This is a genomic window from Allonocardiopsis opalescens (genome assembly GCF_003002095.1).
Lineage (GTDB): Bacteria > Actinomycetota > Actinomycetes > Streptosporangiales > Streptosporangiaceae > Allonocardiopsis > Allonocardiopsis opalescens.
Genome location: NZ_PVZC01000008.1, coordinates 284123 through 341793 on the forward strand (window position 1 = coordinate 284123; position 57671 = coordinate 341793).

Here is a 57671-nt window from a genome sequence, read left to right on the forward strand (position 1 = left end):
CGATGAGCACGCTGGCGCTGCCGCGCAGGCCGTAGGCGTTGCGGGCGATGCCCTGGTAGTCGCCGCCCGGGTACAGGCTCACGTTGGAGCCGGGCACCAGGCGGGTGATGGCGCGTTCGGCCACCACGCTCACCTGCTGGGCGGCCTCGACGTCGGAATCGGCCACGTCGGGGTGGGTGGGCCACAGCAGCGACGCGGTGATCTCGCGGCCCTCGTCGTCGATGTAGCGGCCCTGCATGTGGTAGTCGACGACGATGTCGGGCCGGAACTCGGCGTAGGCGCGCTGGATGTGTCCGGCCTCGGTGGCGGGGTTGTCGTCGGGGGCCACGGCCGGGTCGTGGTAGCGGTTGATGTCGTAGCCCTGGCCGGCCTGGCCGTACTCCGGGTCGGCGTCGGGGTCGTAGTTGTAGCGCCAGTCGTGCACGTGGCCGTCGGGGTTGGCCCGCACGATGACGTCCACGGTCACCCGCGAGCGCAGCCAGCGGTGCCAGAAGGAGTTGCCGAGCCCGAGCGTGCGGACGTACTCCAGTGCGGCCGGGGCGCCCAGCGGCTCGTTGCCGTGCTGCTGGCTGATGTACTGGATGCGCACGGGGCCGTCGCCGATCCGGGCGGCCCAGACGGGGCGGCCCTGGTTGCTGTCGCCGATGCTGCGGACCTCGACGCGGCCCCGGCTGCGGTCGGCGATCTCGGCGAGCTCCTCGGCGAGCTCTTCGTTGCTGGGACGGGGGTCGACGGTGCGCGGCAGGGAGCGCACCTCGGCGGCGGAGCGGTCCGCCGGGGCGCCGGCGGGCTCGGCCTGGGCGGGGGGCGCGAACGCGGCGACGCTGAACACGGCGACGGACGCGCACAGCAGGGAGAGGGGGCGTAGGCGAGAATTCATGCGAAGAAGCTGGCACACCCGGATCAAGCGTGACAAGGGGTGCCGACAGGGTCACGCCATGTCTTCTCTCTCACCGGCCAGCCGCCATCGCAGGCTGGGCGCCTGGGCGGGCCGGTCGACGAGCGCGCGGTCGGCCGCGGTGGGTTGCGCCGGCACGCTGACGCGGTCGCGGCCGGCGTCCTTGGCCTGGTACAGCGCGAGGTCGGCGGCGGCCAGCAGTTCGATGAGGTCGCGGCCGTGGGCGCGCAGCAGCGCGACGCCCACCGAGATGGTGACCGCGACGGTGGCGGGGCCTTCGGCGGGCAGCACCATCCGCGCCACCTGGTTGCGCAGCCGCTCGGCCACTCTGCACGCCTCGGCGAGGTCGGCCTTGGGCAGCAGCACCACGAACTCCTCGCCGCCGAACCGCCCGACCAGGTCGTACTCGCGCAGCTGGTGGGTGAGCATGGTGGCCACGCCGACCAGCACCTGGTCGCCGACGAGGTGGCCGTGGGCGTCGTTCACCCGCTTGAAGTGGTCGATGTCGACGATGAGCACGCTGAGGTCCTCGTCGCCGCGCAGGGCGCGGGCGATCTCGGCGTCGGCCTCGCGCTGCCAGGCGGGGGCGTTGAGCAGGCCGGTCTTGGGGTCGGTGCGGGCCGCCGCCTGCAGCTGCTGGTGCAGCAGGCTGCGCTGCAGCAGGATCACCGGCGGGAGGGTGACCGCGATCAGCAGGGTGGACATGGCGCAGACCAGGGTGACCAGCACTCCCACGCACAGCTCCACCAGGTCCAGCAGCAGGCTCTCGCCGTCCCACAGCACGTCGCGCCAGCGCAGTTCGGGGGTGGCGGAGTAGGCGGCCACCGCGACCAGCGCCGTGCTGGTGACGGCGAAGAGCACGCCGCAGCCGACGGCCGCCATCAGGGAGCGGCCGTCGCCGAGCCAGGCGGAGGGGTTTCCGAGCGGCTCGGGCACGAACCAGCGGAAGACCACGCCGGCGGCGGCGCCGGAAAGGCCGATGGCGGCGGCGTTGAGCACCCGCCGGAAGACCAGGGTCCTGCGGACTCGCAGCTGCAGCAGCGCGTAGAGCGGGATGGGCGCCAGCAGCGCGTAGATCGACGGCAGCAGCAGGGCGACCGGCAGCCACCAGGCCGACAGGAGGTCTCTGACCACCCCCGCGGGCATGCCCAGCCGCCGGATCGCCTCGACGCAGGCCGCGCCGCAGGCCAGCACCGCCGCGAACAGGACGAGCTCGGACACCCGGATCGGGGTGTGGACCAGCAGGTAGCCGGCGAGCACCACTTCGAGCGCCACCACGGTGGCGACGTAGGCGATCAGCGCCTTGGGCTGGGCGAGCAGCGGCAGCGTGGCGGCGTTTCGCTGCGGAACGCCGCGGACCACTCGCTTGACGGAACGGTTCACCGGAGGCACCCACCCCCTGTCTTGTCACTTTATGTAACAGGATAGTTGCAACACGTGCGCACGGAAACGGTAACCGCTAGGTTGGTGAAATGAGGGGTGAACGTCACCATCCATGGTGACGGGTGGTTCGCGGGGGCAGCGGTCGGAGCGCGACCGGCGACGGGAACGCCCGGCGGCGGACCCCGCCCAACCGGGGAGGGGAACTGCTATGCGTGGAGTCACCTGGACCTAGGTCCATCGTGCAGGTGTCACGCGGCCCAGGTGTAGGGCGACGCGGAACCGCTCTCGTCCCCTTCACCAGGGCCCACCGGGTCCGGTCCATGCGTTCGCGAACCGTCAGGCTCGCCGGACGCGCCCGCCGGACCCGGTGCCGATCCCCCGCCGGCTCCCGCCTCCGCCTCCGTACGCTCGTCCGCTCCCGCCAGGGCCGACCGCTGGAAGCGGGCGACCCCGAACACCAGGTCGTGGCCGACGCTGGTGGCGCTCAGCTCCACCGACTCCCGGCGCCCCTGCTCCGTCTCCCAGCGGGTGGCCCGCAGCCGGCCCACGACCACCAGCGGGGTGCCGGGGCCGACCGAGGCGGCGACGTTCTCGGCCAGTCGCCGCCAGCAGGTGACGGCGATGTGCATCGGCTCGGTCTTGCGCCACTCCCCCGCCGCCCGGTCGAAGTAGCGGTGGGTGGACACGAGCCGCAGGGTCAGTACCTGGGTGCCGTCGGCGAGCACGCGGTGGCGCGGCTCGGCGACGACGGTTCCTCGGATGGTCATGTGCGGGGCGTTCATGGCGGCCTCCCTGGGTCGGCTGGACGGATCCACCGTGCCGCCCGCGGCCCCGGGCCGCCAGCCCGCTCCGCCGCCCTGTGGACGGCCGGGGCGCCGCCGCGGGACTTGTGCACAGATTCGCGCCGGGCCCTTGCGGGCCGCCGCCGGACATGCCGGCTCCGCGCTCAGTCGTCCTCGGAGGCCGTGGCGCCGTCGGGGACGACCGCGCGCACCGGGGCGCGCACCGTCCGGCCCTGCGCCAGGTCGAGCGCGGCCGTGAACCGCCGGTGGGTGGCCAGCTCCTGTTCGAGCGGGGCCAGCACGCGCTCGCGGGCGATCGCCGCGATCCGCCGCCCGGCGTTGTCGCGGACCTGCTCCTGGCGGACGTTGGCCGCGACCGCGACCAGGTTGCGGCAGCCCGCGGCGGTCAGCCAGCCCAGCAGCAGGGTCGCCGCCGTGCAGGCGGCGGCGTACGGGATCACCGGGGTGTCCAGGAGTGGGACGGCGGAGCCGGTCCAGCCGCCGGCGAAGCCGACCGCGACCAGGGCGACCAGCCAGGCCAGCCCGAGCACGAAGGCGCCGAGCAGCGCGTAGTGCAGGGTGCGCACCAGCCGCCACCAGCCGGGCACCTCCAGCTCGGGCACGGCATCGGCCACGGCCTTGCCCAGCAGCTGCGGGATGCGCTCGGAGTCGCGGAAGGCCGCCGCGCGCAGCCGGGCGCCCCACAGCGCGGACCGGCCGCCCGCGACGCCCTCGGCCACCGCGTTCAGGGCGTTGTCGACCTCGGCCTGCTGCGCGCCGACCGGCGCGGTGCCGCCGGAGTCGTCGTAGAGGTCGTCGATGCGCATCCGCCGCAGCGGGTCGCCGCGCAGCCGCTCGACGAGCTTGGCCACCGGCCAGTCGATGTAGTGGGCGGCGCGCCGCTCGTAGGCGGTCTCGGCGGCGGCGCCCACCGCGTCGACGGCGGCGGCGCGGCCGAGCGCGGCGGTGAGCTCGCGCGCCTGCGCCTCGTCGACGGCGTCGCCGGGCGGGCCGCCGCGGTGGTCCTCGAACTCCCGCGCGAGCTTGTCGATGTCGGCGGCCAGCCGGTCGGCGAGCGCACGGCGGTCACCGACCGCCTCGGTCAGGATCTCGCGCAGGTCGTCCAGGCCCGCGCCGGTGACGGCGGAGGTGGTGATGATCCGGGGCTGGTAGCGCTCGTCGGAGTCCAGCAGCCGCCGCAGGTCGGTCAGGCACTCCTCGGTCTCCTGGGCGCCGAGCCGGTCGACCTGATTGAGCGCCACCACCGTGACGGTGCCGTGCCCGGCCATCTCGGCCAGGTAGCGCTGGTGCACGGCGGCGTCGGCGTACTTCTGCGGGTCGAGCACCCACACCAGCAGGTCGACGGCGCCGATCAGGCGGTCGGCCTCCATGGCGTGGTTGACGCGTACGGAGTCGTGGTCGGGGAGGTCGAGCAGGATGAGGCCGTCGAGCGGGGAGTCGCCCTCGTCCAGCGCGCTGGTGCGGGAGTGGCGCCGCCGGGGCGGGACCCGCAGCCAGTCCAGGACGGCGGTGGCGCGGTCCTCGCCCCACACGCAGGCGTGCGCGGTGGAGGTGGTCGGCCGGGTGACCCCGACGGTGGAGAATTCGAGGCCGCACAACGCGTTGAACAGCGAGGACTTGCCGCTGCCCGTGCCGCCGGCCAGCGCGACGATGGTGTGGTCCTGGGAGACCCGCATGCGTGATCCGGCGCGGCGCAGCAGGGTGCGCGCGTCGCGGAGCAGTTCGGGTTCGAAGCCGTCGGCGCCGATCTCGATCAGGGTGCCGAGCGCGCCGATCCGGTCGGCCAGTTCGTCGCGGCTGATGACGGGGGCGAGCACCGGTTCGACCCGGGCGGAGGGCCGCCAGTCGGCGTCGTCGGGCTCGTCCTCGGCGGTTTCGGAGCCGGCCTCGGCCTCGGGCTCGGAGGCGGGGTCGCCGGACGCGTCGGGTTCGGACGCGTCGGGCTCGCCACTCTGCGCCTCGCCGGCCTCCGTGCTCGCCTGGGCGGCCGGCCGCGGCTCCTCGGCGGGCTCCGGCGCCTCGGGCTCGGCCGCCTCTCCGGCACCGCCGGCCGCGGGCTCGGCCGCCTCCGGCGCCTCCTGGGCGGCGGGCGGCTCGGCGGGTTCCTGGGCGCCGCCGGGGCTCGGCGGGCTCCAGCCGGGCTCCTCGGCCGCCGCGCCCTCGGACATGGACGGCAGCGGCCCGGTGCCGCCGGAGTCCGCCTCGTCGCCGCGGCGGCCCTCGGCCGGGGCCGCGCCGTCGGGGATGGTGGGGTCGGCGATGTCTTCAGCCACTGCGCTCACCTGACCGACGGGGTGGGCGGGGCGGTCGGCGGGGTCGTCACCGCTGCGGAAGTCCTTCTCGTCTGCCTGCACGGTCTCTCGGGAAGATAAAGGCGGAGGTTCGCTGAGGATCGCTGAAAGTCACTGCCAAGAGCAGAAGCGTAGTGGCCCCGCCGAGTGGCCGGGTGCGCTCAGCGGGTCACCTCAAGGGTGTACGTGGCCTGGTAGAGCTGGACGGCCACCGACTCCTCGGGCGCCCCGGCGCCCTCGATGACCTGGGTGAAGCGTAGCTTCTCCTCTTCGAACACCGTGCCGATCCGGCCCCGCAGGTCGGTGCGGGCCCGGTCGCCGATGCTGCGCAGCGCCTCGGCGCCGAAGAGGGCGCGCAGCAGCCGCTGCGGCGCGGCGCCCGCGCCTCCCTCGCCGGACTGGCCGGAGCCGAAGCCGAGCAGCCCGACCATGCAGACCAGCGAGAGGGTCTCGGGGTCGACCGAGACGAACTTGGCCACCGAGCGCTTGGTGAGCCCTTCGGCGGTGACGAGTTCGAGGACCTTGGACTGCCAGGCGCTGACGGCGTTCCTGGCCCGGCGGCGCAGGCCCTCGTGCGAGCGCTCCAGTTCGGGGGTGGCGGCGAGGGCGGCGCCGCCCGGGGTGGCGCGCCAGCGCTCCAGCACGCCCTCGGCGGCCCGCTCGGCGCCGGCCACCAGCAGGGCTTCGAGGCCGTCGCGGATCGCCTGGTCGAGCGCCTGGACGCGGCCTGAGGCGCGCCTGGGGTGGCCGGCCTCGCGGCGCCTGCCCCGGCTCACCCGCAGCGAGCGCAGGATCTCGCCGCTGGCGGCGACGTCCTGCCAGCGCGCCAGCACCTCGCCGCGCAGCAGCGAGCCGCTGCGGGTGTCCTCGTCGACCTCGGCGAGCGCGGTCGCGTAGGCGGACTCCACCTGCTCGGCCAGCGCCCGCTCGGCCGCGACCTGCACCTCGACCTGCTGGGCGAGGGCGGGGATGCGGGTGCGGAAGCTGTCCAGGACACCGAGGAAGGTGCGGGAGGACACCACGTCGCGGCGGGCGGGGTCGTCGGCCAGGGCGATGATGTAGTTCTTGATGGGGTCGGCGGTCTTGCCGAGCAGCCTGCCGTTCGCGATCTCCTTGGTCTCCGGGATGACGAAGCGGTCGCTGTCCTGGAGCCCGTTGGCGTCGAGCATGGCGTGGAAGTGGGTGACGAGCTTGTCCTGGTCGGCCGGGGGCACCCGCGACAGCACCACGGCGAGCGAGGTGTTGCGCTCCCGCGCCACCTGCAGGAACTCCCAGACCCTGGCGTCGGCGTAGCGGGCGCTGGTGGTGACGAACAGCCACAGGTCGGCGGCGTCGAGGAACTTGGACGCGAACTCGTGGTGGCTGGCGACGACGGAGTCGACGTCGGGGGTGTCGAGCAGGGCGACGCCCTTGGGCATCCGCTCGTTGGCGGCCAGCACCAGCAGGCCGTCCTTGCCGGGCATGGCCAGGCCCTGCTGGCGGACCCGGGGCAGGGTCGGCAGGAAGACGTCCTCGTTGAACCAGTCGGCGTCGGTGGGGTGGCAGGCCAGCACGGGGCTGTTGCTGGTGGGGCGGCGCACGCCGGTGGTGGTGACCTGCTCGCCCACCAGGCTGTTGACCAGGGTGGACTTGCCGGCGCCGGTGGATCCGGCCACCGCGACCAGCAGCGGGGCGTCGGTGCGGCCCACTCTCGGGAGCACGAAGTCGGTCAGCTGCTCCAAGACGTCGGCCTGGGCCAGCCGCCCCTCTTCGGCGCCGGGCAGCTCGTCGGCGAAACCGATCAGCCGGATCTGGTCGCGCAGCTCGATCAGCGCCTCGCGCAGCTCGCCCGCGTCCGTGGGCGGTGTTGGCCGGCTCACCTGGATCCCGCCTCCCTGTCGGCTCGCCTGGTGGTCACGGTGCCTGCTCCGGCGCGACCGGCCCGGCGCTCGGATCGGTGATCCGCTGCGCCACGCCGACGACATCGCCCACCACGACCACCGCCGGCGGGCGCACACCGCGCGCCTCGGCCTCGGCCGCGACGGTTCGCAGTGTCGCGGTAAACGCTACTTGGGTGGGCAGGGTGGCGTCTTGGACTATGCCCACCGGGGTGTCGGGATTGCGACCGTACCGCATCAAAGCGTCGGCTATGGCGCGCATTCGCTCAACGCCCATCAGAAAAACGACCGTGCCCTTGGCCTTCCCGAGCCCGCGCCAGTCAACCGTCGACGCGGGGCTGTCCGGGCCGACGTGAGCGGACACGACGTGGAACTCCTGGGAGACGCCGCGGTGGGTGACGGGGATGCCCGCCGAGGCGGGCCCGGCCACCGCGCTGGTGATGCCGGGAACGACCGTGACCGGCACGCCGGCCTCCACACAGGCGCGCACCTCCTCGCCGCCGCGGCCGAAGACGTAGGGGTCGCCGCCCTTGAGCCGCACCACGAAGCGCCCGGAGCGGGCCCGGTCGACCAGCAGGGCGTTGATCTCGTCCTGGGTCATGGAGCGGCCGTAGGGGATCTTGGCGGCGTCGACGAGTTCGACGTCGGACGGCAGCTCGTCCAGCAGCGCGGCGGGGGCGAGGCGGTCGGCCACCACCACGTCGGCCTGGGAGAGCAGCTGGCGGCCGCGGACGGTGATGAGGCCGGGGTCGCCGGGGCCGCCGCCGACGAGCGCGACGCCGCGCAGCGGCTCGCGGCCGCGGCGGGCGTCCAGGGTGCCGTCGGTGAGGCTGTCGACGATGGCGTCGCGCAGCCCGGCGGAGCGGCGGGGGTCGCCGTCGGCGAGGACGCCGACCGTGATGCCGGCCGCGCGGCCGCTGGCGGGCGTCCAGGCGGCCGAGCGGGTGCGGTCGTCGGCGCGCACGCACCACACGCGGCCGCGCTCGGCCTCGTCGGCGACGGCGGCGTTCACGGCGGGGTCGTCGGTGGCGGCGTGGACCAGCCACGCGCCCGCGCAGTCGCCGGGGCGGTACTCGCGGCGCTCCCAGGCGATCCGCCCGGCCGAGGCGAGGTCTTCGAGGCTGGCGGTGAGGGCCGGGGAGACGCAGGTGACCTCGGCGCCGGCCTCCAGCAGCACCGGGACGCGCCGCTGCGCCACCCGGCCGCCGCCGACGACCAGCACCGGCCTGCCGTGCAGGCGCAGCCCCAGCAGGTAGGGGCTCACCTGTGGGCCCCGGGGCGCGCGGGACCCGGCTGGGGGTGGCGGTGCGCTCCAGAACGCGCGTTCGCCGCAAAGAGCCTGACCATAGAGGAAACGGTACAGGGGCGCGGTCCCCGCCCACACCAGGCGGAGACCGCGCCGCGCCGTGTCCTGGCGGCCGGGCTAGGGCGCCTCGGCGGGGTCGTCGGCGGCCAGGCCCGCCGCGGTGCGCAGCAGCGGCAGCGCGAGCAGCGGCCCGGCCCCTCCGCCCGCGCCCAAGCGCAGCTCGGCGAGGGGGCGCAGCCCCAGGTGGGCGAGGGCGGCCGGCTGGGCGCCGCCGACGGCGCGGTGCGCGGCCACGCACACCTGGGCGGCGTCGGGGCACAGGGCGACGGCGAGGCAGGCGGCGGCCGCCGAGGCGGCGCCGTCCAGCAGCACCGGCACCCGCAGCGCGGCGGCGCCCAGCACCAGCCCGGCCAGCGCCGCGTGCTCGAAGCCGCCGACAGCGGCGAGGACGCCGAGGGGGTCGCCCGCATCAGGGCGGTGCAGCCGCAGCGCCGCCTGGGCGGCCTCCAGCGCGCGGTCGTGGGCGGCGGCGCCTGCGGGGTCGACGGGACGCGGGCCGTGCACCTCGGCGGCCTCGCGCCCGGTGAGCACGGCGACCAGGGCGGTGGAGGCGGCTGAGCCGGCGCCGGCGGGCTCGCCGGTCAGCAGGGCGCGGCTGCCCGCGGCGACGAGGTCGGCGGCGAGTTCGATGCCGGTCTCGGCGGCGCGCAGCGCGTCGTCGCGGGTCATCGCCGGCTGGGCGGTGATGTCGGCGGTGCCGCGGCCGACCCGCCGGGGCAGCAGACCGGGCGCCGGCTCCCCGGCCAGCCCGACGTCGGCGAGGACGAGGTCGACGTCGGCGCGGCGGGCGAGCCGGTCGGCGAGTGAGCCTTCGTGCGGCACGGGGGGCGGTCCTGGGGGCGCGGGCGCGACGCCGTGGTCGGCGGCGAAGACGACCAGGGCGGCGGGGTCGGGGCCGGCCGGGCCGGCGAGCCCGGCCAGCCGCTCGGCGAGTTCGCCGAGCGCGCCCAGCGCCTCGGCGCCGGCCATGCGGTCCAGGCGTTCGCGAGCGGCGCGTGCGGCCGCCTCGTCGGGCGGGCGGACGAGCGCCAGGGTCTCGGCGACGAGGCTGCGCGGCTCGGTGCCGGGCAGCCCGCGGCGGCCGTAGCGCTCGTTGTGGACCGCCCACGACAGCGGGCGGACGGGGGCGGCGCCCTCGGCGGCGGGTTCCGCCGCGCCGGCGGGGGCGTCGGCGTAGCCGACGCACAGGAAGGCGGCGACCTCCAGGTGCGCGGGGATCGCCAGCCGCTCGGCCAGCTCGCGGTCGTCGAAGAAGGTGACCCAGCCGAGGCCGAGCCCTTCGGCGCGCGCGGCCTGCCACAGGTTGGACACGGCCAGGGTGGCGGAGTACCCGGCGGACCTGGGCTGGGCGTGGCGCCCGGCGGTGTGCTGGGTGCCGCGGGTGGGGTCGACGGTGACGATGACGCTGACGGGCGCCTCGGTGATGCCCCGGCCCGCCTCCTCGACGGCGCCCCGCGCCCGCGCGCGCCGCCCGGCGCGGCGCAGCGCCTGCTCGCGGGCGAGTTCGCGCAGCTCGCGGCGGGTGTCGGGGTCGGTGACGATGAGGAAGTCCCAGGGCTGCGCCAGGCCCATGGCGGGGGCGCGGTGCGCGGCTTCGAGCACGCGGGTGACGACGGCGTCGGGCACCGGGTCGGGGCGGAAGCGCGGCGGCGGGCCGGAGGCGTCCTCGATCAGCGGCTCCGGCGGCGCGGCGCCGGGGAAGGCGGCCCGGGGCGCCTCGGCGGGCGCGGGGTAGGGCGGCGGGCTCGGCGGGAGCTCGGCGGCGGGCGCGGGCGGCTCGGGGGCGCGGGCGGCCTCTGGCGCCTCGGCTCCGGCGGCCGGGGCGGTGTCCTGGGCGAGGGCGGCGAGGGCCTGGATGGCGGCCGGGCCGAGGCCGCCGGGCGGCGGCGCGGCCGGTTCGGCGGCTTCGGCCGGTTCGTCGCCCGGGCCGGGGAAGCGCGGCCCGGCCGGTGCGCCGGCGTCGGGGATCGGCAGCGGGCCCGAGGGGTGCTCGGCGGGCAGGCCGCGGTGGCGGCGGTCCTGGCGGGGCTTGCCGAAGGGCAGCGGCCCGCTGTCGCGGCCGGGTTCGGGCAGGTCGTCGAGGAGCCCGGGGCGCTGGTCGGGGCTGTCGACCCGGTGCATGTAGGGGTCGCGCCCCGGCCGGGAGGCGTCGGGCGCCGTGGGCGGGTAGGCGGTGTCGTGGGCCGATCGCGCGTGGTACCCGTTGTAGCGTTCGGGCAGTCCGTTGTCCCTGCGGCTCATGGTGTGGCCTTCCCGATCCGTCGGATCCGCCGCTCGCCGCCCGCGGGCGCCGGGGCGCCGGCGCGGGGCCGCGGTGCTCGGGCCGTGGGTTCCGTTGCGTGGGTCAAGGTCGGTCCCCCAAAGAGTCTCCGCTTTCGCCGCGGCGGACTGCCGCCGCGACGCCCCCAGGTCCGCCGTCGCGGGGACGGCGGGTCCAACTCTGCCAGAAACGGCCCGCGGCGTCTGCCCGGCGGGCGTTCGCGCGCCGCGTCGGCGCGCTGGGCAGCGGGGGGGCGGCCTACGGGGTCACGGTACCGCCGGGGAGGTGCGGTCGGCGCGGAGTCGGCTCAGCTCGGCCTGGTAGCGCTCCAGCAGGATGTCGACCACGAACGGGTGCAGGCCCAGCGGCGAGGCGACCGCGTCGGCTCCCGAGGCGTGCAGGCGGCGCTGGAAGAGGCCGGGTGCCAGCAGCCAGGAGGCGACCGCGACCCTGCGGTGGCCCGCGGCGCGCAGCGCGGCGACGGCGTCGTCGACGGCGGGTTCGGCGGTCGCGGCGTAGGCGACGGTGATCGGCCCGGCCCCGGGGCCGCCGAGGCGGTCGCGCAGCAGGCCCGCCACGGTGTGCACCTCGGCGCGGGCGTCGGGGTCGGAGCTGCCGGCGGCGGCGAGCACGATGGCGTCGCCGGGCCGGCGGCCGGCCTCGCCGAGTCGCTGCGCGAGCACGGCGGCCAGCCGCGGGTCGGGCCCGAAGGGCTCGGTGACGGGGGTGCGCGGGCGGCGGCCGAGGAGGAGCTGGGCGGGGATGTCGGTGCGCACGTGGTAGCCGGACGACAGGAACGCGGGCACCACGATGGCCGGGCCGACCGTGGTGGACAGGGTCTGGGCGACGCTGGGGCCGAGCACGTCGGCGAAGGCCAGCCGGACCCGCAGCCGGGAGCGGGCGGCGACCGCCTCGGCCAGGTCGGCGAGGAGCGCGACCCCGGCGGGGTCCCTGGTTCCGTGGGCGACCAGTACCAGTGTCGGCTTCACGGTCGGCTCCTTCGTGGGTGGGGCGGTCGGGACGGCGCGGCTCAGCCGGCGCCCTGGGGTTCGAGTGCGAGCCGGTAGCCGCGCTTGACGACGGTCTGCACGAGCCGGGCGTCGCCCAGCGCGGACCTGAGCCGGCCGACCGTCGCCTCGACGGCGTGCTCGTCGGCGCTGCCGCCGGGGAGTCTGGCCAGCAGGTCGGCGCGGGTGACGACGCGCCCGGGGCGCGCGCACAGGGCGCGCAGCACCGTCATCGGCGCGGGCGGCACCGGGTGCAGTGCGCCGTCGAGGATGACGGCGTGGCCGCGCAGCTCCATGGTGCGGCCGGCGACCGGATAGCTGGGGGCGGCGGCCGGGAGGTCCTCGGCGAGCCGGCGCACCAGCGCGCCGATCCGGAAGCGCTCGGGCCAGCTGGTGCTCAGGCCCTGGTCGAGCAGGGGGGCGGCGGTGACCGGGCCGACGCACACGGTGCGGACGGGTCCGCGCAGCGCCTCGTGCACCTGGGGCCACTGGCCGGTTTCGGTGGCACGGCGGATCAGCCCGGCGGCGGCGGGGGCGCTGGTGAAGGTGATGGCGTCGACGGTGCCGCCGAGCACTCCGGCGATCAGCCGGTCCAGCGGGCCGACCTCGGCCGGGCTCTCCCAGCGGTACACCGGGATCTCGACCACGGCCGCGCCCGCGGCGCGCAGCGCGGCGCAGAAGTCGGGCAGCGGCTCGCCGTGCAGCTGGACCGCGACCTTGGCGCCGGCCACTCCGCCCGCGAGCAGGTAGTCCAGTACTTCGGTGGAGGACTCCGAGCGGGGCGACCACTCGTCGGCGAGCCCGGCCTCGCGGATGGCGCCGCGCGCCTTGGGGCCGCGGGCCAGCAGCCGGGCGCCGCCGAGGGCGCCGCGCAGCTTCTCGTCCAGCCCCCAGCTCTCGGCCGCCTCCAGCCAGCCGCGGAAGCCGATGCCGGTGCTGGCCACCACGACGTCGGGCGGTGCGGCGATCAGCTCCTCGGTGAGTTCCTGCAGCCGGCGGTCGTCGGTGAGGGTGACGATCCGCACGGCGGGGGCGCGCACCACACGTGCCCCGCGCCGCTCCAGCAGCTGGGCGAGTTCGTCGGCCCGGCGGGCGGCGGTGACACCGACCGTGTAGCCGGCCAGCGGCGCCACCTCGGCGCGCTGCCCCGGCTCGGCGGAGAGCACCTGGCTCACCGCGCCGCCCCGCCGCCGACGGGGGCGGGCGCGGCCAGCCGGATGGTGCTCTCGGCCTCGCTCACCTCGAAGACCCGCAGCCCGGTGCCCGGGCTGTCCAGGCAGGCGCCGGTGCGCAGGGAGAAGACCTGCTTGTGCATGGGCGAGGCGACGGTGGGCTCGCCGGCGCGGTCGCCGACGATGCCGCGGGCCATCACCTGGGCGCCGGAGAAGGGGTCGCGGTTGTCGACGGCGTACAGGGCGCCGTCGTGGGTGCGGAAGACGGCGGCCTGCGTTCCGTCGGGCAGCAGGACCGCGGCCCCGCGTTCGGGCACCAGCCGCTCGGCCGGGCAGACTGCGAGCCAGCGGGTGTCGGCGGCCGGGGCGTTCGCCGGGCCGGGCGTCAGGGTGGAGGCGGCCATCGGGTGGACTCCTTACGGTGCGGACCTGGTCGTGGGCATGCCGAGCGCGACCGGTTGCGCGGGGTCGGTGGGAACCCGCTGCTCGCGCAGCACGGAGAAGCTGATGGACGGGTCGGGCACGTCGGGGGCGTTGACGAAGGAGGTGAAGCGGGCGAGCTTCTCGGGGTCGTCGAGGACGCCCTTCCACTCGTCGGCGTAGTTGTCGATGTGGCGGGCCATCGCGGCCTCCAGCTCCGCGGCGATGCCGAGGCTGTCGTCGACCACGACGGCGCGCAGGTGGTCCAGGCCGCCGTCCATGGCCTCGATCCAGGCGGCGGTGCGCTGGAGGCGGTCGGCGGTGCGCACGTAGAACATCAGGAAGCGGTCGATCAGCTTCACCAGGGTGGCTGTGTCGACATCGGCGGCGAGCAGTTCGGCGTGGCGCGGCCGGAAGCCGCCGTTGCCGCCGACGTAGAGGTTCCAGCCGTGTTCGGTGGCGATCACGCCGACGTCCTTGGAGCGCGCCTCGGCGCACTCCCTGGCGCAGCCGGACACCCCCGCCTTGATCTTGTGCGGGGCGCGCAGCCCCCGGTAGCGCAGCTCCAGTTCGACGGCGAGGCCGACGGAGTCCTGCACGCCGTAGCGGCACCAGGTGGAGCCGACGCAGGACTTGACCGTGCGCAGCGCCTTGCCGTAGGCGTGGCCGGACTCGAAGCCCGCGGCGACGAGCCGGGACCAGATGTGCGGCAGCTGGTCGACGCGGGCGCCGAAGAGGTCGATGCGCTGGCCGCCGGTGATCTTGGTGTAGAGCTTGAAGTCGCGGGCCACCTCGGCGATCACCATCAGCTTCTCCGGGGTGATCTCCCCGCCGGGGATGCGCGGCACCACCGAGTAGCTGCCGTTGCGCTGGATGTTGGCCAGGAAGTGGTCGTTGGTGTCCTGGAGCGCGGCCTGCTCGCCGTCCAGGACGTGGCCGTTGCCCTGCGAGGCGAGGATGGAGGCGACCACCGGCTTGCAGATGTCGCAGCCGCGGCCGGTGCCGTGCGCGGCGACCAGCTCGGAGAAGGTGCGCACCCCGGTGGCGGCGACGATCTCCCACAGTTCGGCGCGGGTGTGCGAGAAGTGCTCGCACAGTGCGGTGGACTGCTCGACGCCGGCGGCCGACAGCAGGGTCTTGAGCATCGGCACGCAGCTGCCGCAGCTGGTGCCGGCCCGGGTGCAGGCCTTGACGGCGGCGACGTCGGTGCAGGCGTGCTCGTCGATGGCGGTGGTGATCTCGCCCTTGGTGACGGCGTTGCAGCTGCACACCTGGGCGTCGTCGGGGAGGTCGCCGGGGCCGAGCCCGGCGCCGGCCGGCGCGATGAGTTCGAGGGGGTCGCCGGGCAGCGGGCGGCCGACGAGGGGGCGCAGGCTCGCGTAGCGGCTCGCGTCGCCGACCAGCACGCCGCCCAGCAGGGTGCCGGCGTCGTCGGAGACGACCAGTTTGGCGTAGGTGCGGCCGACGGCGTCGTTCATCACCACGTCGAGGGCGCCGGGGGTGCTGCCGTGGGCGTCGCCGAAGCTGGCGACGTCGACGCCGAGCAGCTTGAGCTTGGTGGCGGTGTCGGCGCCGGGGAAGGTGGCGCCGCCGCCCAGCAGCCGGTCGGCGGCGACCTCGGCCATCGCGTTGCACGGCGCGACCAGGCCGTAGACGGTGCCGTCCAGGCAGGCGCACTCGCCGACGGCGTAGACGGCGGGGTCCTCGGTGCGGCAGCCGGAGTCCACCACGACGCCGCCGCGCGGGCCGACGGGCAGGCCGGCGGCGCGGGCCAGGGCGTCGCGCGGGCGGACCCCGGCCGCGAACACCACCAGGTCGGCGCCGATGGCCCCCAGCGGGTGGCCCTCGGCGAAGCGCAGGCCGGTGACGCGGCCGGCGGCGCCGGTGATCTCGGCGGCGCCCGCGCCCAGATGCACGTTGACGCCGAGGTCCTCGACCAGGCGGCGCAGCAGCGCGCCGCCGCCCTCGTCGATCTGCACCGGCATCAGCCGCGGTGCCAGCTCCACCACGTGGGTGTCCAGGCCGAGCAGGCGCAGCGCGTTGGCGGCCTCCAGGCCGAGCAGCCCGCCGCCGACGACGATGCCGGCTCGGGCGCCCTGGGCGGCGGCGGCGATGGCGTCGAGGTCGTCCAGGGTGCGGTAGACGAAGCAGCCGGTCAGGTCGCGGCCGGGCACCGGCGGGACGAAGGGCTCGGAGCCGGTGGCCAGCACCAGCGCGTCGTAGCCGAGGACGGCGCCGTCGGCGGTGGTGACGGTGCGGTTCTCCCGGTCGATCCCGACGGCCTCGGCGCCGAGCCTGAGGTCGACGTGGCCGTGGGCGGTGAGGTCGGGCAGCAGCAGGTCGTCCTCTTCCGCGCCGTCGAAGCGGGACGACAGCGCGACGCGGTCGTAGGCGGGGCGGCTCTCGGCCCCCAGGACGGTGATCCGCCACTGGTCGTCGGTGTCGCGGCTGCGCAGGGCCTCGACCAGCCGGTGGCCGACCATGCCGTTGCCGACGACGATGAGCTCTCTCATGCCGCGTCGTTCTCCTCTGCGGTTGTCCGTGCCGGTCAGCGGCGCCGCGGCCGCCACCCTCGCTGCTGGCGGGCGGCGCCGTGTCCTGGCACTCCTTCAGGTAATCGGAGACGTGTTTCCGGATCGTCAGTGCGACGTGACAGGGCTGTTACTCCCGGCGGCGCGGGTCAAGTGGCCGTCCCCCGGCTGGGGTCGCCGGCGCCCATGGCGGCGAGGAAGGCGTTGACGTCGCGGGTGCAGCCGCCGCAGCCGGTGGTGGCGCGGGTGGTGCGGGCGATGTCCTCCCGGGTGCGGGCGCCGTCGAGCCAGGCGGACTCGATCCGGCTGCTGCGGACGCCGTTGCAGCGGCAGACCAGCGCGTCGGCGTCGGCCGGGCCGGCCGATGCCGGCTCGGGCGCGGCGCGGCCGAGCAGCAGGCCGAGGCGGTCGTCGGGCACGGGGGCGCCGTCGTCGTAGAGCTGGGTGATCGCGGCGGCGGAGTCGGGGAAGCCGAGCAGGATCGCGCCGGTCACCCGGCCGCCGGTGATGGTGAGCCGGCCGTAGCGGCCGCCGTGCGGGTCGCTGACGGTCACGGTCTGCGCCGCGTCGGCGCCCGGCGCGGAGTCGTCGGTTTCGACCTCGCCGAGCGAGGTCAGCTCGATGCCCTCGGCCTTCAGCCGCGTCACGGGGTGGGCGCCGCGGTAGCGGGCGGCCGGGTCGGCGCCGGTGACCAGGTCGGCGAGGACGGCCGCCTGCTCCCAGCCGGGTTGGACGAGGCCGGCGCCGCCGCCGGGGTGGCGCGCGCAGTCGCCCAGGGCGTGCACGCGCGGGTCGGAGCTGGTCAGCCGGTCGTCCACCACCACGCCCTGGTCGACGGCGATGCCGGCCGCGGCGGCCAGTTCGTCGCGGGCGCGCACCCCGGCCGCCACCACCAGCGCGTCGGCGGCCAGCATCCGGCCGTCGTCGAGTTCCAGGCCGGTGCCGGGCCGCCAGCGGGCCGCCACCCGCCAGGGGTGCACGGCGATGCCGAGCGCGGTGAAGCGCTCGGCGAGGATGCCGGCGGCCGCCTTGTCGAGCTGGCGGCGCATCAGCCAGGGCGCGGCCTCCACCACCGACACCCGGGCGCCGCGGCCGTTGAGCGCGCGGGCCGCCTCCAGGCCGAGCACCCCGCCGCCCAGCACCACCACGGGGGTGCCGGGCGCGGTCATCGCGGTGAGGCGCCGGCAGTCGGCCAGGTCGCGCAGCGCGGTCACGCCGGGGGCGGGCGCGTCGGGCCCGCCGAGGCCGTCGACCGGCGGGAAGCCGGCGCGGGCGCCGGTGGCCAGCACCAGTTCGTCGTAGTCCAGCTCCGAGCCATCGTCGAGCGCGACGCGGCGCGCCTCCCGGTCGATCGCGGTGGCGGCGACCCCGGTGCGCACCGCGGTGCCGGGTCCGGCCGGCTCGGGCAGGGCCAGCTCCTCGGGCAGCAGCCGGCCGGCCACCACCTCGGGCAGCAGCACCCGGTTGTAGGCGCCGTCGGCGTCGGCGCCCACGACGGTCAGGTGCACGCGGCGCCCGTCGGGGTCGCGGCTGCGCACCTCCTCGGCGAACCGGGCGCCCACCATGCCGTGGCCCAGCACCACGACGCGGCGCGGGCCGGGGACGGGCGGGCGGGTCGCCGGAGCGGGTCGGTCGGTCACGTCACACGCTCCAGTCGCACGGCGGACACCTTGAACTCCGGCATCCGGCTGGTCGGGTCGAGTGCGGGGTTGGTGAGGCGGTTGGCCGCGCCCTGCCCCGCGAAGTGGAACGGCAGGAAGACGGTGTCGGCGCGCAGTCCCGGGCGGTAGCGGACGCGAGCGGTGGTGCCGCCGCGCCGGGAGACGACGCGGGTGAGGGCGCCGTCGGCCAGGCCGCAGCGGGCGGCGGTGTCGGGGTGGACCTCCACGAAGGGCTCGGGCACCTCTTCGGCGAGTTCCGCGATCCGGCGGGTCTGCGCGCCCGACTGGTAGTGCTGCAGCACCCGGCCGGTGGTGGCGATGAGCGGGTAGTCGTCGTCGGTCGCCTCGGCGGGGGCGCGGTGCTCCACGGGCGCGAACCTGGCGCGGCCGTCGGCGTGCGCGAAGCGGTCCAGGAACAGCCGGGGCGTGCCGGCAGGGCCGTCGGCGGGGCACGGCCAGTGCAGCGCCTCCCCCGCGGCCAGCCGGTCGGGGTCGACGCCGGCGTAGTCGGCCGGGCCGCCGGCGGAGGCGGCGCGCAGTTCGGCGAAGACGGCGGCCGGCTCGGCCGGGAAGCGCTCGGCGGGCTGGCCGAGCCGCACCGCCAGGCCGTGCAGGACGTCCAGGTCGGTGCGGACTCCGGGCGGGGGCGGCACGGCGCGGCGCCGCGACAGCACCCGGCCCTCCAGGTTGGTGAGGGTGCCGTCCTCCTCGGCCCACTGGGCCACCGGCAGCACCACGTCGGCGAGGGCGGCGGTCTCCGACTCGACGAAGTCGGCGACGACCAGCAGGTCCAGTGCTGCCAGCCGGTCGGCGACGCGGCCGAGGTCGGGCGCTGAGACGGCGATGTTGGAGCCGAAGACCAGCAGGGCGCGCGGGCCGCCGGGGCCGCCGAGCGCGTCCAGCAGCTCGAAGGCGCTGCGGCCGGGGCCGGGCAGCTCTTCGGCGGGCACCCCCCACACCCCGGCGACGTGCTCGCGGGCGGCGGGGTCGGCGATGGAGCGGTAGCCGGGCAGCTGGTCGGCCTTCTGGCCGTGCTCGCGGCCGCCCTGGCCGTTGCCCTGCCCGGTGAGGCAGCCGTAGCCGGAGCCGCGCCGCCCGGGCAGGCCGAGGGCGAGGGCGAGGTTGATCCAGGCCGAGACCGTGTCGGTGCCCTTGGCGTGCTGCTCGACGCCGCGCCCGGTCAGCACGTAGGTCTTGGGCCCGCCGGCCAGCAGCTCGGCGGCGGCGCGCATGTCGGCGGCCGGCACCCCGGTGACGCGCTCGGCGCGCTCGGGCCACCAGCCCGCCGCGTGCCGCCACGCCTCGGCGAAGCCGTCGGTTCGGGCGGCGAGGTAGTCGCGGTCGACGGCTCCGCCGGTGACGGCCAGGTGCAGCAGCGCGAGGGCGAGCGCGAGGTCGGTGCCGGGGCGGGGCGCGAGGTGCAGCCCGCCGTTGCGCCGGGCGAACTCCACGGTGGCGCTCTCCCGGGGGTCGACCACGATGAGGCGGGCGCCGCCGAGGTGGCCGAGCAGCGGCGGCATGGTCTCGGCCACGTTCGCCCCGGCCAGCAGCACCACGTCGGCGTCGTCGAGGTCGGTGACCGGAAAGGGCAGGCCGCGGTCGATGCCGAAGGCGCGGTTGCCGGCGGCGGCGGCCGAGGACATGCAGAAGCGGCCGTTGTAGTCGATCTGCGAGGTGCCGAGTGCGACGCGGGCGAACTTGCCGAGCAGGTAGGACTTCTCGTTGGTGAGGCCGCCGCTGCCGAACACGGCGACGGCGTCGGCGCCGTACCGGGCCCGGATCCCGGCCAGCCGGCCGGCGACGTGGTCGAGGGCGGTGTCCCAGCCGACCGGGTGCCGCGGGCCGGTGCGGCCGGTGCGCAGGGTGGGTGTGGTGAGCCGGTCGGGGGTGGTCAGCAGGCTCGCCGAGGTCCAGCCCTTCTGGCACAGCCCGCCCCGGTTGGTCGGGAACTCCCTGGGCGCCACCGTGACCTCGCCGCCGGAGGCGGTCAGCGTCATGGCGCACTGCAAGGCGCAGTAGGGGCAGTGCGTCGCGGTCGCCGTCATGGCCGCTGCGGTCCGGCGGGCGCCGCCTCGGCGGCCGGGCCCGCGTCGGCGGGGACGGCGGCCGGGCTCGCGGCCTCGGCCCGCACCCGCGGGCGGCGCAGGTACACGCCGTAGGTGACGGCGATGCACACGGCGTAGAAGACGAGGAAGGCGACGAAGGCGGGGGTGGCGGAGCCGGTGGCGGCGAAGGACTCGCGGAAGACCAGGTTGATGCCGACGCCGCCCAGCGCCCCGACCGCGCCGACCAGGCCGAGCAGCGCCCCGGCCAGCCGCTTGGCCTCGGCCGTCGCCTCGGCGCGGGGCGTGCCGGCCGCGACCATGTCCTCGGCGCGGGCGGAGTAGATCGTGGGGATCATCTTGTAGGTGGAGCCGTTGCCCACGCCGGTGAGCAGGAAGAGCACCACGAAGCCGGCCGTGAACAGCGCGAGGGAGCCCTGGAGCGCGGCGATGATGATCACGCCGGTGCCCGCCGCCATCGCGACGAAGTTCCACAGCGTGATGCGGGCGCCGCCGTAGCGGTCGGCCAGCGAGCCGCCGACGGGGCGGATCAGCGAGCCGAGCAGCGGGCCGATGAAGGTGACGGCCGCCGCCTCCAGCGGGGTGCGGTCGAACTGGTTCTGCAGCACCAGCCCGAAGGCGAAGCCGTAGCCGATGAAGGAGCCGAAGGTGCCGATGTAGAGGAAGGACATGATCCAGGTGTGGCGGTCCTTCGCCACCGCGACCTGCGCGCCGATGTCGGCGCGGGCGCCGGCCAGGTTGTCCATGTGCCGCCAGGCCACCCAGCCGGCCACCAGCAGCAGCGGCAGGTAGACCGCGGCCAGCAGCCACCCCTGCGCGATGCCGAAGATCGCGATCACGGCGAGGCCGAGCAGCTGCACGGAGGGCACCCCGATGTTGCCGCCCCCGGCGTTGAGTCCCAGCGCCCAGCCCTTGCTGCGCTCGGGGAAGAAGAAGTTGATGTTGGACATGGACGACGAAAAGTTGCCGCCGCCCAGCCCGGCCGTCGCCGCCAGCAGCAGGAAGAGCCAGAACGGCGTCTCGGGCCGCTGGATCAGCACGATCGCCAGCGCGGTCGGCACCAGCAGCACGGTGACCGACACCAGGGTCCAGTTCCGCCCGCCGAAGCGGGGCACGGCCAGGGTGTAGGGCACCCGCAGCACCGCTCCGACCAGGGTGACCATCGACACCAGCAGGAACTTCTGCTCGGGCGTGTAGTCGAAGCCGGTCTCGGGCGTCATGAACAGGACCAGTACCGCCCAGATGGTCCAGACCGAGAAGCCGAGGTGCTCGGCGAAGATGGACGCCCACAGGTTGCGCCGGGCCACGGCGCGCCCGGTCGACTCCCAGAAGCGCTCGTCCTCGGGCTCCCAGTGCTCGATCCAGCGTCCGCCTCGAGCACCGGCGGTCCTTGGTGTCGCCACGCGCCTTCCTCCCCAGACTCGCCTGCCTGCTGACCAGCGACCTTAAGGATCAGCCATTTCACCTGCGTGACGTGAGGTAACGGCACCGAAAACCTCTCCGCACACCTGTTGCCAAAGTTCCGTGAGGTCTGCTAAGCGCACCGCAGGTCGGCACGGGTGCGCGGCACCGTCGGGCTGCGCCGCGGGCGTCCGGCGGCCGTCACGGTCCGTATGATCGACGCTCGTTCTGGAGCGCCGTCTTCATCCGAATCGCGGCGGCGCTCGCCCGGCCCGCGACGGCGTCGGGCCGCGGCGCAGCACCGGCGACCGCACCGGACGACGGGCGGCGGTCGGGCGCTGCCGCACGGCGCCGCCGAGGATCCGGCCGCCGCGGCCAGGCCGCTGACCGGCGCGGTCAAGGTGCCGGTCAAGTGATCGGAAGACCTCGGTCCAGTTACCGGCCACTTCGCGGGCAAGTGCCGTCGCGCACCGTCGTTCCGTCGGGTCCGGCCGGGACCCGGGAACGAGGAGGTACCGACGATGACGAACACCGAATGGGCGCTCGCCCCGCTGGGGTGGTCGCCGTGACCGGGCCGCCCGGGACGGCCCTGGACTGGGTGGAGGTCCCCATCGGACTCGACGCGGAGCGCTGGGCCACGCGCGGCGGCCTGCGGCGGGTGCTGGTGCTCGTCCACACCGTCACCGCCGGGCAGCGCGTCCTGGACGTGGTCGGGCTGCTCGAGGCGGACCTGCGCGTCCAGGTGGTGTTCACCCAGGCGCCGGACGTGTTCGGCAACGGAGTCCGCGAGTTCCTGCGGTCCGTGGAGGGCGTGGCCGTCTCCTGGCAGCAGGCGGCGGCCACCCGCTTCGACCTCGCGATCGCCGCGAGCACCGGCGGGATCGACCGGGTGCACGCACCGCTCGTCCTGCTGCCGCACGGCGCCGGCTTCAACAAGCTCGCCGGCGGCGCCCCGTCCGGCCCGGCGCCGCGCGACAGCTTCGGCCTCGACCGCCAGCGGCTGGTCAGGGACGGCCGGGTGCTGCCCTCGCTCCTCGTGCTCGCGCACGAGGAGGAGCGGCGGCGCCTGGCGCACAGCTGCCCGGAGGCGCTGCCGGCGGCGGCCGTGCTGGGCGATCCGGCGCACGACCGGCTGGTGGCGAGCCTGCCGTTCCGGCGGCGCTACCGGACGGCGCTGGGACTCGGCGAGCGCGACCGGCTGATCGTGCTCGCCTCGACCTGGGACTCGGGCTCCCTGCTCGGCCGCGGCGCCGAACTGGTCGGCCGGCTGCTCGCCGAGACCGGTGCCGCGCCGCGCGGACACGACCGGGTCGTGATGCTGCTGCACCCCAATGCGTGGTACGCGCACGGCGGCTGGCAGATCAGGGCCTGGCTGGCCGGTCCCATCCGCGCCGGACTCCGGCTCCTCCCGCCGGAGGCGGAGTGGCGCGCCGTCCTGTGCGCCGCCGACGTCGTCATCGGGGACCACGGCTCCGCGACCCTGTACGCGACGCTCACCGGCGCCCCGGTCGTGCTCTCCTGCCCGCCGTCCGCCGCCGTCGCACCGGAGTCGCCGATGGCCGCCCTGGCGGCGCACGCGCCGGTCCTCGACCACGGCCGCCCCCTGCTGCCGCAGCTCGCGGCGGTGAGCGCCGAAAGCGGCGACCGGGTCCGCGCGTCGGTGGCGCACCGCATCACCTCGGCGCCGGGCGAGTTCGCCGCACGCACCCGGACCGCCCTCTACCGCCTGCTCGGCCTCACCGAGCCCGGAACCCCGGCGCGCCTGGACCCGGTGCCCGCCCTCGCCGTGCCGGTCCCGACCGCTCGCGCCGGAGCCGACCGGCACCCCGGCGACGCACGGAGGCCGCGGCGACCGAAGAGAAGAAAGCCGGCAAGGAGGCCGCGACATGCCTGAAACGCACGAATACGGAACCGTCGGCGTCGACAACGCCTTCGTCATCGCCGACCCGCACGACCCCGAAGGCTCACCCGAACCGCACCTGGCCGACGTGATCTACTGCGACGCCGCACGCCTGCCCGGCGGCATCGAGCAGTGGTTCCAGTCCGTCTTCGACCGCTTCCCCGGCTGCCTGGCCGCGGTGGTCGGCGGCCACGGCCGAGGGTGCGTCGTCCAGCCCCGCGGCGGCCGGCCCGTTCGCACACCGCTGCCCCCGCCCCGCCCCGGCGTACGGACGGGCGACGCGTGGGAGATCCTGGTCAGCACGCTCGTCCGCCGGTCCTCCCCGGCCCCCTCCGATCAGTGACCGAGCCCGGCGAGGCGCGCGCTGATCCGCTCGACGGCCACCGACCTGCCCAGGCGCTCCGACGCCGTCAGCGCCTGGGCGTAGTGGGCGGCGGCCTGCTCGAGGCGCCCGGCGCGGCGGGCGAGGTCGCCCAGTGCCTCATGGGCCTCGGCCAGGCCCGGAAGGGAGTTGAGCTCGGCCATCACCACCAGCGCGCCGCCGAGCCGCTCCTCGGCCGCCGCCCGGTCGGATTCGGCCAGGACGCGACCGAGCATCACCTCGATCCTGGCCCGGTTGTAGGGGTCGGCGGCTCCGTCGATCAGGTCGAGCGCCCGCTCCAGCACGGCTCCGGCCTCCGCGTGGCGTTCGGCGCCGTACATCGCCCTGCCCAGCTCGAGCAGCGTGAGCGCCTGGTTGCGGGCGCGTCCCAGCTCCTCGTCGATGGCCAGGGCGGTCCGCAGGTGGCGGATCGCGTCGTCCGGACGGTCGTCGCGGAGTGCGGCGAGCCCGCGCCGGTGCACCAGGTCGGCTATGGCGGCCCGGTCCCCGATCCGGTTCCGGATGTCCAGCGCGGCGCGGAACCGCTCGTCGGCGGCGCGGTGGTCGCCCATGCTGAGGTACGCCAGGCCGAGCCGGCTGAGCATGTCGGCCTCCACCCGCTCGTCGCCCAGGTCGCGCGCCGCCGCGATCGCCCGTTCGTCCACCTCCAGCCAGAGCGGATAGTGCCGGCGGTACAGCAGCAGGGGCCACAGCCCGTCGGCGAGTTCGCAGGCGGCCGCGGGCCGTCCGCTGTCGGCCGCGAAGCGGACCAGGGCGCGGACGTTGTGCCGCTCGGCCTCCAGCCACTCCAGCGCCTCGGCGGAACCGGCGAAGCGCCGGGGGTGCGCCGGCGGCGGCGCGCCGGTGCTCCGATCCGAGTAGGGCCGCACGACCAGGTCCGCCGCCACGAGGGCGTCCAGGTAGTACCCCAGCACCCGGTCGACGGCGGCGGCGCGGGCGGTGGGGGTGTCGTGGGCTTCGGCCTTCTCGGTGGCGTGGAGGCGGAGGAGGTCGTGGAAGCGGTAGCGGCCGGAGGTGGGGCTTTCGAGGAGGCTGGCGGTGGCGAGGGTGTCGAGGAGGTCGCCGGTGGTGTCGGGTGGGAGGTCGGCGAGGGCCGCGGCGGCGGGGATGTCGGTGTCGGGGCCGGGGTGGAGGCCGAGGAGGCGGTAGAGGCGCGCGGCGTCGGGCGGGAGGGCGTCGTAGGAGCTGTCGAAGGTGGCGCGCACCGGTATCTCCTCGGTGTCGTCGGGGTCGGCGGTGAGGGCGCCGAGGCGGGTGCGTTCGCGGTGGAGGTCGGCGACCATCCGGCCGATGGTGCGCGACGGGCGCTGGGCGAGCTGGCCGGCGACGGCGCGCAGGGCGATGGGGAGGCCGCCGCAGAGTTCGGCGAGGTCGTCGGCGGCCTGGGGATCGACGCCGGTGCGCTCGTCGTCGACCAGGCGGTCCAGCAGCCGCACGGCCGCGGTGCGGGTCAGCGGCGGCACGTCGACGAAGCGGGCGCCGTCCAGGCGCAGGCCGGCGATGCGGCGGCGGCTGGTGACGACGACGAGGTGGGTGCCGGGGCCCGGCAGCAGCGGGCGCACCTGCGCGGCCGAGACCGCGTTGTCCAGCAGCAGGCCGAGCCCGCGGCCGTGGGTGACGGAGCGGAACAGGGCCGATCTGGCGGCGAGGCCGGGCGGGACGGCGTCGGGCGGGACGCCGAGGGCGCGCAGGAAGGAGTCCAGGGCCTCCCCGGGGTCGACGGGGTCGCCCGGCGGGAAGCCGCGCAGATCGATGTAGAGCTGGCCGTCGGGGAGGCGGTCGCGGCGGCGGGTCAGGAAGTGGATGCCGAGGGCGGTCTTGCCGACGCCGCCGACGCCGACCAGGACGGCGGGGGCGCCCGCCGCGCCGTCGAGGGCGTCGAGTTCGGTGCGGCGGTCGGTGAAGTGCGCGGGGTCGGGCGGGAGCTGGTACGGCACGGGTCTGTGCGGCGGACCGGTCGGTGCCGACAGGTAGACGTCGCCGTGGATGGCACCCGCCTGCACCACGTGGCCCGCGGTCGTCCCCGAGACGCGGTTGTCCGTGACGGGTGGTGCGGCGGGTGCTGGTGGGGCGTCGGGGCGGAGTGCTGGGTCCTGGTCGTGGCTCTCGTGGTGCGGCGAAGCCATTTCCGTCCCCGGACGCGGTATTAAATGATCATCACTGAAGCCAATTGCCCCATTCACTCTATTCGCTGGAGGCGGAAGGGCGCCATTTCCGGTTCCGGCCGGAATTGGCTGGAGAGGTTCGGGGCGGGTCAACGGGGCTGCCAGCTCAGTTCGGCCCAGACGACGTGCTCGGCGCGGTCGCGGCGGGCGCCGAAGCGGCTGGCGAGGAGCGAGACCATCGCGAGGCCGTAGCGCTCGCCGTCGTCGCCCGATACCTGGTCGGCGCCGGGGCGCCACAGGTCGGGGCCCTCGTCGCGCACTTCGATACGGGCGAGTCCGGTGGACAGGCGGACGCGGACGGTGAATTCGGCGTCGCCTCCGGCCGGGACGCTGCGCAGGGCGTTGGTGGCCAGTTCAGAGGCGATGAGTTCCGCGTCGGCGACGACGGGCGTGCCGACCAGGATGCCGGCGGCGAACCTGCGGGCGGTGCCGACCATGACGTCGGTCGCGGGCAGCGAAATGGATTTGTCCAAGATCAGTTCATGCATAAGCTGAACGTACTGCATTTATAATTGTACGTGCAACTTGCAAAAAGGCCGTATCCCTTGGGAAGCTGCACGCACAGCCGGAGCCGTCAGGCGGTACAACCGCTGCGGGGCCGGGGAATTCGAGCAAGTAGGGAAGTGGCGTCAGCGTGTCGGAAAAACAGCGCGTCGCCGACGGACTCCGCCGCCAGATCCTGGACGGAGTCTATGAGGTCGGCAACAGGGTGCCATCGCGCAATGCGCTGGCCAGGGAGTACAGCACGACGGTCCGTCCGGCGCACGACGCGCTGGACCTTCTCAAGCGGGAGGGCTTCCTCTCCGGCAAGGTCGGCTCCGGGCACTACGTGCGCAAGCGGTGGGCCCGCCGGACCCTGCCGCAGTCGTGGCTGCCGCTGGGTCCGTCCCAGATAGACATCAAGGGGGTTCCCTCACCCGCGGAGGGCACGCCCAACACCGAGTCGGTGCGGACCGAGGCGCCCGAGGCGATCGCCCGGCTGCTCGGCATCGAGCCCGGCGCTCCGGTGGTGAAGACCAATCACCTGCACTCCGGCGAGAACCGCCCGTACATGCTGCGCACGCAGTGGGAGCCGGGCGACATCGTCCTCGGGACCGAGTCGGCCTTCCCGGACGAGGGCGCGCACCGCGGCCGGAGCGTGGTCGAGCGGATGCGGATGCTCGGGCACGAGGTCCTCTACGCTCAGGACGCCGTCGTCGCGCGCTATGTCGAGCAGAGCGAGGCCGAGTTGCTGCAGCTGGGCACCGACACGCAGGTGCTGACCATCGTCCGCATCTACCGGTCGGCGGAGCGCCCGGTGAACGTGACCGTGGAGGTCATGGCCACCGCGGACTTCCAGCTCGTGTACGACCTGCCCGTCGACCCCGCCGCGCTGCGCTGAGTGCGCGGCCGGGCCCGCCCGCCCGCCGGCCCGACGCCGGCGGGCGGCGCGGTCAGCGGGCCGGCTCCACCGACTCGGCCGATTCCGCCAGCCTGCTGTACATGACCATGTCGGTGCGGCCCGACGGGATCGGCTGGTAGGAGCGGAGCACGCCCTCGCGGACGAAGCCGGCCCGCTCCGCGGTGCGCTGGGAGGCGGTGTTGCCCACGGCCGCCACCAGCTGCACCCGGCTCATGCCCCGGCCGAAGGCGTACTCGGTCAGCGCGACGGTCGCCTCGGCCGCGTAGCCCCTGCCCCGGGCCCACGGGGCCAGCCAGTAGCCGATCTCGACCCGTCCGGCCGCCCAGTCGGCGCCGTCCAGGCCGATCGAGCCGGCCAGCCTCCCGCCGGCGGAGATGGCGCGCACCAGGCCGCGGTCGGGGTACGGGTGCGCCTGCAGCGCGCAGTACGAGCGGGCCTGCTCGCGGGTGTAGCCGGGCGCCCACACCATCCAGCGCCGCACCTCGTCGTCGACCGCCTCGAAGACCGCTTCGGCGTCGGCCACCGTGAACGGGCGCAGCACCAGCCGCTCGGTGGCCAGGATGAGAGCGGGCTCGAAGGACGACGGACGGGCGGACGCGCCCGAGGCGGACGGCGGCGTGCTCACGGCAGGTCCCTGGGGATGAGGCTGTAGACGACCAGGTCGGTGCGGCCCCGGTGCAGCGGCATCGCATTGCGTTCGACGCCCTCGCGGACGAAACCCGCCTTCTCGGCCACCCGGCGCGACGCCGTGTTGCCGGTGGCGGCCTTCAGCTCCACCCGTTCGAAGCCCTGGCCGATCAGCGCCCAGTGCGCGATCTCGGTGACGGCCTCGGTGGCGTAGCCCCGGCCCCGCGCGCCGGGCGCGCACCAGTAGCCGACCTCGGTGCACCGCGAGGCCCACAGGGTGCGCACCAGGCCGAAGCTGCCGACGAAGCCGCCGCCGGCGACCTCCTCGGCGGCCCAGTGGATGCCGTCGCCGACGGCCAGGGCGTGCCGCGCCTCCTCCCGGCACCACAGCGCGGCGTGGTCGCGGGTGTAGCGCACGCCGGGCGCCGGCATGGGCAGCCACTCCTGGCTGCTGGGGTCGGACACCGCCCGGTAGACGTCGTCGGTGTCGGCGGCGGTGAACGCGCGCAGCCGCAGGCGGTCGGTGGTCAGCTCCACCTCGGGGAAGCGCTCGGGCGGCAAGGTCCGTTCTCGCTCACTGCTCGGCCGGGACGGGACGGCGACACTCTACCGACTGCCGACTGCCGACTGCCGACCGCCGCCGCGCTCTGACGGCACCGGCCGCCGCGCCGCCGCGGCCCCGTCCGGCCCCGTGCCCGGCGGCCCGGTGGACGGTGCGCGGCGGCGCCGGCGGCGCGGCTAGTCGGGCCGGGGCGACGGCCCCGCCGTCACGGCCCGCAGCAGCGGGCGGCTGAGCGCCGCCGCCCCGGTGACGCCCGCGACGCCCGCCGCCACCGTCGCGCCCAGGATGGTGAGGCCCACCGGGTTGAGCGCGCCGACCAGCGCGAACGGGCTGGCCAGCACCAGGCCCACCAGCAGCGAGCCGCCGCCCATCACGGCGAGCGGGATCAGGGTCTCCGCCCGCCTGGCCCGGTCGAGCACCTCCAGCGGCGTTCCGGCCAGCCGCAGCTGCGCGTAGGTGCGCCGCCGGTCCAGCACCCCGGACGCCCCGGTGATGCCGGCGCTGACCACGGCGATCAGGAAGGACGCCGAGAGCACCACGATCGTGCCGGTCTGGATGTCGCCGAGCAGCACCGCGCCGGCCCGGTCGCGGTCGGCGGGGGTCCAGGCGACCTGGCCGGGGGCGGCCCCGGCCAGCGCGGTGCGCGCCCGGTCCAGTGCGGCGGCGCCGCCCGGAACCGTCGCGGCCACGGTCCGGTAGCCCTCGGGCGCGTTGGGGGTGTCGGCGGTCGCGACCTCGGCGCCGTCGATCCCGGCCAGCCGGCCGGCCACCTCGCGCTCCAGCCGCCCGCCGTCGTCCGCGCGGACCAGTAGTTCGAGCCGGTCGGCCGCGCCCTGCTCGAAGAAGTCGGCGCCGGGGTTGACCAGCACGGTGAATCCGGCGACGAACCCGGTCAGCGCGATGCCGCTGACCGTGCGCCAGGCCGAGCGCGGGTCGTCCACCAGCCGCCGGCCGGCCAGCAGCGTCGACGGGCGGCGCGCGGCGGCGGCCGTGATCCGGCCGAGCACCCCGACGACCCACGGGCCGGCGAAGTTGACGGAGAGGAAGGCGAAGCCGAGCAGCACCAGCAGCACGGCGTAGCCGAAGCCGCCCCAGCCCACCGCCACCTGGGTGCCGACCAGGAAGGCGATCACCGCCGCGACCAGCGCGAGCAGCCGTACCGCCCGCATGGCCGGCGGGGTCACCCGGCGGGCCACGCCCAGCGGGCTGACCACGACCCTGCGCAGGCCGACCAGGGCGCTGAGTCCGACGAGCACCGGCACCGCGGCCAGCACGCCCGCCGTGACCGCCGCGCCCGGCCACAGGTCGGCCAGGTACCAGGTGCCGCCGGCGATCGGGATACGGGTGAGCGCGGGCGCCGCCAGCGCGTACAGCGCGAGTCCGGCGACGGCTCCGGCCAGCCCGGTCAGCACCGACTCGGCCACGGTCAGCCCGGTGACCTGCGCCGGGGTGGCGCCGATCAGCCGGAGCGCCGCCAGCCGCTCGTCGCGGCGCGCGACGGTGAGCCGGGCGGCGGCGCCACCGAAGATGAGCAGCGGCACGGCCATCAGCACCCCGGCGATCCCGGCCAGCACCACATAGCCGAAGGCGGTGTCGGAGGCCCGGCCGGTGAAGTCGGCGATGGGGGTGGGGTCGGTGCTGGTGTGCTGGAAGCCCTCGCGCGGGGCGGTCATCGCCGGGTCGCCCGGCTCGCGGCCGACGACCGCGACCAACTCCTCGGCGTGGACGAGGGCGGCGTCGCCGATCAGCCCGGCGGGTTCGGCGCCGAAGCGGCCGGCCAGCTCGTCGTCGGGGAGTTCGGCCATCAGCCGGGCCAGGGCGGGCGAGACCCACAGTTCGCCGGGATCGGGGAAGCGGGGCAGGGTCGGCGGGACCGGCGCCGAGGCGGGGTCCTCGGCGGCCAGGTCGACGATGGTGAGCGGCCGGTCCCGCACCTGGTCGACGGCGACCGCCGCCACGGCGGCGGCCGCGGCCGGCTCCGCCTCGACCGGGACCCGCCACGCCTCGCGGTCGGCGCGCTGCAGGAAGGCGGTGTAGGCGGAGACGGTGAACATCAGCAGCGCGGTGGAGACGGCGACGGCCGCCACCACCAGCGCGGTCCCGAGCATCCCCTGGCGGCGGCCGCCGCGCAGCAGGTCCCAGCCGAGCCCGAGCACGGTCCTCATCGGCCCGCTCCGACCGGGCCGGACGCAGGCGCCGCCGCGGCGTCCGCCGTCAACCGCCCGTCACGGACGTGCACGGTGCGGTCGCAGGCGGCGGCAACCTCGGGGTTGTGGGTCACCACGACCAGCGCGGCGCCCTGCTCGCGGGAAGCGGCCACCAGCAGCTCCATCGTCTGCTCGCCCGTCGCCCGGTCCAGCGCGCCGGTGGGCTCGTCGGCGAAGACGACGGCCGGGCCGGCGACCAGCGCCCGGGCCAGGGCGACCCGCTGGGCCTGGCCGCCGGACAGCTCGCCCGGGCGGCGCCGCTCCATCCCGGCCAGGCCGAGGCGGCCGAGCCAGTCGCGGGCCTGCGCGACGGCGGCGCGCTTGGCCGTGCCGTTGAGCATCAGCGGCAGTGCCGCGTTCTCCTCGGCGGGCAGTTCGGGCAGCAGCTGCCCGAACTGGAACAGGAAGCCGAACTCGGTGCGGCGCAGCACGCTGCGCCGCCGCTCCCCCATGTCGTCGATCCGCTCGCCGCGCAGCAGCACCCGCCCCTCGTCCGGCCGGATGATCCCGGCCAGGCAGTGCAGCAGGGTGCTCTTCCCCGAGCCCGACGGCCCCATGATCGCGACCGACTCGCCGGGGCACGCGGCCAGGCTGACCCGGGCCAGCGCCACCGTGGTGCCGAAGCGCTTGACCAGGTGCTCGCCGACCACGACGGGAGCACGGCCCGGTGTGGTGTGTTCGTCCATGCGCCCAGCCTGGCGCGGCGACCGGCGCTGATCATCGGCCGCGCGGGCGGTCCGGGCGCCGACGAACGTCCGGTGCGCGCCGGGTGCCGGGCCGACGAAAGTCGGCCCGGCACCGCCCCGGCGGCCGGCCGCGCGTGCGCCGGGAGCGGCGGGCGGTCAGCCCCGGGTGAGGGTGTACTCCCCACCGGGGACCGCGGTGAAGGCGATGGTGGTGCCGTCGCCCTCGGCGCGCACGTCGACGGGGGCGCCCGAGCCGTCCGCGACCTGGAAGGCGCCGGCGAACATGCCGTCGCGCACCCGCAGCTCGCCGCCGCCCGAGGGCCCGGGCCGCAGGGTGATGCGCTGCGTTCCGGTCTCGTCCCAGACCAGGTCGACGGTCACGTCGCCGCGGGCCCGCAGTCCCTCGACGCTGCCGCCCGACCAGGCGCCGGGCAGGGCGGGCAGCACCTCCACGACGCCGTGGTGGCTCTGCACCAGCATCTCGGCGACGCCCGCGGTGGCGCCGAAGTTCCCGTCGATCTGGAACGGCGGGTGGGTGTCCCACAGGTTGGGCAGCGTGGACGTGCGCAGCTGCTCCGACAGCATCAGGTGGGCGTGGTCGCCGTCGCCCAGCCGCGCCCAGAAGTTGATCTTCCAGGCCTTGCTCCAGCCGGTGCCGCCGTCACCGCGTGCGGCCAGCGAGACCCGGGCGGCCGCCTCCTCCGGGCTGCCCGGCACGATCTGCGCGCCCGGGTGCAGGGCGAACAGGTGCGAGACGTGCCGGTGGTCGTTGGCGGGGTCGTCCCAGTCGGGCTTCCACTCCTGGAGCTGGCCCCAGGACCCGATCCGCAGGCCGGGGTCGAGCCGGTCGAGGGTGGCGTCGAGCCGCGCGACGAAGGCGGGGTCCTCGCCGACGGCGTCGGCCGCCTCGCGGGTGTTGGTGAGCAGGTCCCAGACGATCTGCTGGGACATGGACGCGCCGGCCGAGAAGTCGCCGTGCTCGGGCGAGTAGCCGGGCGACACCACCAGGCTGCCGTCGCGGGGGTCGGTGTGCAGGTTGTCGAACCAGAACTCGGCCGCCTCCCGCATCACCGGGTACGCCGTCTCCCGCAGGTAGGTCTCGTCCTGGTTGAACAGGTAGTTGTCGTAGAGCTGCTGGGCGAGCCAGGCGCCGGCCTCGGGGAACCAGAAGGAGGTGGCCCAGTCGTGCACGCCGGTGAAGCCGAAGGGGTTGGTCTCGTTGTGCACGACCCACCCGTCGGAGCCGAACATCTCCCGGGCCGAGGCCCGGCCGGGCGGGCGCAGCGCGTCCACGAACGCGTCGTAGGGGGCGGTGGTCTCGGCAAGGTTGGTGGTCTGGGCCGGCCAGTAGTTCATCTGCAAATTGATGTTGACGTGGTAGTCGGCGCTCCACGGCGGCGAGGTGGAGTTGTTCCACACGCCCTGGAGGTTGGCGGGGAGCGAGCCGGGCCGCGACGACGCGATCAGCAGGTAGCGGCCGTAGGCGAAGAACAGCGCCTCCAGCGCGCGGGCGGGGGCGCCCTGGCCGTCGTAGCGGGCCAGCAGCTCGTCGGTGGGGATGTTCGGCATCTGCTGGCCGATGTCGAGCCGGACCCGGTCGAACAGCGCGGTGTGGTCGGCGACGTGCGCGTCGCGCAGCGCCTGGTAGTCGTGGCTCGCGGCGGTGCTCACCGCCCGCGTGACCCGCTGGTGCGGGTCCTCGCCGCGGTACTCCGGGTAGGTGTCGGCGTAGTCGGTGCCCGCCGACATGATGAAGGTGGCGCTGTCGGCGCCCGAGACGCTGATCCGGTCGCCGCCGTCGGTGCGGGTACCGCCCTCGGTGACCACCTGGATCTGCGCCTCGAAGACCATGCCGTTGTCGGCCAGCGCGCCGCGCATGGTGAGCCGTCCGTCGGCCACCGACACCTGGGTGCCCTGGTGGGGGGTGGAGGTGCGCAGGTCGAAGGAGACCTGGCCGGGCCGGTCGGCGCTGATCCGGCCGACGATCACGTTGCCGGGGTGGCTGGCGAAGTACTCGCGCCGGTGGGTGACGCCGTTGTCGGTGTAGCCGACGCTCGCGATGGCCTGCTGGATGTCGAGGTCGCGCCGGTAGTTCTGCGGCCGGGCGGGCGCGCCGGGGAAGTCCAGCCAGAGGTCGCCGAAGGTCTGGTAGGCGCCGAAGCCGGTCTTGGGCTGGCCGAGGATGTCGGCGACCTCCTCGGGGCTCATCCGCTGCTGGGCGTCGAGCCTGGCCTGCACCTCCTCGATGGCGCCGGGCCGGGGCTCGTTCCAGTTGCCGAAGTCGTAGTCGGGTGAGCCGGGGCCGCCGGTCCATAGGGTCTTCTCGTTGAACTGCAGCTGCTCGGTCTGGACGCCGCCGAATACCGAGGCGCCCAGGGCGCCGTTGCCGATGGGCAGGGAGCGCTGCTCCCAGTCGGTGGCGGGTTCGTCGTACCAGAGGGTCAGGTCGTGGACGTCGGCGGCCGCGGGGGCGGCGGCCAGCGGGCCGGCGAGGAGGAGGGCGAGGGCGGCGGCCACGGGCCGCCGGCGTCGCCGGAGTCGGGGCGATCGGGTCATGGGTTCGCTCCTGGTGCGGTGCCGGGACGGCGGGATGGCGGCTGGACGGCGGGGGGACCGACGCGCTGGCGCGCTTCCCGGGCGGGCGCCCTCGGGCGCCCGTCGTGCGGCTGCGTCACCTCCTTCGGGCGGGCGGGACGGGTGCGGCGGCCGGTCTCAGTCCAGCCGGTACCAGTGGGCGGCGGTCGCGCCGAGCACGGCGGCGCGCTCGTCGGGCGAGAGCTCGGCCAGCAGCGTGCCGGCCGTCTCGACGACCTGGTCGTAGCGGGCGGCGAGGGTGCACACCGGCCAGTCGGAGCCGAACATCAGCCGGTCGGGGCCGAAGGCGTCGACGGCGCGGCGGGCGTAGGGCAGTAGCTGGGCCGGGGTCCAGTTTCGCCAGTCGGCCTCGGTGACCAGGCCGGACAGCTTGGCGGCGACGTTGGGGGCGGCGGCCAGCTCGCCGATGGCCGCCGCCCAGGCGGCGGTGCCGGGCCGGTCGGGCCCGGCGGCGATCTCGGGTTTGGCGAGGTGGTCGAGGACGAAGGCGACGCCGGGGTGCTCGCGCACGGTGCGCACGGCGGCCGGCAGCTGCGGCGGTTTGACCAGCAGGTCGTAGGCGAGCCCGGCCGCGCCGACGGCCGCGATGCCGCGCCGCACCTCGGGGCGGAGCAGCCACTCGGGGTCGGGCTCGTCCTGCACCGGGTGGCGGATCCCGGCCAGGTACTGCCCATGGGGGCCTTCTCGCAGCTCGGCGAGGGTGTCGGCCACGTCGGGGGCGGTGAGGTCGACCCAGCCGACGACGGCGCGCACCAGCGGTCCGGCGGCGCAGACGGCCAGCAGCTCGCGGGTCTCGGCCACTTCGGTGGCGGCCTGCACGGCGACGGTCGCGCCGATGCCGTGCGGGCGGGCGGCCGCGGCCAGGTCGGCGGCGTCGAAGCGGCCGCGCAGCGGCTCGGCCCACGGCCCGTCCATCCAGGCCAGCGGGCGGGCGGCGGTGTCCCACAGGTGGTGGTGGGCGTCGACCCGGAGCGTCACGGCGCGCCTCCCGCGCCGGTCGCCGGGCGCGGCGGGGGGACGGCGGCGTCCGGGCGGATCAGGCCCTGCGCGCGCAGGTCCGACCAGAGGGCGTCGGGGATCGGCAGCGCCGCCATGTCGGCGTTGTCGTGCACTTCGGCGCCGGCGCGGCAGCCGACCAGTACGCTCGCCACCACCGGATCGGCCCCGGCGAAGCGCAGGGCCGCGGCGCGCAGCGGGACGCCGTGCGCGGCGCAGACCCGGCCCAGCGCCTCGGCGCGGGCCAGCACGGCGGGCTCGGCCGGGGCGTAGTTGTAGTGGGCGCCGGGCTCGGGCCGGGCCAGGATCCCGGAGTTGTAGACGCCGCCGAGCACCACCGAGGTGCCGCGCTCGCGGCAGGCCGGGAAGAGGTCGTCGGCGGCGCCCTGCTCCAGCAGCGTGTAGCGGCCGGCGCACAGGACCACGTCCAGGTCGAGGCGGCGGACGAAGCGGGTGAGCATCGCGGTCTGGTTCATCCCGGCGCCGATGGCGCCGACCACGCCCTGCTCGCGGAGTTCGGCCAGCGCCGGGTACGCGGTGGCGTACACCTCGTCCTCGAAGTCGTCGGGGTCGTGCAGGAGGACGACGTCGACGCGGTCGCGGCCGAGGCGGCGCAGCGACTCCTCGACGCAGGCGCGTATCCCGTCGCGGCTCCAGTCCCAGTAGCGCTCGCGCCGCGGCGTGCCGATGAAGCCGTGCGCGTCGTCGGGGGCGCCCTCAGGCAGCGGCCGCAGCCGGCGGCCGACCTTGGTGGCCAGCACGGGGGCGGCCGACGGGCGGGCGGCCAGCGCGGCGCCGATCCGCTCCTCGGCCAGGCCGACGCCGTAGTGCGGCGCGGTGTCGAAGAAGTCGATGCCTCGGTCCAGGGCGGTGAGCAGCGCGGCCCGGGCGTCGGCGTCGCCGACCGGCTCGTTCAGACCGGCAAGCGGCGCGGTGCCGAGGCCGAGCGGGCCGACCTGGACGGCGCTGCCGCCGAGCCGTCGGCGGGGGGCGGGTGTGTCGTTCATGGCCTCACTCCTGGGCGCGTCCGCTGGTGACGCGGGCGATCATCAGGGCGACCAGGATGATGGCGCCCTGGATGGACTGGATCCAGAACGACGAGACCTGCGCCAGCGTGAGCATGTTGTTGACCACGCCGAGCAGCAGCACCCCGCTCAGGGCGCCGATCATGCCGCCCTTCCCGCCGTCCATGCTGATGCCGCCGATCACCGCCGCGGCGAACACGGTGAAGATCATGTTCTGGCCCTGGTTGGCGCTGAGCGCGCCGACGTAGCCGGTCAGGATCAGGCCGCCGACGGCGGCCAGCAGCCCGCCGATGACGTAGACCGCGATGGTGACCCGCTCGACCCGGATCCCGGCGGCTCGGGCGGCCTCGATGTTGCCGCCGATCGCGTAGAGCGAGCGGCCCCAGCGGTGGTAGCGGAGCATGAAGCCGGCGGCGGCGAAGGCGCCCGCGGCCAGCCACACCGAGGCGGGGATGCCGATGAAGGTGGTGGTGGCGAGCGCGAAGAAGGACTCGGGCATGTCGAAGAGGGTCTGGCCCTCGGTGGCGCCGACGTGCAGGCCGCGCAGCACGATCAGCATCGCCAGCGTCACGATGAACGCGTTGAGTCTGAGTTTTACCACCAGCAGGCCGTTGAGGAGCCCGAGCAGCCCGCCGAGCAGCACGGTGGCGGCGAGGCCGGCGGCGGCGGGCAGTTCCAGGCCGAAGCCGGCCGAGGCGGCCGGAAGTACCAGCAGCGCGCCGAAGGCGGGGGCCAGGCCGACGGTGGACTCGACCGAGAGGTCGAACCTCCCGGTGATCAGGATCAGCGACTCGGCCAGCACGACCATCGCCAGCGCCGCAGAGGCGCCCAGGATGGTGATCAGGTTGCGCTGGCTGAGGAAGTCGTCGTTGAGGAACGCGCCGGCCACCAGCAGCGCGGCCAGCGCGGGCAGCAGGGCCAGCTCGCGCAGCCGGCCCAGGGTGATCCTGCGCCAGGCGCCGCCGGCCGCCGGCGGCGCGCCGGCCGAGACCTCGGTCACGCGGGGCCCCCTTCCATTCCGGACATCCCTTCGATCGAGGCGACCAGCTCGCGGTCGCGCCAGCCCGCCTGGTGCTCGGCGGCGATCTCGCCGTGGAACAGCACCGCCACCCGGTCGCAGCGGCGCAGGTCGTCCAGCTCGTCGGAGACGACGATCACCGCCGAGCCGGTCTCCCTGACCCGGTCGATGACGGCCAGCAGCGACTCCTTGGACTTCACGTCGACCCCGGCGGTGGGGTTGATCAGCACCAGCAGGCGAGGGCCGGTGGCCAGGGCGCGGGCCATCACCACCTTCTGCTGGTTGCCGCCGGACAGCGCGGACACCGGCTGGGCCGGGCCTTCGGCGTGGATGTCCAGTTCGGCGATGGAGCGCTCGCCGAAGGCGGCGAGCCGCCCGGGGGTGACGACCCCGGCGGGGCCGAGCCGGCCGAGCACCGTCATGGCGGCGTTCTCGGCCACCGACAGGCCCGGCACCAGGCCCTGGTGGTGGCGGTCGCGCGGCACGCAGGCCACTCCGGCGGCGAGCGCGGCCGGCACGTCGCCGGTGGGCAGCGGGCGGCCGTCCAGGACGGCGGTCCCGGTGGCGGCGCGCAGGCCGACCAGCGACTCGGCCAGGCCGGTCTTGCCGCTGCCGCTGCTGCCGGCCAGCCCGACGACCTCTCCGGCCCGCACGGTGAGGTCGACGCCGCGGAAGCCGTCGCCACTGAAGCCGGCCAGCTCCAGCACGACCGGCGCGCCGGAGCTGTCGCGGGGCTCGGTGGCCCCGGCGGTGAGGCGCCGGGCCTCCCCCGTCATCGCCCGCACCAGTTCGCCGCGCGACAGTTCGGCGACGGGCGCGGTGGTGATCAGCCGGGCGTCGCGCAGCACGGTGACGTCCTGGCAGACCTCGTAGACCTCCTGGAGGTGGTGGGAGATGAACAGGAAGGTCACGCCGGACTCCTGCAGGGCCCGCATCCGGGTGAACAGCCGCTCGATCCCGCCGCTGTCGAGCTGGGCGGTGGGCTCGTCCAGGATGATGAAGCGGGCGCCGAAGGACAGGGCGCGGGCGATCTCCACCAGCTGCCGGTCCTCCACCGACAGCTCGCTGAGCTGCCGGTCGGCGTCGACCGACACGTTCCACTCGTCCAGCAGCCGGCGCGCCTCCGCCCGCAGCCGGCGCCAGTCGATGAGGCCGAAGCGGTTGACGGGCTGCCGGTTGACGAACAGGTTCTCCGCCACGGTGAGGTGCGGCAGCACGGTGGGCTGCTGGTAGACGCAGGCGACACGGGAGCGCCAGGCGTCGGGGTCGGCGACGGGCGGGGCGGGGTGGCCGCCGAACAGGATCCGGCCCTGGTCGGGGGCTGCCTGCCCGGTGAGCAGCGAGACCAGGGTGGACTTGCCGGCGCCGTTGCGGCCGACGAGCGCGTGGGAGCGGCCGGGCGCCACGGCGAGGTCCACGTCGCGCAGCGCGACGGTGGAGCCGAAGCGGCGGCCGACGCCGACGGCCTCGGCGACCGGTGCGGCCGGTTCCGGTGGGCGGGTCACGGCGGCGCGCCCTACTCGGCGGGCTCGGCGCTCGCGCCGGACGAGTTGCCCCACAGGGCGGGGTCGTCGACGTTGTCGGCGGTGACCAGCGGCGCGGGCAGCTGGTCCTCCAGCAGCCCGTTCTCCAGTTCGACGATCTCGCTGCCGTGGTCGGTGGGGCCGGGTTCGAAGGTCTCGCCGGCCATGGCCGCCCGGATGTAGTACATGCCCCAGCGGGCGTACTCGTCGGCGGGCTGGGAGACGGTGGCGTCGATCTCGCCGTCGCGGATTGCCTCCAGCTCCTGCGGGATGCCGTCGTTGGAGACGATCACGATGTGGTCGTCCTCGCCCGCGGGGTGCAGCATGCCCTTGGCTCGCAGGGTCTGGAGGGTGGGCGCCAGGTAGACGCCGCCGGCCTGCATGTAGATGGCGGCCACGTCGGGGTGGGCGTTGAGCAGCCCGTCGAGCTGGGAGGCGGCGAGGTCGCCCTGCCACTCGGCCGGGATGTTGAGCACCTCGATGCCGGGGTAGTCCGCGGCGACGCACTCCTCGAAGGCGTCGGAGCGCTCGCGGCCGTTGACCGAGGACAGGTCGCCCTGGATCTGGACGACCTCGCCGGAGCCGACCTGCTCGCCGATGTAGCGGCAGGCCTCTTCCCCGTAGGCGCGGTTGTTCGCCCGCACGATCATCGCGACCGTGCCCTCCTCGGGGGCGACGTCGACCGCCACCACCGGCACGCCGCGCCGCTCGGCCTGGTTCAGCCCGGCCACGATCGCGGCGCTGTCCAGGGGTGAGACCACCAGCCCGGACACGCCCTGGTTGAGCAGGTTGTTCATGTCGGTGATCTGCTGGGCGGGGTCGTTGTTGGAGTTCACGGTGGGCAGCGCCGCCACCCCCTCCTCCTCGGCCATCGTCGGCACGTAGCCGTTGTATGCCTGCCAGAACGGCGAGGTGAGCATGGGCAGCACCACGCCGACCTCGCCGGAGCCCTCGCCGCCCTCGGCGGCGGTGTCGGCGGTGGTGCCGCAGCCGGCCGCCAGCAGGGCGGTGGCGGTGAGGACGGCGCCGGCGGCCGTGCGGGCGGAGCGGGCGCGGACGGGGTCGGGGCGGAGGGTGCGGCTGGTCCGCATGGCAGGGGCTCCTCGGGTGTGCGCGGTGGGGCGGGGGTCAGCGGCGCAGCCGCAGTCCGGCCATGCCGCCGTCGACGCCCAGCGAGGTGCCGGTGGTCGACGCGGCGGCGGGACCGGCCAGGTAGACGATCGCGGCGGCCACCTCTTCGGGGGCGACGAGGCGGCCGGTGGGCTGGCGGGCGCGCAGGGCGGCCCGCTCGGCGGCCGGGTCGTCGGCCGCGTCCAGGAGGCGCCCCACCCAGGGGGTGTCGACAGTGCCGGGGCTGACGCAGTTCACCCGGATGCCCTCGGCGACGTGGTCGGCGGCCATGGCGAGGGTGAGCGCGTACACGGCGCCCTTGCTGGCGGAGTACAGCGCCCGCTGGGGCAGCCCGGCGGTGGCCGCGACGGAGCAGGTGTTGACGATCGCGGCCGCTGGCGAGGCGCGCAGGTGGGGCAGCACGGCGCGGGTGGTGCGGACGATGCCGAAGACGTTGATGTCGAAGACGCGGGCCCACTCCTCGTCGGGGTTGTCGGCGACGGTGCCCCTGGCGCCGATCCCGGCGTTGTTGACCAGGATGTCGAGTCCGCCGAGCGCCTCGGCGGCGGCGGTGGCGGCGGTGCGCACCGAGGTGTCGTCGGCGACGTCGCCGCGCACGCCCAGCAGCCGCTCGTCGCCGGCGACGCCGGGCGCGGGGGCGGTGTGGGTCAGTTCGCGGTCGAGGCAGGCCACGGCGGCGCCGCGGTCGGCGAGCAGCCGCGCGGTGGCCAGGCCGATTCCGGAGGCGCCGCCGGTGACCAGGGCGCGCAGGCCGTGCAGCTCGGGGCGGGTCATCCGGTGCTCCCTCCGGTGGCGGCGGGACTCCAGGCGGTGCCGTGCGGGTAGCCGTAGCGCTCGAAGGTCTCGGGCCGGAGTTCGGCGGAGAAGCCGGGCGCCTCGGGCGCCAGGTAGCGGCCGCCGCGGACCCGCACCGGGTCGGTGAAGTGCTCGTGCAGGTGGTCGACGTACTCCACCGCCCGGCCTTCGGTGCTGCCGCTGACCGCGAGGTAGTCGAACATGGCGAGGTGCTGCACCAGTTCGCACAGGCCCACCCCGCCGGCGTGCGGGCAGACGGGGACGCGGTACTTGGCGGCGAGCAGCAGGATGGCCAGGTTCTCCGGCACCCCGCCCACCCGGCAGGCGTCCAGCTGGATCACGTCCAGCGCGCCGGACCGCAGCAGCTGCTTGGCGATCACCCGGTTGGCCATGTGCTCGCCGGTGGCCACCCGGATCGGGGCGATGGCGCGGCGGATGGCGGCGTGGCCGAGGACGTCGTCGGGGGCGGTGGGCTCCTCGATCCAGTAGGGGTCGAAGGGGGCCAGTTCGCGCATCCAGCGGACGGCGTCGTCGACGTCCCAGCGCTGGTTGGCGTCGACGGCGATGCGGACCCCGGGGCCGACGGCCTCGCGGGCCAGCCGCATCCGGCGCACGTCGTCGGCGAGGTCGGCGCCGACCTTGAGCTTGATCAGGTCGAAGCCGTCGGCGACGGCCTCGCGGGCCAGCCGGACCATCTTGTCGTCGGAGTAGCCGAGCCAGCCCGGGCTGGTGGCGTAGGCGGGGTAGCCGTGCTCGCGCAGCAGGGCGGCGCGCTCGGCGCGGCCGGGCTCGGCGCGGCGGAGCAGGTCGAGGGCCTCGTCGGGGGTGAGGGCGTCGGTGAGGTAGCGCCAGTCGACCAGGTCGACCAGCTGCTCGGGCGACAGCTCGGCCAGGTAGGCCCAGAGCGGGCGGCCGGCGGTCCTGGCGGCGAGGTCGAAGGCGGCGTTGATGATCGCGCCGGCCGCCATGTGCACCGCGCCGGTCTCCGGGCCGAGCCAGCGCAGCTGGGAGTCGTGCACCAGGCGGCGGGCGAAGCCGCCGAGGTCGCCGATGACCTGGTCGAGGTCGAGCCCGACGACCAGCGGGGCGTAGGCGCGGATGGCGGCGACGCACACGTCGTTGCCGCGGCCGATGGTGAAGGCGAAGCCGTGGCCGTCGGGGCCGTCGTCGGTGCGCAGCACCACGTAGGCGGCGGAGTAGTCGGGGTCGGGGTTCATCGCGTCGGAGCCGTCGAGCTCGCGAGAGGTGGGGAACCTGAGGTCGAAGGCGTCGACGCCGGCGATGGCCGCCATCAGCCGCGCCCGCGGTTCCGCCCGGCCCCGCGCCGGACCCGTCGGAGCCGTACCGTCACCAGCCGCACCTTGCCCCGTCCCTCCATCGATGGTCGGACCACTTTGTCGGACCAATCAACTCGAAACCGTCCACTTTGGTGTGTTTTCGCCAGTTTTCGGTTAGATTCCTAGTGATTGGTCTGATCACTTGTACGTCGCTGCGACGTAGAGTGTCAAGGGCCGACCCGAGACCGGCCCGAGAGCGAGCACGGGAGGAGATGAACGCCCACCGTGCCCCGCCTACGCCCGCCGATTGGAGCTGGACCCGCACCGGGGCCGACGCCGCCGACCGGGTCCGGGCCCGCACCGGACCCGGCGCCGCCGACCACGCCCAGGACTTCCCCGCACCCCCGCCGCACCCCGTCCCCCGGCCGCTCCCCCACCCCATCCCCCGCCCGCCCAGGGGGGCGACCCCTTACACCCATCCTTCCGCGACCGCCCGGGCCGGCGCATCGGTTACCGGCCGGTTCTGGATAAGCACCTCCTGGAGGGGACACCTGTGGACAAGGCAACGGAGGCGGGCGGCGTCGGCGCTACAGTGCCCGCGGCGCCTCCCTCGCCCGAGGCGGGGACGGCCCGCACCTCCGTCACCCAGCGGGCGATCGCACAGATCAAGGCGATGATCGCTGACGGCACCCTGCGCGCCGGGCAGCGGCTGCCCACCGAACGCGAGTTCGCGGTGCAATTGGGCCTGTCCCGCAGTTCGATGCGCGAGGCGACCCGCGCGCTGACCAGCCTCGGCGTACTGGAGGCCCGCCACGGCGCCGGCGTCTACGTCACCGGGCTGCGCCCGAGCGACCTGCTGGAGACCTTCGGTGTGGTCGCCGAGTTCTCGCGCGGCACGGCGCTGATCGAGCTGATCCAGGTCCGGCGCATCCTGGAGCCCTACGCCACCTCGATCGCCGCCGCCCGGATCACCCCCGAGCAGCTCGCCGAGGTGCACACGCATCTGGAGCGCATCGGCGAGGGCACCAGTGTGGAGGAGATGGTCGCCGCCGACCTGGACTTCCACCAGGCCATCGTGAGCGCGGCCGGGAACTCGGCGCTGACCGCGATCGTCGAGGGGCTGTCCTCGCGCACCTTCCGCGCCCGGGTCTGGCGCGGCCACAAGGACGCCGGGGTCGTCTCACGGCTGCGCAACGACCACGACCGCATCTACCAGGCGCTCATCCAGCGCGACCCCGAGGCCGCGCGCGCCGCCGCCACCACTCACATCCTCGAAGTGGAGAACTGGCTGCGCGCCAACATCGCCGACTACCAGTGAACCGACCGACAGGAGAACCATGCGCGTCGCCGTGCACGTCCGGCTCAGGCCGGGCACCGAGGAGGCCTACGACCGCGCGCACCGCGAGGTGCCCGCCGAGCTGACGGCCGCCATGGCGCGGGCGGGGGCCCGCGACTGGACCGTCTGGCGCAGCGGCCTCGACGTGTTCCAGCTGATCGAGTGCGACGACTACCCGCGGCTACTGGCCCAGCTGGCGGAGGACCCGGTGAACATCACCTGGCAGCGGCGGATGGCCGAACTGCAGGAGGTCACACACGACTACTCCGCCGCCGGAGCCGACAAGGGCCTCCCGCAGGTGTGGCGGCTGCCGTGACGCACCGGACCCGGCCGGTCCGGGCGGGCGGTCGCGGTCACCCCGCCGGACCGCGGCGCCCGCCCGGACCGGCTAGCCCAGCCCGAACTCCTTCGCCAGCAGCTCGAAGCTCCGCTCACGCGCGGCGAGCTCGGGGTGCGGTGTCGCGATCATGACCTCGTCGGCCGCGCCCGCCTCGGCGAGCCGCCGCAACCGGTTGCCGATTTGCGACGGCGTGCCGGTGAACAGCCGCGGCCCCATCGCCTCGCGCGCCGCCGCGTACCCGGGCGCGCCCTGGAACTCGCGCGCGTCGGCCATCGAGGTGGGGGTGCGCCGGTTGGAGCGCATCTTGCTCATCGTCAGCGTCCAGTAGGCGGCGAAGTCCTCGGCCTCGGCGGCGTCGTCGCTGGCGAAGGCGATCACCGAGAAGCTGCTGCGCGGCCGCTCGGCGAAGCGCGACGGGGTGAAGTCGCGGCGGTAGAGGGTGAGCATCGCGGTGGCGGCATCGGGGTTGATCTGCTGCGCGAAGGCGTACGGCAGGCCGTGCTCGGCGGCGTAGCGGGCGCCGTAATCGCTGGAGCCGAGCATCCACAGCTGCGGCAGTTCGGGGACCTGCGGCGCGACCGTGATCGAGGCGAACGGGTGGTCGTCGGGGAAGCCGCCGGTGAAGAAGGCGAACAGTTCGTCGGCCAGCGCGGCGAAGTCGTCGCCGAGAACCGCTTCGCGCGAGCGGCGCAGCGCCAGCGCGGTGACGCCGTCGGTGCCGGGGGCGCGGCCGAGGCCGAGGTCGATGCGGCCGGGGAACATGGCCTCAAGGGTCTGGAACATCTCGGCGACCTTCAGCGGCGCGTGGTTGGGCAGCATGATGCCGCCCGCGCCGACCCGCAGCGTGCTGGTGGCCGCGGCCACCCGTCCGATGACCAGCTCCGGCGCGGTGCAGGCCAGCCCGATGGAGTTGTGGTGCTCGGAGAACCAGATGCGCTTGTACCCGAGGCGCTCCACCGTCCGCGCGACCTCGACCACCTCGGCGAGCGCCTGGGTGGCGGTCACCTCCGGAGGTGTGATCACGTAGTCCAGCACCGACACCCTCAGCGGTTCAGCCACGCCGCTTCCCTTCCGCACGCACGGGATCTGTGAGACTCCACTCCATGGCTGGCAGCGCCCGGGCCCCGCCGTTTGTTCCCGGTCCGCGGCGGAATCGGCCGGCGGGCTCAGCCCAGGCGGTCGGCGGCGGAGTTGACGGCGGCGGTCAGCGCCTTGAGGTAGGCGCGCAGCAGCCGGGCGGTGACGGCGGTGAAGTCGGGTTCGTTGAGCGGCCCGGCCTGGCTCCAGGAGTTCGCGCCGCCCAGCACCCAGCCGCGCACCACGGCGGCGTACAGCCGGGACGCCTCTTCCGAGTAGCCCGGCAGCGCGGGCAGCCCCGACGCCTCGGTGCCGGCGCGCAGCGTCTTGCGCGCCCAGGCGAAGTAGCGCCGCCAGGGGTGCGGCTGCCCGGCGTAGAGGGCGAGGTCGTCGGCGGCGGTCAGCGCGTCGGACAGCTCGGTGCGCGCCTCGTCCAGGTCGACCAGCGGGCGCCGTGCCAGCTGGTGCTGGCGCGCGCCGTCGATGAGGGCCACCCAGGGCACCTGGGGGTCGTCCTCGGCGCGGTGGTAACGCACCGAGAAGCTGAGCCCGCCGCGTGCGACCGCGCACCAGATCGTCAGCGCGAAGGAGTTCGGCAGGGCCACATCGGTGTGGTGGCGGGGCGGCCGCACCTCCAGCCAGCAGGTGCGCACCCGCTCGCGGTCCAGCAGCTGCCCCCATGCGGGCAGCCCGCGGCCGAGGTCGTCGCCGAGCCGGAACACGTACTCGGCGCCGGGCGGTCTGTGCGCGGCGGCGAATTCCACCACCTTGCCCGGACGCAACTGCGTGACATGGGCATTTCCGAGGACGACGAGGGACGCTGCGGTGTTGAGGACGCCATGCACGCAGACAGTGTGACGTAGATCGGCTCCGAAGGCACTATTTCCGGCCCATTATGTTCCAGACGGCAAATCATGACGGCCCGGCACCCGAAACGTCCTGAATTCATCGGACCAAACTGGCACAATTAGCGATGAGACCGTTACAGAACGTTTCTCCCCAAGCCAGGCAGAACACCGCGAATTCCCCGGAGGCCCGATGCCGCCCCGTGCGCGCCCGCACGCCCTCAGCTACGCCGACGCCGTCCGCCTGCTCGGCGCCGACCAGAGCCGGCTCGTCCGCCTGCTCGACCTCGCCGCCAAGGCCGCCGCCGGGTTCGGCACCGCGTCGACCCTCGGCGGCCTCGACCTCTTCGCCGTCCGCGAGGACGCCGTCAAGTGGGGCCACGAGATCGTACGGAGCCTGCGCGAGCGCATCACCGGCATTAGCCGGATGAAACGGACAGATCGCTTGGTGGCAGCACATTCCATCATCGTCGTCACGGCCTTCTTCGAGGTGCTGGACGAGGAACTGCAATCTGCAAATGCGTCGCTAAAGCTGGCCGACCTGGAGATCAACCGGGAGGAACAGGTCGCGCTCGCGGCCGGCGGCAGCCTGCCTGAGCACTATCGGCAGCTGCTCGGACAGCTAGTCTCCGAGCGCATCCCGCTCCCCTCGCCGCACATGCCCTTCGAATCAGCGCTACACGAGCTCGACGGGTACTACAAGGCTCTGGCCATCTCACTACGCCGCTTCGTCTCCGGGCTGGCCGCATGGCACGAGATGGACGCGGGCGTGCGCCGCAGGATCGAACCATCCGAACTCGACATCGCCGCCCGCGCGGTCTCGCGCTACGAAGAGCTGTACCTTCGCCTCACCGCCGATATTCCTGAGTTCGCGCTCTGGTCGGGGCTGCGCGACCACCAGGCCACTCGCCGCACCGTCGAGGGCGTCGGCACCGAGCTGGCCGTACGACTGTCCGCACTCTCGACCGGGCTGTCCGGAGTACGCGATCTTCTGCAGGAGATGAGCGGCGGCCGTGGCGCGACGGAGGCGCGCGCCGAGCTGAGCGCCCATTACCGCGCCGCACTGGACCGTCCGGTGCTGACCGAGCGCTACCCGTACCCCAGGGTGACCCTGCCGCCGCTGGCCGACGCCTACGTCAACCCCCACTGCCGGATCGCCCTGCTGGGACACGACAGCCTGCCGGCCTCCGACGACTGGTGGGAGGAGCAGGCGCACCCCGTCGAGGTACAGAGCGGACTGCTGCGGCATCTCAGCGCACCGCATGCGCAATCGGCGCCGCTGGTCGTACTCGGCCATCCGGGAGCGGGCAAGTCCGTGCTCACCACGATGCTCGCCGCCCAACTGCCCGCGAACGACTTCCTGCCGGTGCGGGTGGAGCTGCGCGCCGTCGCCGCGAACGCCTCGATCCTGGACCAGGTAGAGGAAGCACTGCGTCAGCGCCTGCAGCGCCGGGTGGAGTGGCGCGAACTGGCCGACACGGCCGACGGCGCGCTTCCCGTGATCATGCTGGACGGCTTCGACGAACTGCTCCAGGCCACCGGCGTGCACCGCAGCGACTACCTCAACCAGGTCGCGCGCTTCCAGCAGGACTCGGCCGACCGGGGCCGCCCGGTGGCCGCGATCGTGACCAGCAGGACCGTGGTCGCCGACCGCGTCCTGTATCCCGAGGGCAGCGCGGCCATGCGGCTGGAGCCCTTCGACGACGACCAGGTCACGGCCTGGCTGGAGGTGTGGAACCGAACCAACGCCGATCAGTTGGCCGCGCGCGGCGTCCGTCCGCTCACCCCTGAGGTCGCCCTCTCCCAGCCCGAACTCGCCCGCCAGCCGCTGCTGCTGATGCTGCTCGCCCTCTACGACTCGGCCGCCAACGCACTGCACGGCGCCGCCGGACTCGCGTCTGCCGACCTCTACGAACGGCTGCTCACCGAGTTCGCCCGCCGCGAGGTACGCAAGCACCGGCCGGACCTGTCCTCCGATGACGAGGAGAACGAGATAGCGGAGGAACTGGACCGGCTGGCACTGGTGGCGGTGGCCATGTTCGTCCGGCGCGCCCAGTCGGTGACCGAGTCCCAACTCGACCGCGATCTCGCGGTGCTGCGGCCCGGCGAGCCGGTCGCCGGCGGCCGCGGCTTCAGCAGACCGCTGACCGCCGCCCAGATCGTGGTGGGCCGCTTCTTCTTCGTGCACGAGTCGCGCGCCACCCGCGACAGCGAGCACGAGCGCGCCTTCGAGTTCCTACACGCCACCTTCGGCGAGTACCTGGTGGCGCGGCTGGTCGTGCACACGCTGGCCGACCTGGCGGTCGAGCACGCGGCACCGGCCAGGCGGCGCGCACACCGCACCAGGCCGGACGACGGTTTCCTGTTCGCACTGCTTTCCTTCGCCGTCCTGACCGGACGCGAAGCACAGTTGGACTTTACCGACGACATCCTGGCCCGGCTTCCGAGAGACGAGCGGCACGACTGCCGCGCGTTCACGATCGAGCTGCTCGCCGACGCGCTGGACGACCAGCCGACCCGCGCCTACCGCGACTACAGCCCCGTGCGGACGCCCACCAGCGCGCGGCTGGCGGCGTACTCCGCGAACCTGGTGGCGCTGGCCGTGCTCGCCTCGGAGGGACCGCTCCCCGTGACCGATCTGCTCGGTGTGGACGAGCCGAGGACGCCGTGGAGCCGGTACGCCCACCTGTGGCGCGGCCAGCTGCCCATCGAGGAGTTCAACACCTTCGTCGACGCGTTCCGGGTGGACTGGTCGTCAGATTACCGCCTGGTCATCTACCGGGAGAACGGCGCACCGATCATCCTGTCCGATCTCCGGCCGGGAGGTCGTCTTTTCGGATCACTTGCCACGCCCGACTACCTGACCGATTATCGGGCGCCACTCGAAAGCGAATTCGGTTTGATGATGCGGCGCGCCAATTTCTTCCAATCGTACACGCGCACCGCGTCCATGCACACCCTGGCGCCCTACGCCGAATATCTCGGCTCTGGCATCGGACACTGGGTGTACGACTTCCACTCTGATCACGGCGTCGTCGACATGGCCACCACCGGCCGCCTGCTGCTCGAACTCCGGTTGCGCCCGATCAGCCAGAGCGACATCGCCCGGCGGGCCGCCCTCTACCAAAGATGCTGGGAACTTGCCAATGGGCCTGATGAGCGAGTGGAATGGCGCGGATTGGTTCTCCGCCAGCTAACCGAGGACGCCGCCCAACTCAATGCCGAGCAAATGATAACAATTTTCAACGCCTTGGACGAGACGGCGCCACTAACCCCGGAAGACCTGATCGGCGTAATGAGAGTGTTCTGGCGCTTCCATCCGGCCGTGCAGATCTTCGACGACGAGCGTGCCCTGCAAGTTCGGGAGCTTCTCATCACGCAGGGACATCCCGACCCGTTCCCCGCAGGCTGGGTGCGCGACTCTTAGTCCGCGGGCCGCCCCGGCAGCAGCTTCGCGAAGGCGACGTACGGATAGCTCAACTCCCCCAGCGCCCCCTCGCCCAGCGCCTCGTACCCGGTCGCCTCGTACAGCCCCACCGCCTCGGGCTGGCGGAGGCCGGTGTTCAGGACCAGCCGCCGGTAGCCGCGCCGGACGGCCTCGGCCTCCAGGGCGGCGAGCACCCGCCGGGCGTGGCCGCGGCGGCGTTGGTCGGCGGCGGTCCAGACGCGCTTGAGTTCGGCGGTGTCGGCGTCCCAGCGGCGGAAGGCGCCGCCCGCGACGGTGCGGCCGTCGCGTTCGGCGATGAGCAGGCAGCCGTCCGGCGGGGCGAAGTCGCTGTCGGGGAAGCGGCTCAGCTCGGTGTTGCCGCCGTAGCGGCGCTGGTACTCCTCGCCCAGCGCGTCCAGCAGCGGCCGCGCCGCCGGGTCGGACATGGCGACCGCCCTGATGCCCAGGGCGCCGCCGTGGCGGTCGGCCTGGCAGGCGGCGTCGACGCTCATCCGCGCTCCCTCCTCGGATCGGCCGCGAGCGGCCGCCCCACAGGTTAGGTCACGACCTGGACCGATTCGTCCCCGGGTCCGCGAGCGCATCCAGCGCGGGCCCGCACGCACGGGCAAGACGCCTCGGACCGGTCCACCGTCGCCGTCCACGGGTCGTTGACGAACTGACCGTCCGACTCGTGCCGCAAGAACGGCCGGAGTGGCGCCCCTGGCCGCAGATTCCAGCCCTCTCCCAGGGGCGGCGACAGTGACAGTCCCCCACCGCCTGCCAGGGCGCCGCCGAACCTTCGAACGGAAGGCGCGCTGCGCTCGCTGCTATGGCCGCCCATGGCCACACCAGCGCCACATCGCCGCAGTCGCCGGACGCCGCCGACGGCGGAGCAAGTCCATCGCGAACCCGACAGACCGCGAAGGCAGACACTGACCATGACCACCCGCATACGTGGTGACCCCGGAACCGTCCGCCCGCACCGATGCGGCAGCCGTCGCGTAACAGGGAGGCAACGGGAGGCGAGTTGTGCCCGCTTCCAGCCACCCATGGCCGCACCACCGCCACAGCGCCGCAATAGGCGGACGCCGCCGACAGCCGAGCAAGTCCATCACGGAGCCGACAAACCGCGAAAGCGGACATGAACCATGACCACCCGCATACGCGGCCACCACAGAGCCGGTCCACCTGCACCAATGCGGCAACTGCCACGCAACGGAGAGGCACGCGCCCGTGCGCGCACGTGTGCCTATTGCCGCACAAGCGCCCAAGCACGGCACGGCCCGCGGTCAGCACCCTCTTCGGCACTACCAGATCGCATGGCCGTCCGGTCGCGACCGCGTCCGGCTCTGGTCGGGGCGGAATCGTCCGTCCCGACCAGAGCCGGAAAGCTGCGTGGCGGCACGCGCCCAAGCTCCATATACGCCATAGCCGCACCATCGCTCACGGACGGGCCCAGCCCGCAGTCAAACGCCCTCTCGCACTACCGGATCGAATGGGCGTCGGGTCTCGACCCGTGTCCCCACGGTGCTCTGAAGCGGTCCGCCCATACCGGTACGGCGGAAGCCGGGTGCCGGAAGGCGCTCGCCCGGACTCGTCCTCGGTGCATCACGGCCGCATCGCTGCCGTGGCCGAGGACAGCGCGACCAGGTGCCGCCATTTCGATCGGACAGTCCGCCTGATGACCAGATCATGCTCGCCTCGTAGCCGCGGCCCCGGGGCTGGTCACCTGCGCCGAAATGGCGGAAGCGTCGCTGAGAGGCACGCTCGTGCTTTGTCCTACGGCCGCGCGACCCCACCGCCACATCAATGCCCGTGGAGGAACGTGGTCGACGGCACCATGAGGGTTCTACCGACCGCTCGGTTCGCCGATCAGGGTCCCTGCGCTGCCGCCGCGCGGGCATCCGCCCGAATGGAAACGGTCGAAGCCCGAGTTCGGGTCTCGACCTCCGCCACGGCTACCGCGGCTCGTCACGGAGCCGTTCGTACCAGGGCGCCAGTAGTTCGGCGAGCGGGCGGCCCGCGATGTGCAGGTCGGGGTCGGCGGCGTGCAGTGGAGAGGCCGGGCGGGACGGGAATCCGGCGGCCGCGTCGGAGTCGGCCGTCGCCTCGCCGATTTCGGGCAGCGGGCCGCGCAGTGACCAGAAGTCGGCCAGCTGCCGGTGCAGCGGCGGTTCGGCGCTGCGCGCCTGCTGGTCGGCCTCGGCCGCCGCCCTGGCCTGGCGGCGCAGTTCGGCCAGCAGCCAGGAGCGGTCGCGGCCCAGCCACTCCAGCAGGACGAAGGGGTCGTCGGCAAGTGCGTCGGCGAACAGGTAGAGGACGGCGGCGGCGTGCTTGCAGGGTGCCTGCCAGTCGGGGCACGAGCAGGTGAGGACCAGGTCGGCGAGCCCGGCGGGCAGCAGTGGCAGGCCGAGCACCCGGAAGACCTGCTCGACCTCGGGTGGCAGTTCTCCGGCGGCCAGGGCGGCCCGGAACACGGGCTGGCTGCCCAGTGCGGCCGCCACCCGCTCCCAGTCGGCGGCGGCCAGCTCCCGGAAGATGGCGCTCACCTGGTAGGGGCGCGAACGGCCGCCCTGGACGCGGGCCAGCAGCTCGCCGCCGCCGACCCGCAGCTCGACCACGGCCCCTTCGCGGGCGTAGTCGCGCCCCCGGGCGAGCCGGCCCCGGTCGACGCCGAACTCCAGCAGCTCGATCAGCCGGCGCGACCACCAGGCGCCCTTGGCGGCGCCGTCGTCGGCGGTCGGCGGACCGGGCGGGCGCAGCGCCACGGCGCGCGTCTTGGCGGGGCTCATGCCACCACCGCGTCGGGTGCCAGCTGGACGATCTCGCGCAGTTCGGCGGTGGAGAGCTCGGTGAGCCAGTCCTCGCCGGTGCCCACCACGCTCTCGGCCAGCGCCTGCTTCCGCTCGATCAGCGCGTCGATGCGCTCTTCGAGCGTGCTGATGCAGATCAGCTTGCGCACCTGGACATCGCGCCGCTGCCCGATCCGGAACGCGCGGTCGGTCGCCTGGTTCTCGACGGCCGGGTTCCACCAGCGGTCCAGGTGCACGACGTGGTTGGCGGCGGTGAGGTTCAGGCCGGTGCCCGCCGCTTTCAGCGACAGCAGGAAGACCATGGGCTCCGGGCTGGACTGGAACTCCGCCACCATCTCCTCGCGCCGGGCGCGCGGGACGCCGCCGTGCAGCCAGAGCACCGGCCGGCCCAGCCGCTCGGCCAGGTACGGGGCGAGGCGGTCGCCGAAGGCGGTGTACTGGGTGAAGCAGAGCGCCTTGTCGCCGCCGCCGAGCGCTTCGGCCAGCAGTTCCTCCAGCCGCTCCAGTTTACCGGAGCGGCCGGTCAGCCGGGAGCCGTCGCCGAGCAGGTGGGCGGGGTGGTTGCAGACCTGCTTGAGGCGGGTGAAGGTGGCCAGGATGAGGCCCTTGCGCTGCATGCCCTCGGCCTCGCGCAGCCGCTGCTCGAAGTCGTTGACGCACGCCTGGTAGAGGGTGGCCTGCTCCACGGTCAGCTGGCACCAGGTCTTCATCTCGTGCTTGTCCGGCAGGTCCGAGATGATGCTGCGGTCGGTCTTCAGCCGCCGCAGGATGAACGGGCCGGTGGCCCGTTTGAGCAGCGCGGTGGCCTCGGCGTCGCCGTCGCGCTCGATCCGGTCGGCGATGGCGCCGCGGAAGGCGGCCGCGCCGCCCAGCAGCCCGGGGTTGGCGAACTCCAGCAGGGCCCACAGTTCGCCGAGGTTGTTCTCCACCGGGGTGCCGGTGAGCGCGATCCGGTTCGCGGCGGGCAGCGCGCGCACGGCCCGGGCCGTGCGGGAGCCGGCGTTCTTGATGGCCTGTGCTTCGTCGCAGACCACGCGGTGCCAGGGCATCGCGGCGAGTTCGTCGGCATCGCGCAGTACCACGCCGTAGGTGGTGATCACCAGGTCGGTGCGGCCGAGCAGCGCGGCGAGTTCGTTGCCGTGCGGGCGGGACGGACCGTGGTGGGCGTGCACCCGCAGGCCGGGGGTGAAGCGCTCGGCCTCGCGCCGCCAGTTGCCGATCAGCGACACCGGGCAGATCAGCAGGGTGGGGCCGGGGGACGGCTCCGCGGCCCGGCGTTCGGCGGCGAGGACGGCCAGCAGCTGGACGGTCTTGCCCAGGCCCATGTCGTCGGCGAGCACCGCGCCGAGCCCCAGACCGCCGAGGAAGCGCAGCCAGGACGCGCCGCGCTCCTGATACGGGCGGAGCCGGCCGGTGAAGCCCTCGGGGGCGGGCAGCGGTTCGACCCGGCGCTCCAGCGCTCCGCTGAGGAGGTCTCCCACGACGCCGCCGGCGCGCACGCCGGTCAGCGACACCCCTTCGGCCGGCTCTGACGCGGCGGCCGCCCGCAGCACCTCCGCCACCCGGACGCGGCCGTGGCCCTGCCGGCGGATGAAGTCGAGGACGGCGTCGAGCTGGCGTTCGTCCAGGCTGGCCCACTGGCCGCGCAGGCGGACCAGCGGGGTCTTCAGCCGGGCCAGCTCCTGGAGTTCGGCGGCGTCGAGGACCTGGTCGCCGATCGCCGCCTCGTAGCGGAAGTCGATCAGCTGGGCGGCGCCGATGCCGCTGCCCGCCGACGCCGGGGCCGCGCCCTCGGCGTCCTCGGCGACCAGCACCACCCCGATGCCGCGCTGGTCGGCCCAGCGGGGCAGCAGCACGTCGAAGCCGGCCGCGCGCAGCGCGGGCGCGTGATCGCGGATGAACCGGGACGCGCCCGCCGCGTCGGTGCTCACCTGGTCGGGTGCGGGATGCGCGAGCACCCGCCCGATGGCGGGGTACCGGCGGGCCGCCCGCCGCAGACCGGCCACCACCTGCTCGTCCACATCGCCCGGCAGCCAGGGCAGCCCTTCGCCCAACCACAGCCGCCGCAGCGGCAGCATCAGGCTGGGGTCGTGGGCCGACCCGACCCAGAACTCGATCCGCCACGGCGCCGCGCCGCCGGCGGGATCCCGCGCGCCCGGCCCGGCGTCCGCCGCGCCCGGAGCGGGCTCGGCCCGGGCGGCCGGGTCGTCGTCCGCGTCCTCGTCCGGCGCGGCCAGCCGGAACACCAGCCGGACGCGTTCGTGCGCGCGCAGCGCCTCGCCGCGCCAGCGGTCGAGCCGCGCCGAGAGCTCGGCCGCCTCGGCCGGTGCGGCCCCGTCGACCCGTCCCTCGGCGTCGACGAGCGCGGCCAGCCAGCGCCCCGGCAGGCCGCCGCCGGGCGGCACGGCGGCCGCGCCGCCGGACAGGCGCTCCCTGACCAGTTCGTCGGTGAACACGCCCAGCGCAGCGGCCACGACCGCCGCACCGCCGTCCGGAGCGCTCGGCGCGGCCCGCAGGGCGGGCGGCGCGGCCGCGACCAGGGCACGGTAGGGCGCCGACCAGCGCCCGGCCACGACCGGCTCCCAGCGCGCCGCGAAGCCGGCGTCCGCCTCGGTGCCGCCGACCAGGCCGGGGAGCACCTGGCCCTCGGCGACCAGCCGCCGCGCCAGGGCGGCCACCGCTCCCAGATGCGCCAGGTCGTCGCCGACCACGACATCGTGCGCCGCTCCGCCGGTGGGCGCCAGCGCCGCCAGCTCCGCGGCGAAGGCCGTGGCCGCCGCCCGGTCGAACAGCAGCGCGGGCACCGTCCACTCCCCCAGCCGCACCCCGTCCCCGGAGCCGACGTCCTCAGCCGACGGCCCCGACCGCACCGGCACGCCGTCACGGCCCGGCAGCCGCAGCACCACCTCGCCGGGCACGGCCTTGGCCGCCGCCCGCGCGCCCGCACCGCCGCACAGCGCCTCGGCCGCCTCGGCCAGCTCCTCGGCCGCCGCCGCCCCCGGATGCCGCCCGCCCCGGCGCGCACCGGCCCAGGGCGACGGCCGCTCGCCCCACAGGGCGAACCCGTCCCCCAGCCACACCGCATGTGCGATGGCCATGCCACCCCCTAACCACCGGTCCCGGAGTCACCGCCAGTATGGACCGGCCCAAGGACAACAAGGTGCGCACGGATGAACGAATGGCCGGAGCGGCCCCTTCGGCCCCGGAAGGCGAAGTCCCCGGCCCGCGCTGCGGCGGGCCGGGGACGGGGGGCGGCGATGTGCTCAGCGGTCGAGGCGCCGCACGGGCGCCTCGCCGGCTACTGGCGCCACCACACCGCCGTGTCGGGGGCCAGGACGACGCGGTCGCCGTGGCGCTCGACGGGCCGGGAGGCGAGCAGCAGCTCGCCCCTGGCGATGACCTCGACCGGCTCGGTCCCCATGTTGGCCGTGCAGGCCAGGCCGCTGTCGGTGGCGTAGTCCAGGACGTTGTCGGGGGCGTCCAGCCAGCGCAGCCGGCGGGCGTGCCGGAACTCGCGGCGCAGCCGCAGGGCCGTCCGGTAGAGGTTGAGCACGGAGTCGGCGTCGCCGTGCTGGGCGTCGACGGTGTGCGCGCGCCAGGTCGGCGGCGCGGGCAGCCACGCGCTGGGGCCGAAGGCGTACGGCGGCTCGTGCCCGGCCCACGGCAGCGGCACCCTGCAGCCGTCGCGGCCCCGGTCGGTGCGGCCCGAGCGCTCCCAGGTGGGGTCCTGGAGCAGGTCCTCGGGCAGGTCGGTGACCTCCTCGAGGCCCAGTTCCTCGCCCTGGTAGACGTAGGCGGAGCCGGGCAGGGCCAGCATGATCATGGCCGCGGCCCTGGCCCGCCGCAGGCCCGCCTCCCCGCCGCCGTAGCGGGTGACGTGCCGGGTGACGTCGTGGTTGGACAGCACCCAGCTCGGCAGCGAGTCGTGCCCGTCGAAGGTGGCGAGGGTGGAGTCGATCACCTCGAGGAAGGCGGCCGCCGACCAGTCCGCGGTCAAGAAGGCGAAGTTGAACGCCTGGTGCAGCTCGTCGGGGCGCAGGTAGCGCAGCAGCCGGGCGGTGTCGGGCAGCCACGCCTCGGCCACGCCGATGCGCTGGCCGGGATAGGAGTCCAGGATCCGCCGCCACTCGCGGTAGACCTCGTGCACCTCCTCCTGGTCCCAGTACGGGCGGGCGCTGGTGTCGAGCATGCCCGACCGCTTGGTGCCCGTATCGGGCAGGTCGGGGTGCTTGAACAGGCCGTGCGCCACGTCGATGCGGAAGCCGTCGACGCCGCGGTCGAGCCAGAACCGCAGGATGTCGGCGAACTCCGCCCGCACCTCGGGGTTACGCCAGTCGAAGTCTGGCTGCTTGGAGTCGAACAGGTGCAGGTACCACTGGCCCGGCCTGCCGTCGGCCTCGGTGACGCGTGTCCAGGCGGGGCCGCCGAACACCGACTCCCAGTCGTTGGGCGGCTCGGACCCGTCGGGGCCGCGCCCGTCGCGGAACAGGTACCTGGCCCGCTCGGGCGATCCGGGCGGGGCGGCCAGCGCCTGCCGGAACCACGTGTGCTCGTCGGAACTGTGGTTGGGCACGATGTCGACGATGATCCGCAGGCCGGCGCCGTGCGCGTCGGCCACCAGGGCGTCGAACTGCGCGAGGTCGCCGAAGAGCGGGTCGACGGACCGGTAGTCGGCCACGTCGTAGCCCCCGTCGGCCATCGGGGAGGTGTAGAACGGGGTCAGCCAGACGGCGTCGACGCCGAGTGAGGCCAGGTGGGGCAGGCGTGCCCGGATCCCGGCCAGGTCGCCGATCCCGTCGCCGTTGCCGTCGGCGAAGGAGCGGACGTAGACCTGGTAGATGACGGCGTGCCGCCACCACCCCTCGCCCTCTTCCGCAGGGCCGGCCGGCCGCCGCTCAGGGCGTGCGTCAGTGATGCTCACAGTTTGCCTCTGTCTCCAGTCGTGCTCGTCGTGCGTAGGTGGCTGTACGCCCGGGTGCCGGGCCCAGGGGCCGGTCACGCGGCGGGCCCCCGCCGCGGCGGGGCGATACGCAAGGGGCAGCGTAATGAACCCGCCTTGAAAGAAGTTCGAAGATCCCGGCGGCCGCCGGGCTCGCTCCGCCGCGCGCCGCCCGCCGGGCCGGGGCCCACCGGGGCCCGAATACACATCAACGGGCATACACCGGATTTCCTCCGCACATGTGCGGACTTGCCGCGAGTCTGATTCACAAATGCGCTGCCGAGGGCCGCCCATTGCTGATAATCGGCGTTGGCTTCGTGAAGCCGCACACCATGGGAGAGGCAATGATCAAGCGCGGTAAGCCCACCAAGACCGGCCAGGTCAAGTTGACGTTCGCGCTGCCGAAGGGCAGCGACCCCGTCTCGGTCGTGGGCAATTTCAACGAATGGAACCCGTACGCCCATCCGCTGGTGGACCGCTCCAACGGAACCCGCAGCGTGACGGTCGACGTCCCCGCCGGCTCGACGGTGCATTTCCGCTACCTCGGCCACGACGGGTACTGGTTCGACGACGAGACGGCCGACCACCACGACCACCAGGGCGGCCGCATCCACACCTGAAGACGCGGCCGCCCGGGTACGCCCGTGCCCCGCCGCCTCCCGGGCGCGGGGCTCGGGCGCTCCCGAAGCGGTGTCAGCCCGTCTCCACCAGGCCGTCGCGCGGCCACAGCCCGGCCGCGCGGTAGATCTCGTCGATGACGCGCATATTGGCCGCGCCGTCGCGGGGGCCGGTGAGGACGGGCGTCCCCGACTCGACCGCGTCGGCGAAGGCGCGCAGCTGGTAGGCGTAGGTGGGCGCCGGGCTGAAGCGCTCTCGCCTGCGCACGCCGTCGACGGTGACGGCGAAGCCGTGCCCGAACTGCGGCGCGAGGTAGTTGGTGACGTTCAGCTCGCCGCGCTCGCCGACGGCTCTGGCGTGGATCGACAGCAGCCGGTGCGACCACATCGACGCCTCGATGCCCCCCGTAGAGCCGTCGGAGAAGGTGAACTCGGCGCTCATGGCCCGGTCGACGCGCGGGTCGCGCAGCTGCGCCTGCGCCCCGGCCACCGTCGGCTCGCCCGAGCCCAGCAGCCTCAGCACGTGCACGGCGTAGCAGCCGGCGTCCATCGTGGCGCCTCCGGCCAGCGCCGCGTCGTAGCGGATGTCGTCGAACAGCGGCAGCGGGATGCACATGGACGCCTCCACGCGGTGCACCTCGCCCAGCTCCCGCAGCTCGTGCACGATCTCGTACATCCGCGCCGCGAGCGGGTGGTACCGGTAGTGGAAGGCCTCCATCACCACCAGGCCGGTCTCCTCGGCCGCCTCGGCGACGCGCTCCGCCTCCGCGGCGTTGGCGGCCAGCGGCTTCTCGCACAGCACGTGCTTGCCAGCCCGCAGCGCCGCGATGGTCCACTCCGCGTGCAGCGCGTT

General features: G+C 74.8%; 42 protein-coding genes (2 of these 42 running past the window's edge). 7 read left to right on the top strand and 35 right to left on the bottom strand.

The features are described from left to right. The 14 genes from CLV72_RS25025 to CLV72_RS25090 all read right to left on the bottom strand — a co-directional run. Positions 1 to 880, bottom strand: partial view of a M14 family zinc carboxypeptidase gene (locus CLV72_RS25025; protein ID WP_106251019.1) — the 5' portion only. 200 nt of this gene lie to the left of the window's left edge; 880 of the gene's 1080 nt are visible here — the first part of the coding sequence; the start codon lies at positions 878 to 880; its stop codon lies beyond the left edge, outside the window. A 51-nt stretch (positions 881 to 931) separates the two neighbouring features. Next, complete coding sequence (locus CLV72_RS25030; protein WP_106251021.1) at positions 932 to 2281, bottom strand: GGDEF domain-containing protein; 1350 nt, start codon at positions 2279 to 2281, stop codon at positions 932 to 934. A 248-nt stretch (positions 2282 to 2529) separates the two neighbouring features. Further along, positions 2530 to 3063 carry a single-stranded DNA-binding protein gene (locus CLV72_RS25035; RefSeq protein ID WP_106251024.1) on the bottom strand — a complete coding sequence of 178 codons (534 nt, stop codon included), beginning with the start codon at positions 3061 to 3063 and terminating at the stop codon, positions 2530 to 2532. Between the two features lie 164 nt (positions 3064 to 3227). Beyond that, complete coding sequence (locus CLV72_RS25040) at positions 3228 to 5357, bottom strand: GTPase (protein WP_146159554.1); 2130 nt, start codon at positions 5355 to 5357, stop codon at positions 3228 to 3230. Between the two features lie 179 nt (positions 5358 to 5536). Further along, positions 5537 to 7234: a GTPase gene (locus CLV72_RS25045; protein WP_245930427.1), complete on the bottom strand. Its 1698-nt coding sequence runs from the start codon at positions 7232 to 7234 to the stop codon at positions 5537 to 5539. Positions 7235 to 7268: 34 nt separating this feature from the next. Beyond that, complete coding sequence (gene cobA / locus CLV72_RS25050; protein WP_245930428.1) at positions 7269 to 8516, bottom strand: uroporphyrinogen-III C-methyltransferase; 1248 nt, start codon at positions 8514 to 8516, stop codon at positions 7269 to 7271. A gap of 159 nt (positions 8517 to 8675) precedes the next feature. Continuing rightward, positions 8676 to 10859: a 5,6-dimethylbenzimidazole synthase gene (gene bluB, locus CLV72_RS25055; RefSeq protein WP_106251028.1), complete on the bottom strand. Its 2184-nt coding sequence runs from the start codon at positions 10857 to 10859 to the stop codon at positions 8676 to 8678. Between the two features lie 285 nt (positions 10860 to 11144). Beyond that, a complete protein-coding gene (locus CLV72_RS25060; RefSeq protein WP_106251030.1) occupies positions 11145 to 11867 on the bottom strand; it encodes a sirohydrochlorin chelatase in 723 nt (240 codons plus the stop codon). 41 nt (positions 11868 to 11908) lie between these two features. Next, on the bottom strand, positions 11909 to 13060 hold the full coding sequence (locus CLV72_RS25065; RefSeq protein ID WP_211303107.1) for a uroporphyrinogen-III synthase: 1152 nt from the start codon (positions 13058 to 13060) through the stop codon (positions 11909 to 11911). Further along, positions 13057 to 13461: a nitrite reductase small subunit NirD gene (gene nirD, locus CLV72_RS25070; protein ID WP_106251035.1), complete on the bottom strand. Its 405-nt coding sequence runs from the start codon at positions 13459 to 13461 to the stop codon at positions 13057 to 13059. Before nirD ends, CLV72_RS25065 begins: the two co-directional genes overlap by 4 nt. A 12-nt stretch (positions 13462 to 13473) precedes the next feature. Continuing rightward, on the bottom strand, positions 13474 to 15990 hold the full coding sequence (gene nirB / locus CLV72_RS25075; RefSeq protein WP_106251037.1) for a nitrite reductase large subunit NirB: 2517 nt from the start codon (positions 15988 to 15990) through the stop codon (positions 13474 to 13476). 167 nt (positions 15991 to 16157) lie between these two features. Next, positions 16158 to 17648, bottom strand: coding sequence for an FAD-dependent oxidoreductase (locus CLV72_RS25080; RefSeq protein WP_281262437.1), 1491 nt, complete (start codon positions 17646 to 17648; stop codon positions 16158 to 16160). After that, positions 17645 to 19714 carry a molybdopterin oxidoreductase family protein gene (locus CLV72_RS25085; protein ID WP_106251040.1) on the bottom strand — a complete coding sequence of 690 codons (2070 nt, stop codon included), beginning with the start codon at positions 19712 to 19714 and terminating at the stop codon, positions 17645 to 17647. The genes CLV72_RS25080 and CLV72_RS25085 overlap by 4 nt, the downstream gene beginning before the upstream one ends. After that, a complete protein-coding gene (locus CLV72_RS25090) occupies positions 19711 to 21135 on the bottom strand; it encodes an MFS transporter (protein ID WP_106251043.1) in 1425 nt (474 codons plus the stop codon). Before CLV72_RS25090 ends, CLV72_RS25085 begins: the two co-directional genes overlap by 4 nt. Positions 21136 to 21698: 563 nt before the next feature. Here CLV72_RS25090 and CLV72_RS25095 point away from each other — a divergent pair. Both CLV72_RS25095 and CLV72_RS25100 read left to right on the top strand, forming a co-directional pair. Continuing rightward, the gene (locus CLV72_RS25095; RefSeq protein WP_146159556.1) at positions 21699 to 23027 is read left to right on the top strand and encodes a hypothetical protein; all 1329 of its coding nucleotides are present in this window, start codon (positions 21699 to 21701) and stop codon (positions 23025 to 23027) included. Next, the gene (locus CLV72_RS25100; RefSeq protein ID WP_106251046.1) at positions 23020 to 23376 is read left to right on the top strand and encodes a hypothetical protein; all 357 of its coding nucleotides are present in this window, start codon (positions 23020 to 23022) and stop codon (positions 23374 to 23376) included. Before CLV72_RS25095 ends, CLV72_RS25100 begins: the two co-directional genes overlap by 8 nt. Here CLV72_RS25100 and CLV72_RS25105 read toward each other — a convergent pair. Continuing rightward, positions 23370 to 25541 (bottom strand): ATP-binding protein, encoded by a 2172-nt coding sequence (locus CLV72_RS25105; protein WP_146159557.1) that lies wholly within the window; start codon positions 25539 to 25541, stop codon positions 23370 to 23372. The genes CLV72_RS25100 and CLV72_RS25105 overlap by 7 nt on opposite strands. A 128-nt stretch (positions 25542 to 25669) precedes the next feature. Further along, entirely contained in the window at positions 25670 to 26053 is a 384-nt protein-coding gene (locus CLV72_RS25110; RefSeq protein ID WP_106251050.1) for an ATP-binding protein, read from the bottom strand. Between the two features lie 161 nt (positions 26054 to 26214). Here CLV72_RS25110 and CLV72_RS25115 point away from each other — a divergent pair, with 161 nt between their 5' ends. Then, positions 26215 to 26961, top strand: a complete 747-nt coding sequence (locus CLV72_RS25115; RefSeq protein WP_106251052.1) for a GntR family transcriptional regulator — start codon at positions 26215 to 26217, stop codon at positions 26959 to 26961. A 52-nt stretch (positions 26962 to 27013) separates the two neighbouring features. Here CLV72_RS25115 and CLV72_RS25120 read toward each other — a convergent pair whose 3' ends face one another. The 12 genes from CLV72_RS25120 to CLV72_RS25175 all read right to left on the bottom strand — a co-directional run bounded on the left by CLV72_RS25120 (position 27014) and on the right by CLV72_RS25175 (position 41439). Next, a complete protein-coding gene (locus CLV72_RS25120; RefSeq protein WP_106251054.1) occupies positions 27014 to 27607 on the bottom strand; it encodes a GNAT family N-acetyltransferase in 594 nt (197 codons plus the stop codon). After that, positions 27604 to 28170 carry a GNAT family N-acetyltransferase gene (locus CLV72_RS25125; RefSeq protein WP_245930429.1) on the bottom strand — a complete coding sequence of 189 codons (567 nt, stop codon included), beginning with the start codon at positions 28168 to 28170 and terminating at the stop codon, positions 27604 to 27606. The genes CLV72_RS25120 and CLV72_RS25125 overlap by 4 nt, the downstream gene beginning before the upstream one ends. Positions 28171 to 28347: 177 nt before the next feature. Continuing rightward, positions 28348 to 30336 carry an FtsX-like permease family protein gene (locus CLV72_RS33725; RefSeq protein WP_170141102.1) on the bottom strand — a complete coding sequence of 663 codons (1989 nt, stop codon included), beginning with the start codon at positions 30334 to 30336 and terminating at the stop codon, positions 28348 to 28350. Further along, complete coding sequence (locus tag CLV72_RS25135) at positions 30333 to 31064, bottom strand: ABC transporter ATP-binding protein (RefSeq protein WP_106251056.1); 732 nt, start codon at positions 31062 to 31064, stop codon at positions 30333 to 30335. The genes CLV72_RS33725 and CLV72_RS25135 overlap by 4 nt, the downstream gene beginning before the upstream one ends. Positions 31065 to 31220: 156 nt before the next feature. Beyond that, positions 31221 to 33620, bottom strand: a complete 2400-nt coding sequence (locus CLV72_RS25140) for a glycoside hydrolase family 95 protein (protein ID WP_106251058.1) — start codon at positions 33618 to 33620, stop codon at positions 31221 to 31223. Between the two features lie 156 nt (positions 33621 to 33776). After that, positions 33777 to 34637, bottom strand: a complete 861-nt coding sequence (locus tag CLV72_RS25145) for an amidohydrolase family protein (RefSeq protein WP_106251060.1) — start codon at positions 34635 to 34637, stop codon at positions 33777 to 33779. Further along, positions 34634 to 35662, bottom strand: a complete 1029-nt coding sequence (locus CLV72_RS25150; RefSeq protein ID WP_106251062.1) for an aldo/keto reductase — start codon at positions 35660 to 35662, stop codon at positions 34634 to 34636. Before CLV72_RS25150 ends, CLV72_RS25145 begins: the two co-directional genes overlap by 4 nt. 4 nt (positions 35663 to 35666) lie before the next feature. Beyond that, positions 35667 to 36680, bottom strand: coding sequence for an ABC transporter permease (locus tag CLV72_RS25155; protein ID WP_106251065.1), 1014 nt, complete (start codon positions 36678 to 36680; stop codon positions 35667 to 35669). Beyond that, positions 36677 to 38203 (bottom strand): sugar ABC transporter ATP-binding protein, encoded by a 1527-nt coding sequence (locus CLV72_RS25160; protein ID WP_106251082.1) that lies wholly within the window; start codon positions 38201 to 38203, stop codon positions 36677 to 36679. Before CLV72_RS25160 ends, CLV72_RS25155 begins: the two co-directional genes overlap by 4 nt. 11 nt (positions 38204 to 38214) lie before the next feature. Further along, positions 38215 to 39312: a sugar ABC transporter substrate-binding protein gene (locus tag CLV72_RS25165; RefSeq protein WP_106251084.1), complete on the bottom strand. Its 1098-nt coding sequence runs from the start codon at positions 39310 to 39312 to the stop codon at positions 38215 to 38217. A 37-nt stretch (positions 39313 to 39349) separates the two neighbouring features. Next, positions 39350 to 40126, bottom strand: a complete 777-nt coding sequence (locus CLV72_RS25170) for an SDR family NAD(P)-dependent oxidoreductase (RefSeq protein ID WP_106251086.1) — start codon at positions 40124 to 40126, stop codon at positions 39350 to 39352. Next, complete coding sequence (locus CLV72_RS25175) at positions 40123 to 41439, bottom strand: enolase C-terminal domain-like protein (protein ID WP_106251088.1); 1317 nt, start codon at positions 41437 to 41439, stop codon at positions 40123 to 40125. Before CLV72_RS25175 ends, CLV72_RS25170 begins: the two co-directional genes overlap by 4 nt. 577 nt (positions 41440 to 42016) lie before the next feature. Here CLV72_RS25175 and CLV72_RS25180 point away from each other — a divergent pair. Together CLV72_RS25180 and CLV72_RS25185 are read left to right on the top strand one after the other, a co-directional pair. Beyond that, positions 42017 to 42742 carry a FadR/GntR family transcriptional regulator gene (locus tag CLV72_RS25180; RefSeq protein ID WP_425428124.1) on the top strand — a complete coding sequence of 242 codons (726 nt, stop codon included), beginning with the start codon at positions 42017 to 42019 and terminating at the stop codon, positions 42740 to 42742. Positions 42743 to 42761: 19 nt separating this feature from the next. Beyond that, on the top strand, positions 42762 to 43076 hold the full coding sequence (locus CLV72_RS25185; RefSeq protein WP_106251090.1) for an L-rhamnose mutarotase: 315 nt from the start codon (positions 42762 to 42764) through the stop codon (positions 43074 to 43076). Between the two features lie 72 nt (positions 43077 to 43148). Here CLV72_RS25185 and CLV72_RS32400 read toward each other — a convergent pair whose 3' ends face one another. Together CLV72_RS32400 and CLV72_RS32405 are read right to left on the bottom strand one after the other, a co-directional pair. Then, on the bottom strand, positions 43149 to 44159 hold the full coding sequence (locus tag CLV72_RS32400; RefSeq protein WP_170141103.1) for an LLM class flavin-dependent oxidoreductase: 1011 nt from the start codon (positions 44157 to 44159) through the stop codon (positions 43149 to 43151). Between the two features lie 107 nt (positions 44160 to 44266). After that, the gene (locus CLV72_RS32405) at positions 44267 to 44941 is read right to left on the bottom strand and encodes a hypothetical protein (protein ID WP_211303108.1); all 675 of its coding nucleotides are present in this window, start codon (positions 44939 to 44941) and stop codon (positions 44267 to 44269) included. A 274-nt stretch (positions 44942 to 45215) separates the two neighbouring features. Here CLV72_RS32405 and CLV72_RS25195 point away from each other — a divergent pair, with 274 nt between their 5' ends. Continuing rightward, positions 45216 to 48449: an NACHT domain-containing protein gene (locus CLV72_RS25195; protein ID WP_106251093.1), complete on the top strand. Its 3234-nt coding sequence runs from the start codon at positions 45216 to 45218 to the stop codon at positions 48447 to 48449. Here CLV72_RS25195 and CLV72_RS25200 read toward each other — a convergent pair. The 4 genes from CLV72_RS25200 to CLV72_RS25215 all read right to left on the bottom strand — a co-directional run bounded on the left by CLV72_RS25200 (position 48446) and on the right by CLV72_RS25215 (position 56177). Further along, positions 48446 to 48961 carry a GNAT family N-acetyltransferase gene (locus CLV72_RS25200; protein WP_106251095.1) on the bottom strand — a complete coding sequence of 172 codons (516 nt, stop codon included), beginning with the start codon at positions 48959 to 48961 and terminating at the stop codon, positions 48446 to 48448. The genes CLV72_RS25195 and CLV72_RS25200 overlap by 4 nt on opposite strands. Before the next feature lie 1446 nt (positions 48962 to 50407). Then, on the bottom strand, positions 50408 to 51241 hold the full coding sequence (locus tag CLV72_RS25205; protein WP_106251096.1) for an SWIM zinc finger family protein: 834 nt from the start codon (positions 51239 to 51241) through the stop codon (positions 50408 to 50410). Next, positions 51238 to 54360 carry a DEAD/DEAH box helicase gene (locus tag CLV72_RS25210; RefSeq protein ID WP_106251098.1) on the bottom strand — a complete coding sequence of 1041 codons (3123 nt, stop codon included), beginning with the start codon at positions 54358 to 54360 and terminating at the stop codon, positions 51238 to 51240. Before CLV72_RS25210 ends, CLV72_RS25205 begins: the two co-directional genes overlap by 4 nt. Positions 54361 to 54560: 200 nt before the next feature. Then, positions 54561 to 56177 carry a glycoside hydrolase family 13 protein gene (locus CLV72_RS25215; protein WP_245930450.1) on the bottom strand — a complete coding sequence of 539 codons (1617 nt, stop codon included), beginning with the start codon at positions 56175 to 56177 and terminating at the stop codon, positions 54561 to 54563. Between the two features lie 368 nt (positions 56178 to 56545). Between CLV72_RS25215 and CLV72_RS25220 the strand changes: the two genes are divergently transcribed. Continuing rightward, positions 56546 to 56821 (top strand): isoamylase early set domain-containing protein, encoded by a 276-nt coding sequence (locus CLV72_RS25220; protein ID WP_106251102.1) that lies wholly within the window; start codon positions 56546 to 56548, stop codon positions 56819 to 56821. Positions 56822 to 56894: 73 nt separating this feature from the next. Here the strand turns inward: CLV72_RS25220 and CLV72_RS25230 are convergent, their stop codons facing one another. Beyond that, positions 56895 to 57671: the 3' portion of a Gfo/Idh/MocA family protein gene (locus CLV72_RS25230; RefSeq protein ID WP_106251105.1), read on the bottom strand. The gene runs 222 nt beyond the window's last position; the window shows 777 of its 999 coding nt (coding positions 223-999); its start codon lies beyond the right edge, outside the window; it ends in the stop codon at positions 56895 to 56897.

Coding starts and splice junctions, on each gene's coding strand:
- CLV72_RS25170 (WP_106251086.1), bottom strand. CDS start 40,126: ATGACCCGCCCCGAGCTGCACGGCCTGCGCGCCCTGGTCACCGGCGGC.
- bluB (WP_106251028.1), bottom strand. CDS start 10,859: ATGAGCCGCAGGGACAACGGACTGCCCGAACGCTACAACGGGTACCAC.
- CLV72_RS25150 (WP_106251062.1), bottom strand. CDS start 35,662: ATGAACGACACACCCGCCCCCCGCCGACGGCTCGGCGGCAGCGCCGTC.
- CLV72_RS25210 (WP_106251098.1), bottom strand. CDS start 54,360: ATGGCCATCGCACATGCGGTGTGGCTGGGGGACGGGTTCGCCCTGTGG.
- CLV72_RS25205 (WP_106251096.1), bottom strand. CDS start 51,241: ATGAGCCCCGCCAAGACGCGCGCCGTGGCGCTGCGCCCGCCCGGTCCG.
- CLV72_RS25085 (WP_106251040.1), bottom strand. CDS start 19,714: ATGACGGCGACCGCGACGCACTGCCCCTACTGCGCCTTGCAGTGCGCC.
- CLV72_RS25195 (WP_106251093.1), top strand. CDS start 45,216: ATGCCGCCCCGTGCGCGCCCGCACGCCCTCAGCTACGCCGACGCCGTC.
- CLV72_RS25105 (WP_146159557.1), bottom strand. CDS start 25,541: ATGGCTTCGCCGCACCACGAGAGCCACGACCAGGACCCAGCACTCCGC.
- CLV72_RS25035 (WP_106251024.1), bottom strand. CDS start 3,063: ATGAACGCCCCGCACATGACCATCCGAGGAACCGTCGTCGCCGAGCCG.
- CLV72_RS25220 (WP_106251102.1), top strand. CDS start 56,546: ATGATCAAGCGCGGTAAGCCCACCAAGACCGGCCAGGTCAAGTTGACG.
- CLV72_RS25100 (WP_106251046.1), top strand. CDS start 23,020: ATGCCTGAAACGCACGAATACGGAACCGTCGGCGTCGACAACGCCTTC.
- nirB (WP_106251037.1), bottom strand. CDS start 15,990: ATGAGAGAGCTCATCGTCGTCGGCAACGGCATGGTCGGCCACCGGCTG.
- CLV72_RS25200 (WP_106251095.1), bottom strand. CDS start 48,961: ATGAGCGTCGACGCCGCCTGCCAGGCCGACCGCCACGGCGGCGCCCTG.
- CLV72_RS25175 (WP_106251088.1), bottom strand. CDS start 41,439: ATGGCGGCCATCGCCGGCGTCGACGCCTTCGACCTCAGGTTCCCCACC.
- CLV72_RS25185 (WP_106251090.1), top strand. CDS start 42,762: ATGCGCGTCGCCGTGCACGTCCGGCTCAGGCCGGGCACCGAGGAGGCC.
- CLV72_RS25135 (WP_106251056.1), bottom strand. CDS start 31,064: ATGGACGAACACACCACACCGGGCCGTGCTCCCGTCGTGGTCGGCGAG.
- CLV72_RS25140 (WP_106251058.1), bottom strand. CDS start 33,620: ATGACCCGATCGCCCCGACTCCGGCGACGCCGGCGGCCCGTGGCCGCC.
- nirD (WP_106251035.1), bottom strand. CDS start 13,461: ATGGCCGCCTCCACCCTGACGCCCGGCCCGGCGAACGCCCCGGCCGCC.
- CLV72_RS25165 (WP_106251084.1), bottom strand. CDS start 39,312: ATGCGGACCAGCCGCACCCTCCGCCCCGACCCCGTCCGCGCCCGCTCC.
- CLV72_RS33725 (WP_170141102.1), bottom strand. CDS start 30,336: ATGAGGACCGTGCTCGGGCTCGGCTGGGACCTGCTGCGCGGCGGCCGC.